The organism is Verrucomicrobiia bacterium (genome assembly GCA_036405135.1).
Taxonomy (GTDB): domain Bacteria; phylum Verrucomicrobiota; class Verrucomicrobiia; order Limisphaerales; family JAEYXS01; genus JAEYXS01.
On sequence record DASWYF010000037.1, the window covers coordinates 1 to 57,671 of the forward strand.

Here is a 57,671-nt window from a genome sequence, read left to right on the forward strand (position 1 = left end):
GTGCCGCTTCAAACGGCCCGGCCAGTTCTGGACGCCCAAAGGCATGCGCCATCTGGCCGCACTCTCCGAGGCACGCCATAATCACCACTGGGATCAACTCTGGTTCACTACCTAATCGGGGGCAGTGTCAAGATGCGCCCACCGTGACATTAACCCTTTTTAACGGTAGGGCGAGAGTCCGCCTTGCCCCGACGTTTTGGTCGGGGTCGAGCCCAAACCAATCCCTCCACCATTGAAAGTAGAGTGAAGACACGAATTCCACCCATCCCCACGAATTGAACTCTATTAGCTCCATCGGACCCATAAGTCCTATTCGTCCCATTTCCCTCTCTGAACGTTGGACGTTGAGAGTTGGAAGTTGGACGTTTCCCCAATTCCCTTTTCATACCTCATCCTTCATAATTCATACATTCCCCGAAGCGCGCCTTCCCGCCTGATCCATTCAATGTGACCCTCCGCGATAGCATCCTGTTCTTGCGGCACTTTAGCCACCAGTCCACACCTCCTGGATCAAACCCTCGCCAGCCACTTCTCGCCACCCAATCGTCCTTCGTCCTCGTCGTCGTTCTCGTCCTCGATTTTTAGATCATGGACAGACACCAAACTTGAACAAAATCAGAGTCTTTCCGCTTTCGGTGTCCCCGCCACCGGTGCAACCGGCTGAAAACTGAACACTGAAAACTTCCAACTCCGCCCCTTGGGCGGCTAAGGAACTATGTCAAAGAGCAATGAAACCATCCGACCCCTGTGAATGTATCTGGCCTATGGCTCCTCCTAAAAGGGAGGCCAGACTCTGGCGCTGTCCCTGACGCGGTTGGTTCCGCAGTGGGTACCATGGTCACACTTGTGACTTAGGGATTCCCCGGTGGGTCATAAAATCCTACGCCCACCGACGTCCTGTTCCCCCTCCAGCTTACGCGCCCTGATCCAACACCCGATACACTCACATATCTGCAATGACTCCATAAGGATTGCCAAAAAGATTCCAATGAACCATTGGCTTGAGGATGTTGAACCTTTCATGTTCCCAACTCGAAACTCAAAACTAGGAACCCGAAACAGGCGTGCAGCCTCTCCTTTACCGACAACGAGTTGTCAGCACTGAAAAGATTACCAAATTTCCCACAATCGTAAACAACTTCTCCTTAAAATGTTATTCACAATTCTAATGGTTTGAAGCTGAGCAAATTGCAGAAAACCCAACTTACGTAACTCGCATTTCTCCATTTCCCTTCAACACTAAATTGAAGCCCCCACGACGTTTTAGCGCCCCCAAAACGCCAACCCGTTGCGACAGCAACGCCCTCAATCCAAGGTGGGGCAAAGCTGCCGCTTTGCCCTTGCCCCCGAATCCAGCTTTCCCCCTTCTGGATTCGTCCCCTGATCGATAATGCACGCAATACACATTAAATATTCAAACACCCCCTTTCATTCCCCTTTCCAAAAACATGAACTTCCTCCTACCCTAAACTCATCATGAGCAAGGATGGAAACGCAGGCCGTCACTATCCCGCCAAAGGCGTCCACATTTCCCTTCAAGGACCGAACTGGGTTTTCCTAACAGTGAACGTGGAGAACCGTGAACGCTGGCTTGCCCAACACTCCGTGCAACGCGCCTTGCACCAGATCTGGGAACACAAAGCCACCGCCTGGCTCGTGAGCGATTACCTCCTCATGCCCGATCACCTCCATCTCTTCTGCGCCCCACGCGATCCCGAATTCACCATCGAACAATGGATGGGCTTCTGGAAAGACCGCTTCGCCAAGACCCATCCCGATACCGGCACCTTTCAAACCGGCGGCTTCCATCATCGCCTTCGCGATGGCGAAAGCTACACCGAGAAATGGCACTACGTTCGCTAAAATCCCATTCGTGCCGGACTGGTGAAAGAACTCGAGGAGTGCCCTACTTCGGTCGCGTCCACGAAATCCATTGGTAAGCAAAAGAAGTGAGATAAGCAGAGAAGGGGACATATGCCACGGCGGAGCGGCAGCTCCGCCCCACCTTATCCAAGGTGGGGCAAAGCTGCCGCTTTGCCCTTGCCCCGAATCCGGCTTCCCCCTGCCGGATTCGTCCCCAACCGCTCTGAAACTTTCGATTCTCAATTCGGCCAAGAAGTGCATTGTAGCCAGGCCACCCATCTATAATATTCCAGTCCATGACCCCAAAGCCCATCCACCTGGCCGTTCTGCTGTTGACGTTGGCTGCCTCGTTTGTCACCGCTGCGGATGCCCCTCTCTATGTACATTTGCTTGCCCCTGAGCATTTGCTCACCAGCCGCATTCATTTGGGCCAGCCCATCATGGTCCGGGGTAAAATTTCCTTGAGCTTGAGCGGCACTATCGAGCAGCGCGGCACCAACCTCATCGCTGACTTGCGAGGCGGCACGGGCTTATATGGGACATCTTACCAAGGGGAGATGGCTCTGGATAAACCCTATTTTTCCGGTGGGGGCGGGGGTAGTGGCGGTGCTGGCCCGCTATGGTTTGCCGTTTCCACCAACGCGGATTGCACCCACATCATTGAAGGTCTGAAAAAGAGCCAGCCAGCGGCCCGTTCTGATCGTCAGGTTTTACTGCTCAACTTTCCCAAGTCCGTGGATATCGCAGACGCACAAATCGAATACTTCCTCACCGGCCCCTTTGGCGGGGTGGGGAACCGTGTCACCTCCAAGCCTAATCTCCACCAATATGTGATTGATACCACGCATGAGAGCAAGCCGGCCCAATCGCTAAAAGCCATCATCTATTGCCCTGGCTACGGCTTCGCCTTGGTCAACGCACCGTCTTTGAAAACTCCCGCCGCTGGAAACGCGACCATTGATCTCAGTCCACAGCGAACTATTCCTCTCGCTGGTAAGATTGTCGCGCCCGCAGGCAAAAGCCTCGCTGGCTTAAAACTCGAAGTCACTTATCACGCCCTCTGGGGCATGGAATATTTCGGCTATATCGATGGGATGGCCCCTGAATTTAAGGTCGCTACGGCAGATATAGCTGCCGACGGTTCCTTCACCCTCACACTGCCGGATTTGGCGAACGATGCGACCATTAAAATGTTTCAGCTCACTGAAGAGCGCCTTAAATTGGCCTTGCGTGATCCCAAGACCGGCAATTTTCCTTATGCCTTGGCCGTGCCTGAAAGTCTTGGCTGGAAAGATGAGTTTAAGATCGCCTCGTCGTATCCCATACCGCTGCACTTGCAAGCCCGGCCCAAGTAGTATTTTACCATGCTTTCCCCGGTCATTCCCTTATTTTATCTCACAGATCACATCTTTGACCATGAGTGGAGCGGTGCCAGCGGGTTCCAAGGTCACGCTCAGATGGTACGTGCCGGGTTTGATGGCGTAGATCTGGTTCAGGTCAAACTCCCAGTTGTTGGACGCGCGTGAACCAAGGAACCGGCGGACACGCCGCCAATCATCACCACTACCGCCCAAGACCTTGTTGCCAAAGTCGGTGAAGGGACAGGCGTTACCTTGGGCATCCATCAGCTTGAGCGTGAGGTCTCGATAGCCATTGATCTCGTACCACGCAATTTCCCGTTCACTTTCATTCGTCAGCACGACCCGCATCATGGCGGGTTGGCCAGCGTTGAGCGGTTGGGTCAGATAGATGGAGAGTTTCAAACGGTCGGCAGAGGTCATCTGCCCGGCTAACACCGTTTTTTTGCCTATTGATGTCGAGTTAGTAACTGCGTTCGTTTGCCCCATGGCTGAAGTGGCGATGAACAATAGGACGCAGCAAACATAGTGTCTAAATGGCATAGTGATCTCCCGTCGGACCGTTCCTCAATCATAGTTAACGGGGCAGTCATGAATGTGCTCGTTCAAACCTGAATAAGCAACCCGGCTTCATACACACGTCACACGGCGTCCCCGTCCAAACATCTTTCCTCAACTACGCCCGCCTCACGGTTTCGGCTAACGAGATTTAATTCTCGGGGCGGGAAAAAATGGAGATTGAAACTGTGCCTCGGATTCATCAAGCAATTCCCACTGTGCCTCGGCTTCACCAGAAGACGGCTCAGTGCGTGGTTGCTGAAACCGCGTCGAAACTTTCCGTTCGCTGTGAGGCATTATCCCATTTTCACCGTAAAACTCCGCCACCGCTTCGGCCGAGTTGTCCGACACCGTCTTGACCTTGATCTTCCCATAACCAGTTTGCGGCAGGAGATAAAACCCGGTTGGAGGCAGGTAATAAAACTCCATGCCTTCCAAGACTCCAGCCTGCCTGCCCTTATCCAATATCACCTCAACCGATTTGAGCCTATCTATTGGCCGGTCCTCCGGTATTTTCCCTGCTTTGGTAATGGTCGCCACGATTGGCTCCTTCAAGAGATACGGGTGATACTTCACTGGGATTTCGGGCCAGCCTGCCAAGGCGATCTTTTCATCGCCCTCACGTAATAAAAAACTTCCGAACCTCGTTTTTCTAGGCTCACTCCCGGCATTGACCGCCACGCAGAAATCTATCATTTCATTGGGCGCCACCAGATACTTCCGTCTACCCCATGCCACCGGGATATAAGCCAGCTCCATTCCCTGGTCTTTCCTGCTCAGCCAAAGCGCTCTCAGTAATCGGGTGGTTTTGATCTCCAGTTGCTCAGGGTTCTCATATGTTGCACGGGTGCCATCTCTCCGCCACCGCATCAAATTGTCATTTGGCAGTAGCGTCACCGTGATTGGGTCATTGACCGCCGCGTCCGGTAGGGCCCCACCATGATCATTTCGGAAATAAACTCCTGACCATGGATGCACAACACGTTTGTTGGGCTGGGACCAATCCACGGGATCGGAAATTTCCATCTCTTTTCCATCCGCCACCGCCCTGATCACCTTCTTGCCTTTCACATCGAACCACACACTTGCCGGAATTTTTCTGAGCGGATTCCATAGGTCCACCCGCAAAATCCCTTTAGTCATCTCCGCGTTCTTAAGTTCAACTCCTGCTGACATCCCACCTGGAGCAGATGAATCCGAAAAATACCCAAAGGGCAGATCATCACGGAAAAAGATCACCCTTCTTTCGTATGGCCCTATCTTTTCCAAGATGGCCTTTTCCACATCAAAGACACTTTCAAAATAGGCGATGTCTGCCGCCTCACCTTTAGATTCCGCCAATTCCAAAAGGCTCATGGAACAGTATAAAGAATGGAAAATGGGCGAATACGCTGTCACCCCATCCGGGCTGGATACGTAAAATCCTTGGCTTATGAAGACGGTTTTCTTGGAGTGAGGATCGCGAAACATCACGATGTGAAGTTCGGCAGGCGCACTTGTGTAAGGGGTGCTCAACTCCAACTTGGCCGTAAATGCCTTGTTCAGCTTATAGGTCGCCCATTTTGCTTTGACCTCCTGAAATGCTTTACCATCCGTCTTCGGTGAGTCCGCCACGATCAAACGAACAGTCGTTTCCTCCCATGTCGGCCCTTTCGTACAAGTCCACATGGGCGTGTTGGTATTCGTCTGCCCCCATACCGCCGTGGTCAGCGAAACCATGAGCAAAATACCGCCCAGAAAATTTCTCAGATGAATCATGATGCACCTCGATCGGCTTATACCCATACCATACCCCATCCGCCATGACATAAAAGCTCAGAAGTGACGCTTGCGCATTGTAGCACATCCGGCGCACTTGCTCCTCTGTGCTGCCGGCAGTCGAGGGTGGTGCGTTTGGTGACGCTCAGTTCAATCAATGCCTGCGGGTTCGCTCTCCTTAAAAACACCCCTGACCCCTTCATTCTGAAGAACTTCACGCGGAACACTTGAAACTTCTTCCACATAAAAAACTCAGTTGAATCCCGGCCGCTCCTGTGGGATGGGTAACGCACGCCAAAGACCTATGAACACATTCGCACACCTCTGGTCACTGGGATGCCTCCTCTTCCTCTCAGCTTGCGCCAGCCAGCCGCAGCCGCCGACACCGAATTCCATGTTGCCACAGCAACCGCAACCACAGCAGCCGCTGCCGCAAAAGCAGCAACCGGAGCAGAAAAACACGGACATCATCGGCACTTGGCAATGGGTGTTGGACGACGGTACCCCTGTCAGTCAGTCATTTTACGTCCGCTACTATTCTAATGGAAAGGTTGCTTCATGGCCTTCGCCGAAAGATTGGTCCGATTCCAAGGGCGTGTCGTACGGACGCTATTCCGTCGTCAAAAATTTCCTGAGCCTTGAGACCAGTTCGGGCGCAAACACTCCTAAGTCGCGGCTGCAGATCGCAGATCAGGAGATGCTCATCACGACCGCCAGCGGTCGCCAACTGGGCTACCGTCGCGTCACCCCAGCTCCCGCGCCCGGCAAACTTCCCGATGGCAAACCTGCAGGTTTTGCCCACCATTGATTTCCGTTCCTTTGTAACGCCTATCGGAATAGAGCGTTTCAAGAAATACTGTGGTCGATTGGAGCGAGGATTTTTTGGTCAGGGCGAGGCTTTGGCGAATGAGCAGGTTCCAAGGACCCTGTGACTGAGCCGAAACGACGCCCTGACCCAAAAAGACCGCTTGCTCCGCCCCCCCCCAGACAATCGGCTGCAGTATTTCTTGAACCGCTCTAAGTCCTGTAGGTTTCCCTCTATCGCCAAGCCGTAGGGCTGCGGCAGCGGGATGCTCAATAAGCAGAAATGTTACAAGGGCATTATCCCGCTTGTCCTCATCCCATTCGCGATTACCTTCAGGCCCATGAACCAGACGGGCAAAACTTTTGAAGGGATACTGGACCGCTACTTCGAGACGACACTGGAGAAACATCCAGTGTATGCGAATTACGTGGGCCTCAAAGCGGGTGAGGGGAAGTTGGATCGCGCCGATCTGGCGAGTATCGAGGCGGCGGAAAAGCTGCGTCGCAAGACGTTGGAGGCCCTGGAGGGGATCAATCCGCGGGAGCTGACGAATGAGCAGCATCTGGATCGGTTGGCATTGCGCAGTCAGCTTCTCAATGAGATGGAGGATTACGCGACGGCGTCGCATGAGTTGTCGCCGGATGCGCCGGATACGTTGTTGAATCTGTTGCTGCATGAGTTGCAGCGCGGGGATGATGAACTGGCGCGGGCGGCGAAGAATATCCGCGCGATCTTGAAGGCGGCTCCGCGTTACTTGGCAGAAGACGCAGCAGTGGTGACGCGACCAGAACGGGTGTGGTTGAAGATCATGCAGGAGACTTGTGACAGTGCGGATTCGCTCTTCACGGCGGTGGCTGGATTCTTAGCGAAAGCGCAGGCGGGTGCGAAGGATACTGAGCTAATCGCGGATGTTCAGAAGGCGGTGAAGTCTTATCGCGATACGGTGAGTGCGCGGGAGTTGGCGCCGGAGGGGTCCTTCGCGGTGGGGGTCGAGTCATTGCAACGGCGGGTGCGGGATCAGGTGGGGTTGAATTATTCGCTGGGCGAGATTGAGACGCTGGCTCTCGGTGAAGTAGAACGCATCGGAGCGTTGCTGAAGCAGGCTTGCAAGAAGTTCGGCAAGGGCAGTGATGCGGATGCGATCGTGGCGAAGGCGCGGGAGGAGTGGAATCCGGGTGGCGACTTGCTCGGGGTGTATCGGAAAGAGACGGATCGCGTGGCGCAGGCGTTTCGTGAGGCGAAGGCGGTGACGTTTCCGGTGGGGGATGAATTGCAGGTACGGCCGGTGCCGGAATTCATGCGGCATCTGTTTCCCACGGCGGCTTATTCATCGCCGGGAGCATTCGAGAAACGGCAGCGCGGCATCTTCTGGGTGAATGACCTGAGTGTGACGAAGACGACGGAGGCGGAAAAGCTGAAGGAGCGTCAACAGCACTTCGGGCTGAGCCTGACGTCCGCGCATGAGGCGTATCCGGGGCATCACTTGCAATTCGTGATCGCGAACCAGCATCCACGCAAGTGGCGGCGGCTCTTCGCACACGCGGTGTTCTACGAAGGTTGGACGTTGTGGTGCGAGCAGATGATGGTGGACTTGAAGATCGACCGTTCGCCGTGGCTGGAGGTGCAACAACTGCACGATGCCTTGTGGCGTTGCCATCGCATTTTGGTGGACTTGCGCTTGCAGACAGGGCGTTACTCCTACGCGCAAGCGGTGAAGCACATGCAGAAGCATCTGGGCTTCACGAAAGCGCGCGCGGAAGCGGATGTGAACTGGTACACGAGTTCACCGGCAGTGCCGATGAGTTACTGGCTGGGGCGGTTGGAGAATGCGCGACTGCATAAACGACTCGTCGAGGGGCGTGGGTGGAAGTTGAGGCAGTTCAATGACTGGTTGATCAGTCATGGGACGCTGCCGCAGGCATGGTTGGAGCGGTATATGTTGGACTAGCCGAGCCGAAGTTCGGCTTCCCTATCGAAGGGAGAAGAAGCGCGTGTGAGTTCTTCCACCTTAGCCGTTCTTCGTGTCGCTGTTCGTGGCCAAGACCTTTTCCAGCACGAGCAGGAGTTCGCTCCCGCTGAAAGGCTTGGGCATCACGTGATTCGCACCGAATTTGGCGGCGATAGGTAGAAAATCCACGCGGCCATCGAGCATGCCGCCGGACATGGCGATGATGCGGAGTTTCGGCAGCTTCTTGCGCACGGCCTGGATGGTTTCAAGGCCGTCCTGTTCCGGCATCATGATGTCTGTCAGCATGACATCCGGCTCCGAAGTGGCAAGGACCTGCATGCCGACTTTGCCGTTGGAAGCTTCCAGAACTTCGTAGCCGTGACGCTTCAACCACATGCAGATAGTGGTTCGAAAGGTGTCGTTATCATCTATGACAAGAATCCGTGGCATGTGTCTGAATGGCTCTTGGCGGATATAATTCGTGTCACTCTTACTTTATCGCAAGTTTCTTTTTCACATATGAACGATTTTCACGTTCGGGAAATATCGTTTGCAACTTTCCGGGATGCGCTATCTTGCGCGCATGAACTTGCTGCCGTTTGGGAATTTGCCGCCGCATCGTCCGCGCCGTTTCGTGCCGGAGCAGATCGACTTGGGGAATTGGGAGCAGATAAAGCCTCTTTTCGACAAGTTGGAAGTTGAAGCTGACCAGTGTGTTAGCGTGACGGATCTGGAGAGGTGGATATTGAACTGGGATGAACTGCGCGCCGCCTTGGATGAAGAATCGGCCCGACGTTATATAGCCATGTCTTGCCATACGGAGAGCAAGGAAGCAGAAGGTGCCTATCTGCACTTCGTGGAAAAGATTGATCCGGAGTTGAAACCCCGAAATTTCACTCTCGAAAAAATCTATCTGGAGAGTCCGTTGCGGAAGCAGCTCGATCAAACGCGCTTCGCTGTCTATGACCGCAGCATCAAGAATCACGTGGAACTCTATCGCGAGGAAAACGTGGCGCTCGAAACGGAAGAGGCGAAGCTCGGCCAGCAGTATCAGAAGCTCGCGGGCAGTCTCACGGTGAATTTCCGTGGCGAGGAGAAAACGCTCATCCAGATGGGCCGATTCCTCGAAGAGCCGGATCGGGCATTGCGCCAGGAGGCTTGGGAACTGGTGGCCAAACGACGTTTGCAAGAAGCGGACAAGTTCGAAGAACTGTTCGATGGCCTTATCAAGTTGCGCGAACAGATCGCGAAGAATGCGGGGTTTGGTAATTATCGTGATTACGCGTTCAAGGCGCGCGAACGGTTTGATTACGGCCCGGAAGATTGTGCGAAGTTCCATCAAGCCATCGAGGATCACTTCATCCCCGCGATGAAGCAGCTTCAGGCGGAGCGGAAGAAACAGCTCGGCGTGGAGCAGTTACGCCCGTGGGATTTATCGGTGGACCCGTTCAATCGCGCGGCGTTGCGTCCCTTCGAGAAGGTGGACCAGATGGTGACGAACACGCAGAAGATATTTGACCAGATCGATGCCGGGCTGGCAGCGGGCTTCAAGCAGATGCGCGATCTGAAGTTGCTGGACCTCGAAAATCGCAAGGGCAAAGCGCCCGGCGGTTATCAATCCACTTTGAACGAAGCACGGTTGCCGTTCATCTTCATGAATGCTGTGGGTGTGCAACGCGATGTGGAGACGATGTTGCATGAGGCGGGTCATGCGTTTCATGCGCTGGCCACGCGTGAGCAGGACATCTACGCGTATCGCGGTGCGCCGATCGAGTTCTGCGAAGTCGCTTCCATGAGCATGGAATTGCTCGGGAACGAATTCCTCGAAGAATTCTATAACGAGACGGATGCGAACCGCGCGCGCAAGACGCATCTGGAAGGCATCATCGGCATCTTCCCGTGGATCGCCACGGTGGATGCGTTCCAGCAATGGATCTACACGCATCCGGGTCACACTCGTGCGGAGCGGAAGGCCGCATGGCTCGCGCTCATGGACCGTTTCGGCGGTTCTACGGAGTGGAGCGGTTATGAAGATGCGCGGGCCTATATGTGGCACCGGCAATTGCACATCTTCCTCTATCCCTTCTACTACGTAGAATACGGCATCGCACAGCTCGGTGCACTGCAAGTCTGGGCGAACTCGAAGAAGAACAAGGCCAAGGCGCTGAAGGATTATCAGGATGCGCTGGCATTGGGCGGCTCGAAGCCGTTGCCGGAATTGTTCAGCGCGGCGGGTTGCCGCTTCCAGTTCGATGGACCGACCGTGCAGCCTTTGGCGCAATTGGTCACCAGCGAGCTGGCCACTATGAAATAACGGGCAGAAGTTCGATCCGTTATGGATGCTTCGGCTCCAAGACACTATCCACACCGGGAGCGCTGGTATCAGACCGTTACCGGTTGGATCATCTTCGTGAACATCGTGATGTTCTTCGTCCAGATGTGGCTGGACGGTGACGATCAGGAGTTCACGTATTCATGGGCCTTGAGCCTGCCCGGATTGCAGGAAGGGCACTGGTGGCAGTTGCTCACGTTTCAGGTATTGCACGGTGGGTTTTTGCATCTGCTGATCAATTGCCTGCTCATCCATGTGATGGGGCGGGCGATGGAAAATTACATCGGCAAACGGCGGTTGCTGGAGGTCTATCTGGCGAGCGGTGTGGCAGGGGGGCTGTTGGAGATAGCGATCAAGTTTCTCTGGCCAGATGAATTTCCCAGTGCCGTATTGGGCGCATCGGCAGGAGCCTGTGGATTGATCGCAGTGTTTGCCACGCTCTTCCCATGGCAACCCTTGCGCGTGCTGATCCTCTTTGTCATACCGGTCTCGATGAAAGCGCGGACGCTGCTTTTGTTCTCCATCATCATTTCACTGGTCGGCATGACGGGTGTGATCCATGACGGCATAGCGCATGCGGGACACTTAGGCGGCATACTCTGGGGCGTCATCTATACGAAGCTGCGTCTGCCCGATTACATCCTGCCACCGCCCCCGCCGATGCCGCCACCACCACCCAATCCGCCCCCGGCCACACCGCCTCCTTTGCCTTAAGGATTGGAAAATTCCTTCCTGTCATCAGACAAATTTTCCGGGTATCTACGTCTGCCTAGGTGAGCATGACGGATTTGCAACGCATTGAGGGCCTCTACGATGAGCACGCCCGGACGTTGCATGCCTTTCTCCTGAACTTCACGCGCAGCGAGGCGGATACGAAAGACCTCCTGCAAGAACTCTTCATCAAGCTCGCGAAGCAACCGGCCTTGCTCAAAGGCCTGCACGATGAAAAAGCCTTCCTTCTGCGGCTCGCGCACAATCAAGCCATCGACCTCATCCGACGCAATGCCAGCAAGGGCCGCGTGGTCGATGAACTCACCGAAGCTTCTGCGAACCTGTTTCAAGATGCGGCTGACCCGGATACGAACTCCTTTCGCAGAGAACTTTCGCTGGCCCTCGGCGAACTGCCTACGGACCAACGCGCCGTGGTGCATCTGAAACTCTGGGAGGGTATGACGTTTGAGGAGATCGCGGGCGCGCTGGAGCTGTCGCCGAACACGGCGGCCAGCCGGTATCGCTACGGGTTAGACAAATTACGGGCGCGCTTGCGTCCACTCTATGACGAGATCAAGTGAATGAAACCGGACGATTTTGAATCGCAATTGCAACGGCAACCGTTGCGCGGACTGCCGAGCGAATGGCGGTCGGAGATCTTGTCTGCCGCACGGGAGGCGTTGGTGGCTGAACCGGTGAAGCCAGCGGTGACGACCTCATGGTGGCGGGAATTGCTCTGGCCATGCCCGCAAGCATGGGCGGGATTGGCCGCCGTGTGGGTGGTGATCTTGGGATTGAACTGGGTGAACAACCGCCCGTCGGAAGGGCAAACGATGATGGCGCGTCGCGAATTGACACCGGAAGAACGCATGGCCTTCATCGAGCAGCAGCGATTGCTGGCGAGTTTGCTGGAGGCGCAAGTGGTCGTGAATCCGCCGCCACCAGTGAAGGAAAAGGTGCATCCGCCGCGTAGTGAAGTGGATGTTGAGTGCCGTCGGGCATATCGCCGGATGCGCGAAACAATTTTAGCGTAGTGGTTATTTAATCAAACCAGCAGACGCCAAGGAGGTGAGGTGGGTATGAACGAATCGAAGCAAAGCATTTGGGAGAGGTCATGGGATTGGCAGACACCCGTGCTTCAATTCTTGAAGCGACTTTGGGTGGTTGTCTGCAAAGTGTTCGCATACTTAACGCTTAGAAGGGTGGTTTTCCTTACCGCTTGCACGGTCACACTAGTTGCGCTGGTTTATGCGGTGGAAAACTGGCGCGGGAAGACGGCGTGGGAGAAGCATAAGCGGGCGATGGCAATGAAAGGGGTGAATCTGGATTGGGATTCTTATATCGCCACCAACAGTCATTTACGGGTTAAAGCTGAATCGGAAGAAGTCCGATTGGTCAGGTCGGTGTTGCAACGTTCTGTGATGACTGTCACTACGAATTCTCCCGGATTCGCGCTGTCACCCTATCATCTGGCGTTCAGTAATCTGAGTTGGCCGCCCCCGTTTGAGGAGATGCAACGGTTGCGCAAGCATAGTGCAGATCAGATCACCCGTGAGCGTCTCATGGAGCAAGGTGGTCAGCCGGTGGAATTTGATGCGCCTGCATTCATGGGAAAGCCAGCTCACGAAATTGCGATCGCATTGGCGGCGAAATCTGGTCTCGCAATCGAAGTGAGGGTAGAGCGGCGACATTTGTCCGGCAGTTCGGTGCTCAGGGAGGAGATGTTGAAATTCCTGCAAGGGATGGATTCGCTGGATGGCATCAAAGTGTTGCTCGAATCATCCGCGCTGACGTTGGTGCCGAGTGCGACGCGCGGAACTTTTTATCTCAAGCAGGATATCTCACTGGATTCTTTTCGCGCTTGGTATGCCTTGCATGAGCCGCTGCTGGATAAACTGTTTACTGGCATCATGGCCAAAGGAATGAAGCTGGATGCTAATCTTCAAGATCCATTGCGTAGTGCCATACCCAGCTATGTGGCCGCCCGGACTTTGGTTCAATCGCTGACTGCCGGGGCTCAGTTTGCGGTGGTAGATGGGAATCCAGAACAGGCGATACTGTATGTGCAGCGAATTTTGGAGCTCACGAAGTTATTGAAAGACGGACACTGGCATCTCATGGCCGTCATGATCGAGTCTCCGAGCTTATATATGAGCGGACAACCGATATTCGGTGGTCTGCAAACGGGTGTGTTCCAAACGAAGCATCTGACGCAGTTGAAGGAAATGTACGGTGAGATAGATCTGATCCGTGATTATATGCGCTCGGTTGATGAAGGGGAGCGTTTGCATCATGCTTTCGGGATGGAACGTTTTACCCGTGGTGATCTGATCTGGATGTTTGGTGATAGCAAGCTGGTCGATGAAAAAGGGCTTAATTGGTTTCACATTGCTTTGAAATACGTGCCACGGGGATGGGTATATCAGAATCTTGTGAATTTCGACGAGGTCTCGCAAAAATTCATGGACACGATCCACTTGGAGAGAGGTGAGGTGGATACCGGTTTGATTGACCGATACGCGGTAGAGCTTGAGCAGCATGAGAAAGATAGCACTCCCTATTTCTTCCTAGCTGGCAGGTTTATCGTTAATCATCAGCGGGCCTTACAGCCCATACTCATGCACCAAGCGGCGGTGCATCAACTGCTCATCGCCTGTGCTTTGGAAGAATACCGGCTGCAGCATGGTGAATATCCGGAGAAGCTGGATGAGTTGATGCCGAAGTATCTGGCTAAGATACCTCACGATATCATCGATGGAAAACCGATGCGGTATCGCCGGGAGGCCCAAGATTCATTTATCCTCTATTCCGTTGGCTGGAACCGCAAAGATGAAGGCGGGGTGGTAAAGGAGACGACAAATATCAACACCTTTCCCCATTTCGGTTTCACCTATGCCAGCAAGGATAAGACGCAAGGAGATTGGGTTTTCCGCTCAAAGCCTTTAACGAATCAATGACTCTGGTGTGAGCTTCCTAATCCCGCATGCGGGACTGCTACATTTCTTCATTTCGATTGAACCTTTTCTCGCCGGGCCCATTCCACTGAGCAAAGATGCTGGCAGTGGGCGACTCTGAACAACTACCCGTGGCGGATGCCCGGGCGGGGGATGCCAAAGCGTGGGACATTCTGTTCCGGCGCTATCAACTGCCACTCTATGCCTACGTCATGGAACTCGTGCGCCACGAACAGACTGCCTTGGATGTCGTCCAGGAGACGTTCATCAATGCCGTGCGGCACCTGAAATCCCTGCGGGAAGATGCACGGTTCGGCTCCTGGCTCTTCAGCATCGCGCATCAGAAAGTAGTGCAACAATGGCGCAAGCAAGGTCGTGAGCGGGAATGGATCGCCGACGGCTTGATGGATGGCGAAGTGGAATTCGCGGCCGCCGAAGCAGGACCGGATGGGAGCTTGGTAGAGCAAGAGGATTCAGCCGAGTTGTTGGCGCATCTGGAGCGGTTGCCCTTGGCTCAACGATCCGTGCTGGTGTTGCATTACCTGGAGGAATTTTCCTTGGAAGAGATCGCAAGCATCACCGAAGTGCCGCTAGGCACCGTGAAGTCGCGACTGCATCACGCGCGCACGGCCCTGCGCAAGCAATTGGAGGGGACGACAAGATGAAGGCGTTGAATTGCATCAAGAATGGTAGGGCGTCGGTGTCCTCACCGCGCCGCTGTCGAAGCCAGAGTGCTATCGAGCAAGGCAAGGCGATGTTACGTCGGTTGCCAATCGAACTTCATCTTAAATTCGAGAGACACATGTCTATCGCACCACGGCCCGCTGAGGACAGACGGGCCCTACCACTTCAAACCTATGCGTAAACATCTCTTGGACAAATATCGTCCGGCGGAAGCGAAGCTCACGGGGCTTCGCCAGCAAGTCCTCGCAGAAGAGTTGAGCGCCGAGCCGCCTATGGGCTTTTGGACGACGCTGTGGCAGGAGCTGTTTTTGGGACCGAAACTGATCTGGCGCGGGATGGCCGCGGTGTGGCTGGTGGCGCTGTGCTTGAACATGGCCAGCAGCAGTTCTGAATCCACGATGCAAATGGCCCAGCAACCGATTGAAACCACGCCTGACGTGATGGAAGTGGTGCGTGAGCAACGTCGGATGCGGGATGAACTGCTCGGCATCGGCGTAGCTTCTGTAGAGCTGAGTCCGGCAGATCGCCCGCGTGATGGCCTGAAACCGCGGAGTGAACGCAAAGAAGATTACGCGGCGGTGTGAGGTCTATCGGGAGCGTGATATGAACTGTGATGATGGAAAACGATTAGAGCTAGCACCCTCACCCTTCGGAGGGGAGAGGGTTGGGGTGAGGGGTGCCGGGATTTGTCCGAAAGCATTGCCTTTAGAGAAGAGGAGCACCCCTCATCCTCATTCCTTCTCCCCTCCGAGGGGAGAAGGACGAAAGAGCAGTTGCTCAGTTCAATAATTTTTAAAGGAGAATTTATGAGTGAGGCAGAGAAAACGGTTGCCACTACGTCAAGTGAAGTGAAACCCAAGAAACGTTCCTGGCGCTGGCGCTTCTTCCGCTTCGTAGTGCTGAGCTTCGCGGCGCTAGTGACGCTGTTCATTCTGTTCCATGCCGTAGAGAACTGGCGGGGTAAACGTGCATGGGATCAATACCGCAAGGAGCAAGAGGCGAAAGGTGTGAGCTTTGATTTCAACAGCATCGTGCCGCCGCCGGTTCCCGAAGAAAAGAATTTCGCGATGACGCCGTTGTTGAAGCCGCTCTATGAATTTAATCCGCCTGATATTCAGCCTCGTCACAGAGATACAAATGCTATCGAGAGAATTCCTGATTTTTATCCTCAACCGCACGAGGCAAGTTTGGATTTACCCTCATTGAGCACGTGGCGATACGGCGTCGGTTCAACGCTTAAGCTGTGGCAAAAGGCGATTTTTGCCTCTACCAACTTGCAGCATCGAGCTGAGATGGCTGAACCGGCGGACGATGTTTTATATGCGTTGAAGCAATTCGATGCCCAGCTTGATGAATTGCATCAAGCCAGCCAGACCCGCCCTTTGACACGATACCAGATCGAATACGCACATGAGCCCAAGGTTGAGATTTTACTGCCGCATCTGACCAGGGTGAAGAACATCGAGAAAGTGCTGGCGATTCGAGCGTCGGCTTATCTGGAAAAAGGGGAGGTGGAGAAAGCTTTTGATGATGTGAACCTCATTTTGTTTGTGGCGGAACCGCTGAAAGATGAGCCGATTTTTATCAGCCACTTGGTTCGCAAAGTCTGTTTCGAGTATGGCATCAAAGTCATCTGGTTGGGCATGGTGAATCATAAATGGAAACCCGAACATTTGACCTATTGGCAAAGCCGAATGACAGAATATGACTTCGTGAAGGACATTCATCACGGCTTACAAGGCGAGCGGTTGATGGGGGATGGCACGATTGAGTTTTTGCGCAGAAATCCTCATCGGATCGACGACTTCACTGAGATGTTTTATCAATTATCCCAAGGGTCAGGCTATTGGGTGGATTTTGAGGCGCTTAGTTCAAAGGGTTGGCTTTGCAGGCTGATTCCGGATGGCTGGTTTTATATGGAGCGAGTGAATTACAATCAGGCTTTCGACCGATACTTGCTGACGCCAGCGGCGAAGGAGAAGACGACTGTGGATGTGAAAAGTGTGATGGATGCAGACGGTGAATTTTCGCGCTTCTTGGGTGGTAAAAACCCTATCAAGCATGTCACAGGCCATACTGTCATAGTGAAGAACCTTATGCCCGCACTGACTATGTTCTTCCAGAAAGCGGTTCACGCTCAATCCACCTTCGATCTGGCTCTGGTAGCCATGGCTCTGGAAAAGTATCATCTGAAACATCAGGATTATCCGGAAACTCTGTCTGTATTGGTGCCTGATTTCGCGCCTTCTCTTCCTCTGGATATCCTGTCCAAGGCACCATTCAAATATGAGCGGCAGTCTAAGGATGCATTTCGCCTCTGGTCGCTGGGATGGAACCTCAAGGATGATGGCGGCGTCATTGTGCGTAACAGCAAAGCACCTGATGCGACTATCAAATGGGAAGAAGGTGACTGGACATGGCCCCAAGTGGAAAAAGCTCTCAAGACAAAAGAAGGCGGTTTTGAATAATTGCTTCCCGGCTTGCGGGAGATGCGCGTTGGGTGTTTGTTTAAGGCATGCACGCGTATCAGTTGATGGAACATGGGAAACCTGGGCGTTTTGAATATCGTGAAGTGCCTGACCCCATCCCCGGTGCCGATGAAGTGGTGGTGCGGGTGCGGGCTTGCGGGTTGAATCATTTGGATCTCTGGACGGAGAAAGGGGAGTTGCCCACGCCGATCAAATTGCCACGCACGCAAGGCGGCGAAGTCGCTGGGGAAATCGTGGAGCTGGGCGGGGATGTGGACCAATGGCAGGTGGGGGATCGCGTGGCCATCCAATCGAATCTCTTTTGTGGGGAGTGCGAGTTCTGCCGTCGTGGAGATGAATCCATCTGTTTGAAGAGCGAATTGCTCGGTGTGCAGAAGGATGGCGGGTTTGCAGAAAAGGTTCTGGTGCCAGCGCGGGCTTTGGTGCGTTTGCCGGACGCGGTGGATTTCACAACCGGCGCAGCACTGACACTCGCTGCTAGCACGGCGATGCATATGCTGACGGATCGCACGGAAGTGAAGCCGGGCGATTGGGTGCTGGTGATGGCGGGGGCGAGTGGCGTGGGCTCAGCGGCGGTGCAGATCGCGAAGCAACTGGGCGGCAAGGTCATCGCCACGGGTTCCACGGTAGAGAAGCGCGAATTGGCGAAACAGCTCGGTGCGGATTTCGTGGTCGATACGTCCGCGACGGATTGGTCCGTGGAGGTGCGGAAGATCACGGGCAAGCGCGGTGTGGATGTGGTGGTGGAGCACATCGGCGGTCCGGTGCTCGAACAGATTTTCCACTGCCTCGCTCGCGGCGGCACGATCGTTACTTGTGGTGCCACGGCGGGACGTGAGATCACGTTGAATCTCTGGCCGCTCTTCGTGAAGCAACAACGGCTTATCGGCAGTTACGGGCGTAATCGCGCTGACCTGCAAGCGACACTTGAATGGGCGGCGGAGGGAAAGATCAAGGCGACGATTGATGCTATCTATCCGCTGGCAGAAGCGAACAAGGCGTATGAGCGGCTGCACGCGCGTCAGGTGTTGGGCAAGGTGCTCGTGGAACCGGGGATGGTGAAGGAGGATAAGTGGTCAAAGCGGGGAGCGGGGCCGTCGTTTTGAGTTTTTCCAAACGATCTGGCAATGGCACTATGCTTCCAATTAGATTTGTTCAGATTACCGCACATCAAACCAAGGTTGATCAATGAATAGCGTGATTTCCGTTTTCGAAATGAAGCATAAGTTAGGATATTTTTTGATCGAACGACTTTGCTGGTTTTGCGCGTTGGTTTGTTCATTTCATTTAGCGTATGCAGGCGAAAGCATCATTTTCAGTTCATACAAGGACGGGCTTTATCACAACTATGGGGTGAGCGATATAGATCTGGAAAAATCACCTGCCTGGTTTCCTGCAGACGGAAAATTTTCTCCCCCGATCAACTCTCTGGTTGAGAAAACATTTGAAAACCTCAAACAGAAGCATGGTGCAAATGCGGTCTGTTCTTTGGAAAATATTTCCTTCTTCAACGTGGGGAGGACAAAGAACATCGGGCCATCTTCCGGTCTCAGCAATGCTGGGCGTGATGCGCTGGTTGCAAAAGGAAAATGGGTTTGCATCGTTGATGTCAGCATTACCACCAAAAATGAAAACCGGGTTGATATTAAGCAGGACGCGTGTGTTTTGCTCTTGGATGGAACTGTAGCCCGGCTTGTCAGCCGGACAAAGGAGCTGCCGTGACGAGATCTGATAGGTTATACACGTTGTTTTGGGTGTTTTTGAGAACTGGTGGTTGTGAGTTAACTTTTTGATTTGTAGGAGGTTGCAGATTCTGCGTGCAGAATTGTGTCATTTATGTGACAACCTGTGCGCCATGTTTTCACTGCAACAGCTATTTGGTGAAGGTGACAAGTTTTTTGATCTGCTGGAAGCCAGCGCGGAAGAGGCGCGGAACAGCATGCGCTGCCTCGTCGATTTCCTGAAGCATCCGAACAAAACGGGTGCCATGGATGAATTCGTCCTGACGCGCCGGAAGGAGAAGCGCATCACTGAGCAGATCAGTGAGGAACTGGTGCGCACATTCGTCACTGGCTTGGAGCGTGAAGAGATCGAGGCGCTTTCACACGCACTCTATAAGATTCCCAAGACGGTGGAGAAGTTCGCCGAGCGTTATCATCTGGCCAGCGCTCAGATGAAGGATGTGGATTTCAGCAAGCAGGCGGAAGCCGTGGAGAAGACTGCTGAGATCCTTGTGCAGATGGTGAAGCTGCTGCGCAAGCTGCCGCCGCTCGAGAAGGTGAAAGAATTAAACGACCGCCTGCAGTACGTGGAAGGCGAAGCGGACAAGATCATGCTGGAACTGCTCAAGGAGCTTTACGCCGGCAAGTATGACCCGATCAAAACGATGATCGCCAAGGATCTCTACGAGCTGCTCGAGAAGGTCGTGGACCGCTGCCGCGATGCCGGTGGTGTGGTGACGCACATCGTGTTGAAGAATTCGTAAGCACTTGCCCGCATGACACTGATTCTTTGCGTCATATTGGTCGCGTTGATTTTCGAGTACATCAACGGCTTCCATGACACGGCCAACTCCATCGCCACGGTCGTTGCCACGAAAGTGCTGACGCCGAAGCAGGCGGTGGCCATGGCGGCGATCTGTAACTTGATCGGTGCGTTGATGGGCTCCGCAGTGGCCAGCACCATCGGCAAAGGCTTGGTGGATATCGATTACGTGACCTCTGCCACGATCTTGTGCGGATTACTCTCTGGCATCATCTGGAATTTGATCACGTGGTATTTCGGCATCCCGTCCAGTTCCAGCCATGCATTGATCGGCGGTCTGGTGGGTTCCACGCTGGCGGCGGCGCATGGGAATTGGGACGTGATCCATTTCACGGAGAAGGGCGGCATCCTGCAAAAGGTGATCATTCCGATGTTCGTATCCCCGATCTGCGGCATCGTGATGGGTTTCGTCATCATGGGTTTCTTGTATTACTTCCTGCGCAAGTGGCGGCCTAACACAGTTAAAAATGTGTTCGGCAATCTCCAAATCTTCAGTGCGGCGGGCATGGGCGTGGCGCATGGCTTGAACGATGCTCAAAAGACCATGGGTATCATCGCGCTGACATTGCTGGCGGGAACGAAAGCCGGCTCGCTCGATCAAATCCCTCACTTCATGGATTTCTTGAAGACGACAGAGCCAGTCCCGGGGCAAAAGCTGGAAGTGGCACTGTGGATCAAACTCATGTGCGCGGTCACGATGGCGGCGGGCACTTGGGCGGGTGGCTGGAAGATCATCAAGACATTGGGGCATAAGATGGTGCGTCTGCAACCCGTGCATGGCTTTGCTGCGGAAACGACAGCAGCGACGGTCATCAGTGTGGCGAGCTTCTTCGGTATCCCGCTTTCTACCACTCACGTTATCTCCTCCTCCATCATGGGCGTGGGCGCGGCGAAGCGCCTGAACGCAGTGAAGTGGACGGTGGTGGAGCGCATGGTGTGGGCGTGGGTGTTCACGCTGCCGGTGACGGGGATTTTGGGTTATCTCATGGTGCGGTTCGGGATTTTGGTGGGTTGGATGGATTGAGAGGGCAGTTGAGGGTGGATGGTTGAGAGTTGAGAGAAAGTTTGAGCCTCGTCACCTCGGCTGCTACGGTTGCAACCATGTTTGCTGAAGAAGATGCAGCGGTAAAAGTATTGGTGGTCATCGGCAGTCCGGCGCAGAAGTCGGTGACGGCCACGGTGATGATGCAGATTGCGGACCGCATTAAGAAACGCGGCGGCATTGTGGATGTGCTGGACCTGAGCCTCGAACCTCTGCCGCTCTTCAATCCCGAGACGGCTTTTAAGGCGGAGTATTATGCACCCGTTCGCGAACGTGTGTTAAAGGCGGATGTCATCGTGGTGGGCACGCCCGATTATCACGGGAGCATCAGCAGCACGCTCAAGAATTTTCTCGATCATTTCTGGAAGGAGTATGCGGGCAAGCTCATCGCGTCCGTGGTCGGCTCGTTCGAAAAAGGGCTGACGGTGACGGATCAGATCCGCACGGTGGCGCGGCAATCCTATGCGTGGTCCATGCCGTATGCCATGGCGTTTCAGGACAAGGAAGACGTCATTGACGGCAAGCTGCTCAGCGAGACGTTCACGAAGCGCGTGGATATGTTCGCACGGGATGTGGTGGTGTATGGCAAGGTGCTGGCAGAGCAACGTAAGTATGATCTGGAATCGGCAGAAGTGGGCTTCATGGTGCGGTATCGGAAATAATTCTCCCTATGCAAATGCCGGCGGATAATTCCGGGCAGCCGCCGAAATTGCCGCCGCCTTTATCCGATGCAAATGAGGCGCAGCGGCTGGGATTGACGCTGGAGGTGTATCAACGGCTCAAGCGGCAATCGAGGACGGGAGATGTGGCGGCGGACTTGCACGCGATGACGGAGGCAGCCTCTGCGCGCGGCGATGCCATGGGAGACGATATCGCACAGGATGACTCGGCATATCAGCGGATGCGCAATGAACAAGGCGTATTCAAAAAACGTGGAGAAGCACCGGGATTACTCAGGATGGCAAGTGAGGCACCCGGCGAGGTGGCGCGAACGATTCTGTTCTTTTTAGCGTTCTTGGTTCAATTGTGCCTTTTGAGCATCTGGCATCAGAATACGGGACGCAGAGAACTTGGCGCATTATGGCTGGTTATCTTTGTATTGCTTGGGATCACGTCGATGATCATCTCAGGTGTCATCTGGCGGGCTTTGGGTGAAAGGGCGAGGGATGTCATCCGGTTGCTGATACGGTTCTGGCCGATCACGCTGCCGCTGTTTATTTTCCTGCTGGGTCTGTTGAAGATGCTGTTCGGTCCACCGTGAAATTTAAAAGTTTGAGCAGTTAACCTGCTTTCAACTGATTTAACGATTTCGAAACGCGAGGACGAGGGCGACTACGACCTTTTAACCGCCCGTTGACGATGGGGCCGGTCAATCGTAGTGTCTGCCCATGATCGATTTGACGGAGATTACTCCAGCAGGGGTAGATCGTTTTGGCCTCCGGAAGCCCATGGCTCCGGCGCAGTATGATGCCCTATCGCGCAAGATCCTGGAGCTGAAGAAGAAGCTCAACGCCATCATCCTGGCGCATAACTACCAAGTGTCCGAGATTCAGGACGTGGCGGATTATGTGGGTGACTCGCTTGGCCTCGCACAACAAGCCGCCAAGACGAGTGCGGATGTGATCGTTTTCTGCGGGGTGCATTTCATGGCGGAGACGGCGAAGATTCTCAATCCGAACAAGGTCGTCATCTTGCCGGATAAGGACGCGGGTTGCTCACTGGAAGAGAGTTGCCCGGGTGAAAAACTGAAGGCGTTCCAGGCGACGAATCCGAATTTTTACACCATCGCGTATATCAATTGCAGCGCGGAGGTGAAGGCGCTGAGCGATGTGATCGTGACGAGCGGTAACGCGATGAAGATCGTGAACGCGGCACCGAAGGACAAGGACCTGCTCTTCGTGCCGGATGAGAATCTGGGCTCATGGGTGATGGAGAAGACGGGTCGCCCGATGACTTTGTGGAAGGGCAATTGCTACGTGCACGTGGAGTGGACGCACGCAGCGATTTCGAAGATCCGGCAGACGCATCCGCACGCGCCGCTGGTGGCGCATCCGGAATGCACGAAGGCCGTGCGCATGCTGGCGGATGAGGTGTGCTCCACGGAGAAGATGGTGACGTATTGCCAGAAATCTCCGGCGAAGGAGATCATCATCGCCACGGAAGCAGGCATGCTGCATCGCCTGCAGAAGGAGTGCCCGGGCAAGACATTCATCCCGGCGCCCACGGAGAATTGCCGGTGCAACGAGTGTCACTTCATGAAGATGAACACGCTCGAGAAGCTGTATGATTGCATGCTGAACCTGAATCCACAGGTGGAGTTGCCGAAGGAGATCATCGAGCGGGCGCGGTTGCCGATCGAGCGGATGTTGGAGATCTCGGCGCGGCCGGAGTGATGGCCACAAAAAGGCACAGAAGGCGCAAAAGGGGAGAACTTTGGAAGCGTTCTCTGAGGTCACGCGCTAGGCTTGCTCACTCCTCACCCCAGCCCTCTCCTCATTGAGAGGAGAGGGAGAACATCTGTCGCCGTTGAGGTTGTTTCACGACGCTGTATTTCGGCAGCGTCTTTCACTATCCACCATTGACCATCCACTACCTACTTTCCAGCTCCCCATGGGATCATCACGCCGTAGGGGGCTAGCTTATCCGTCTGCTCTTTGAAGGCGGGTGGAGGCATGCTGGCACTTTTTAGAACTTCGCCGTTCTTCAATTCCAGCACGAGGGCGTGACGGCCTTCTTTCCGTGACCAATCGACGGCACCGGTCCAGCGGTGGATCTCGGTTTCCGGGATGGCGACGGTGCGGTTCGGGTAGTGATAGGTGACTTCCCAAGTCACGTCCTTGCCTTTGGCTAAGCGACGGATCTCCACGAATTTGCTGCCGAGGGAGAAGTTATAGACCCAGGAGACGCAGATGAACCAGACGGCGAAGGTGATGATTGCGCCTTTGGATTTCTTCATCAGGGTCACGGGTTTGTTGAAGCCGGAGCGGATCTCCTTATGAAAGGCAGTTTCCACGCACATGAGGACGAACAGGCCGATGGCGAGGAGGGTGAAAAAGACGGCCATGGCGATGAAATAGGCAAACTGGGCCCGGGCATCGCCAAAGCTAAGGACAAAATCGGAAACTTCGGTCACGGGCATGAGATAGGGGTAACTCGCGGGGAGTTTCAAGTTTTCAGTGGAGGACAAAAGGTTTCTTGTTTCTGGTTTTGGGTTTCGGGTTGACGAGATTTTGGATGTTTAAGGGACGTAGAAAGCCGTGACTCGAAACTGGAAACGAGAAACACGAAACAGTTTCGAGGACGAGCACGATTGGAGCGGTGAATAGTCCGAATGGGGGATGGTGGGGGATAAGGGTTTTGAATAGAGTTTGGGTGTGGTTGGGAACTCCGTTGGGGTTCAGAATCATGGTTGCCCGGCCCTGTAGGCCGGTTTAACTGAACCGAGGTTTGTCAACGGATCGGCGGCTGGAGATTGTAGATCTCCAGCCGCCGTTTTTTAGGGGTAATAAAGGAGAAACTTTTGAGTGATTTCACCCGTCTTAGGTGATGGCTTCTATGTGCCTTGTGCTGGGGTTGCCTGGGGCGATGTGTTTTTCAGGCCAAGGAATTTGTGCTCGATCAGGCCGGCGAGAAAGTATCCTCCAAACGCAGCAAGCATAGAGATGAGGAATGGGTAAGGATATTCGTATTTTGCTGCGGCGAGGTAAACTAAAAGACCCGCTCCCAAAGACGTGAGTGCTGCGGCTGAACCGCCAAAGTTCGAAAAGAGAGCCATGACCATGATGACGAAAACACCGGTGCTGCCCATGGCGGAGGCTTCGTGGACAAGTTCGAAAACGGATTCCGCACCTAAGGCCAGCCACGCTGCGATCAGGCCGCTTACCACGACCATGATACGGGCGGAGAGAATCTTTCCGCGTTCTTCAATGCCTGGCACCAAGGGGACTATGAGATTGTGCGAGACAAGAGCAGAGGCAGAAAGCAGCGTGGAATCTACCGTGGACAGAATGGCGGAGACCAAGGCGCCGCTGAAGATGACATACATGAAAGTGTTCAGATGCTCCTTCGCCAAGGTGGGCAGGACGTGCTCCGGGTTTTCGATGCCAGGCATCATCTTGAACGCAAGCAGACCGAGGATGGCGGGGATCAATCCAACCAGGATGTAAATGCCACCGCCGATGAGAGCGGATTTGCGGGCGACTTCAGGGGAACGAGTCGCGATGACACGACCGATAAGTTCCTGGGCTACGACGGAGCCGCAGATGGGGACCATCCACTGCTCAAGCTGTTCCAAGAGACCTCCGTTACCGTGGAATGGATTAAGGCGCTCGGGTTCGATCTCGCGGATCGCGCCAGACAGGTCCGGGATCTGTGCGAGGACGATGATGAAGATGACGACAAGGCTGAAAATGATGATGATGCCCTGGACGAGATCAGTCATGACATCTGCCTTCAACCCGCCGGTGACGGTATAGACGATGGTGACACCAGTCGCGATGAGGATGGCGATATCCACACTGACGGATCCGTTGGAGATGTTGCTGATGACCTCACCGAAGGCGCGCACTTGTGCCGCGGCCCAGATGATGGAGGTGGGCGCGATGAGGAGGACGGAGGCGCGCTCCACGGTGACGGAATAGCGCTGGCGGAACAGGTCGATGAGCGTGGTAAGCTGGCGTTTCCACAGAGGGACGGCAAAAACGAATCCCAGAAAAAGAATGCAAAGGCCATAACCGAAGGGGTCTGCTGCGCCGCCTGAGAAGCCTTGTTCATAAAACATGCCGGCCGAGCTGATGCACGTTTCCGCGCCGAACCAGGTGGCAAAAATGCTGAACGTGGCGAGGCCCAAGCCAAGGCTACGACCGGCGAGGAGATAGTCTTCTTCGCTGTCGATATTGCGCGAGACCATGAGGCCGATCGCTAGTTGGATGAGGACGTAAACCAGCACCCCTGTGAGTATCCAGTTCATGGCGCGTGACATCACGGCAAGTGGCCGGAGATGTCAATGTGGAGTTTGGATACAGGGGAAAGAATTTTTGTAATCGGTGGGTTTCCCGTTCACGCTCACACGATGAAATCGCGAAACCAGTTTTCAGGTTCGGCGCGATAGATGCGTTCTTCACCCTGCCATTGGAAGCGCAATTCACCGGCATGCAAGGCCTGGCAATGGAGGATCAGCCGTTGGCGCTGTTCCTCTGTGAGGCGACTTTCTACAAGGGCTAGATAAAGCGTTTCATCACCGCCATAGATTTTATCACCCACGATCGGGTGCCCGATGTGGGAGAGGTGGATGCGGATCTGGTGCTTGCGACCGGTGAGCAGTTCCACTTCAAGCAACGAGAAATCTCCTTCTGTGCGCGTGAAACGTTTCAGCACTTTGTAAACCGTCTGGGAATTGGCACCGTCTGGTCGTACACAGTCTTTGATCGCCACGATGCTCTTCTCGTCTTTACCCAAAGGCGCATCGATCAACCCGCCATCTGTGGCCACATGTCCATGGACGATGGTCTGATAAATCTTTCGCACCTCGCGACTCTCCCATTTTTTGCGAAGTTGCTTGGCGGCTTCATCCGTCTTGGCCACGAGGACCAGGCCGCTCGTCTCACGGTCCAGCCGGTTGATGAGGTGTGGGTTGATGCTTTCGCCCAAATGGATGCGCACCCGGCTGATGAGGCTGGAGTAGATATCGCCCTTGGTCGGATGACAGACGAGGTCTGCGGGCTTGTTGATGACGAGGAATTCGTCATCCTCATGGATGACTTCAAAAAGGCGGGATGGAAGCGTGGTGTTCAATTAGCCTCCCTTCGCGCTGCAAAGGCTTGCGATTGAGCAGCATGGCGCAGGCACTCTGCTGAAAAATCATTCAGAGTTCTCAAAGGACGAAAGCTTTTGCTTCTGCGGCTTGTCACAAGGGCGGATGTGCGTATCATCCGCGCGAGTGAAAGAAAAGTGGAATGTCGTGTTGCCGGTCCTGTTGCTGATCGCGTTTGCGGTTACGCGCTGGCCCGACTTCATGCCGGCGAACTTCAGCGCGGCCTATGCGCTGGCGTTCTGTGCAGGGGCTTACTTCCCCACGCGTTATGTCTTGTGGGTGCCTTTTGCGCTGATGCTGGGCAGCGATATGATCATCAACATCTTCTACTATAAGGTCGCTCCGATCGGTGGTTACATGGCGGTGAGTTATTCGCTTTATGCGTTGCTCATCGTGTTGGGGCGTCAGTTTGGTCCGAAGGCGAGTTTCTTGAAACTCTTAAGTGGTGGTATCCTGGGTGCGTTTCTGTTTTACCTCGTCTCCAACACGTTCGCGTGGATCAGCAACCCGGCTTATCTGAAGACGTTGGATGGCTGGATCAAGGCGTTGACCGTGGGTGTGGACGGGTTTCCGCCTACCTTGATGTTCTTGAAGAATACTCTGATGAGTGGCGGACTTTTCACAGGCCTCTTCGTCGGTGCGATGAAGCTGGCGGAGAAGGAAGCCGAGGCGACAGAGCCGGAGCCGAAAGAACAGGAAGAGCCGGAAGAATCGGAAGGCGCGGAAAAGCCTGAGGGTGAAGAAGCGAAGGCGTGAGGGTAGCCGCCGAAATGATGAGGCGGAACTTGCTTGATCAAGAATAGTTAGTTCTGCCTCCTCACGTCGCCAGCTACGAATAAACTAATGAAAATCGGCCTTATCTCAGACACGCATGGGTACCTGGACCCGCGAGTGCCGGAGATTTTTGAAGGGGTTGAGCATATCTTGCACGCGGGGGATATCGGTTATGCCTCCATCATTTTAGAGCTTGAACGCATCGCTCCGGTCACGGCGGTCTTGGGGAATAATGATTTCGGGATGGAGTATCGGGAGACGGAGGTGGTCGAGCTTGGCGGGTGCAAGTTTCTGATTCACCACATCGTTGAGCCGCGCCGCCTGACAGACTCGTTGAAAAGCCGGATCAAGCATGCGGCTCCTCAAGTCGTCATGTTTGGTCACACGCATAAAATGTTTAATGATGTGATCGATGGTGTTCACTTCCTCAATCCCGGCTACTCGGGCAAGCAGCGGTTCAAGCTGGAGCGGTCGGTGGCGATTTTGCATCTGGAGGAGGGAGAGCGGCGGGTGGAGTTTGTGGTGCTTTGAGGGGTGGTATTCCAAGGCTTGGGATTTTGTGTAATTGCCGGCCAAGCTCAATGATGGAAACCTGATGGTCATCAACCATGTGGTTCATCTTGGAAATCATTTTAGCAGTTGGCTACTGGGTGTGGGAAATCGGCTTTTTCCCCCGCTTCTACGCGGTGTTGTTCACGGTTTTGTCAGCTGCGGTCACCGGAGATACGCTCTTGCGGGACGATAGCGGGTGGCGGGCGTTGGGTGCGCCCATGGTAGTCGCTGGTGTCATTGCCGGGGTGATATGGGAGTGGCGATATCGGCGGGAAAGAGATTACAACCCGCCGATAAAGACATTGAACGGAAAAGTGAACTGATCTAAGCCGCTTAGGTTCGGCGTGGAAGCCATCCTTACTTAGATTTCAGGCAAGGCGTTACGTTGGATTACATTTTTTCAGCAGCAGAAATCTCCGCCGAGGATGTAAAGTAGGAGCAGCAAACCGGGGCCTTTGAAAAGGAATACTAACAGCCCGATGGCCATGAACGGGATGGCGAGGTAGGCGGCGGTTTTGAAGATGGGAAATGACTCTTCTGCTTCGTGTTCGTTTGCTTCGTTGTGTGTTGGATTGTCCATGGCGCAACAACTTATCTGCTGTTCTCACCATGCGTTAATTGATAAAACTTCTGCAGCCATCGGTTTAATCAATCATGAACATCCATCATCTTGAGCTGTTTTATTATGTGGCGAAGCATGGCGGCATCATGAACGCGGTGCGGCACATCCCGTATGGCATCCAGCAACCGGCGGTGAGCAGCCAGATACTTCAATTGGAGGCGGATCTGGGACAGTCACTTTTTCAACGCCGACCATTCCAGCTCACTTCGGCAGGGGAGGAGCTTTACGGATTCATTAAACCTTTCTTTGAGAACATCGGGCCGGTGACGGAGAAGTTGCGGGGTGGGGCGACACAGTTGGTGCGCATCGCGGCATCATCCATGGTCTTGCGCGATCATTTGCCAGCGGTGTTGGCGCGAGTGAGGAAACAGTTCCCGCGTTTACGGTTCACGCTGGTGGAGGCGACCTTGGTGCAGGTGGAGCAGGGTTTTGCGAAACAGGACTTTGATCTGGCGGTGACGGTCACTACGGGGAAGCTGCCATCAGGTTTGCACGCGATGGAGTTGATCGAATTGCCGCTGGTGTTGCTGGTGCCGGATGATTGGAAGCTGAAGTCCGCAGAGGATTTGTGGAAGCAGGGTTACATCAGCGAGACGCTGATCTGTCCGCCAGCTTCGGAGCCGTTGACCATCGCATTGCGGCAGGGATTGGCGAAACGGAAGGTGGATTGGCCGACGGGCATCGAAGTGACCTCGCTCGAACTGCTGCATACTTACGTGGCACATGGATTTGGTCTGGGCGTGTCGTTGAGGGTGCCGAAGGGCCAGCTTCCCAAGAGTGTGCGGATGCTGCCGATGGAAGGATTTCCGGTCATCAATATCTCAACGGTTTGGCAGGGGACGGCGGGGCCAGTGACGCGGATCATGCTGGAGGAGATCAAGAAACAGGCGGCGAGTTTAGTCGGGAAGTGAAACGGCAGACGTGGTTGGAAGGTGATTACAAAATTATTCGGACAATGACTGGTTGATTTTTTGAGGGGTGTGTTAGGTTGTTTCTATAGCGAGGAGCAAATGAGCAGGGTTCGACACTTATCTGCAGTTTCCAGATCATGCTGGGTCTTCATGGCGATCCTGATTGCTACACTTCGAGCAGGTGCCTGTGTGTGGGATTCGGATTCTTTGACATGGGAGAAATGGATGAATCCAAAACTGGCCGATGTCATCCTGAACCCGCGGCAGCCAAAGATGGACAGGAAGGCGTTGGAGTCAAGGGTGGCAAAGTTGCTAGCACATCGTGAAGAATCAAAGGAGGCGTGGTGGAATGAACTGGCCGGTGCGTATATTAGGTTGGGGCAATCTGAGAAGGCTATCACGCTTCTGGAACCGGTGGTCGACCGTTTTGAGAATGACTACGCGATCCACGCCAATCTGGGTACGGCGTATCATATGGCGGGGCGATATGTTGAGGCGGAGAAACACATCGCGCGCGATCTGGAACTGAATCCTGAGGGGCATTTCGGATTGGAGAAGTATCATCTGGCGTTGTTGCAGTATCTGACGCAGTCGAAGGAATACCAGAGCCGGCATCTGTTTGTGGATGAGCTGTCTTTAAAATTTTTACGCCCTTCCATTTTATTTGGGACTGGATGGAATGAAAAAATGAGCAGGGAGGAAATAGAGAAAGAAATCGAGGCAATCTCCGCTTCCAAAGGCGATCTTAAAGGGAGATGGATATTTGACTTGGCGTCACTTAAAAACCGGCTGGATTTGCCTCCTAACTATAGAAAACAATGGAACTTGGAGATGCATGAAAAGCTGGAAGATGGGGTGATCTACATGGCCACATTGAATCCGCAAGAGCCTGCCTGCTGGACGATGCTGGGCGTGGTAGCGCTCAAGAAACGTGATCTGAATCTGTCAGCAGCAGCTTTTGAGAAAGCGGTGGCTTTGGATTCACCGATGAAAGAACTGTTACAGGTGAAGATATCTGCCATCAGAGAACACATTAAAGAGGCCAGACAGCATCAGTGGCCGTTGCAATTGATCGGGCTGTTATTGATCGGATTGCTATGTGTGCTGGTGTTCAAGGTGATACAGAATCTGCGGACATACATGGCCAGACGGAAAACAGCATCTGCATAAGGTCAATGGTTCCTGCCAAATACATGGAGTATTTATGCGATTGAAGCATTTGCCGCGAAATGTGTGGTTACCGTTTCTTCTGTTGCTTGTAGCAGTATGCTTTGTTGTCACGGCTCATGCCTGCATCTGGGATGGGGATACGCTGGCGGATGATATCAAAAAGAGTCCCAAGCTGGCCGATGCCATCTTGAATCCAAGACCACCGCAGGTGGATCGAGCGAAGCTGACGGCGCGGTTGAATGAGCTGTTGGGTGATCGGAAGGAGAATGATCCGGAGTGGTGGAATAATGTGGCGGGGACGTATCTGCGACTGGGGCAGGAGGAGGAGGCAGTTAAATTGTTGGAGCCGGTGGTGAGCCGGTTTGAGAACAATTACGGCATCCATGCAAACTTAGGCACGGCGTATCACCTTCTTGGCCGGTATGCGGAGGCGGAGAAGCATATCGCGCGTGATCTGGAGCTGAACCCTGACGCGCATTTTGGGTTGGAGAAGTATCATCTGGCGTTGTTGCAATATCTGACGAAGTCGAAGGATTATCAGGCGAGGCATGTGTATGTAGATGAATTCACTGCTCCACTTTTCGACATACCCGACATCAACCAACCACAGCCCTATGCGCTCAGCTACGTCAGGGACACCAATCAATCGCCTGTGCAATTAACGGCAGCCTTGCAGGTGATCAAAGGGAACAGCAGGGCCGATCAAGAAGCCAAGGCACGCCTGCTTTTGAAGCTGGCCGCGTGGGATGATCCACCGGCATACGCACCAGAGCCAAAACCGCGCTATGTAAGCCCGGCTCCTTACGATGTCTCTAAGCACTCTGCTGCGGAAGCGGCTCGCGGTAAATTCGAACTGGCCGAAGATGAGAAATTTCAGGAAGGAGTCATCTATATGGCGATGCTCAATCCGGATGAGCCGGCATGTATGACGATGCTGGGAATGGCGGCCTTAAAATCAGGCGATCTCAATCTTGCCCAGAAAGCTTTTGAGAAAGCGATCACCATGGGCAGCCCCATGAAGGATGTATTGGAATTGAAGATTCTCAAGATCCAAACGCACATCCAAGAATCGAAAGCAGTTTCAACCAAGATAAAATGGTTCATTCTGACGGTGATCGGTGTGCTATGTATAGGTCTTTGGATTTTGGTGGTGATAGTAAAGAAGCTGAAACGAAAGGTGAACCTAAAGCAGACTGCCAGTGCGATGATGCTGGTCCTCTTTTGGCAATGCGCATCCCCAGTTCACGCGTGCATCTGGGATGGGGATACGCTGGAGGATGATGTCAGGAAGAACCCCACATTGGCCGATGCCATCTTGAATCCAAAGCCACCACAGGTGGATCGAACTAAGCTGATGGCGCGGTTGAGTGAGCTGTCGGGTGATCGGAAAGAGAATGATCCGGAGTGGTGGAATAATGTGGCGGGAACGTATCTGCGGCTAGGACAGGCGGCGGAGGCGGTGAAGTTGTTGGAACCAGTGGTGAGTCGGTTTGAAAATAACTACGGCATCCACGCTAACTTGGGCACGGCGTATCATCTGCTGGGCCGATATGCGGAGGCGGAGAAGCACATTGCGCGTGATTTGGAGCTGAACCCGGACGCGCATTTTGGGTTGGAGAAGTTTCATCTGGCGCTCCTGCAATATCTGGCGAAACCGAAGGAGTATCAGTCGCGGCATTTATATGTGGATGAGTTTACGGAAGTAGTTTTTGACAAGTATGGGGTGGTGCGGATCAGGCCTATGCCATTGGAGCGTTCGGGTATGTCCGGTGCATCTGCTCCCATAGCCGAACTGGAAGCGGAGTTGCAGGCTATGATCAAGAAAGGGGAGTCGGGGGAGAAGCTAGTCGCATTGCTTCAACAGTTGGCAATGACCGATGAACTCCCAGCATACGCTGCCAAATATGATTTGGCAAAAGACCCGAAGTTTCAGGAAGGAGTCATTTATATGGCCACCTTAAACCCTAAGGAACCCGCCTGCATGGCTATGCTAGGAATGGCTGCTTTATACAATCAGGATTTAAATCTGGCTAAGAAGGCTTTTGAGCGTGCTATTGCCATGGGCAGCCCGATGGAGCCGGTGTTGAAATTCAAGATTGAGCAAATTGTGGAGCATCTCAAAGAAGCAGATGGTCGTTCAAGTCCGCCAGACGCGATATCCGTGCTCCTTGCAATTGGGGTCATGGGGCTCGCTGGAATTATCTTTTTGATAGCAGCGATAATGTTGGGCCGGAAACTTTGGAGGAAAGCCCAGCTGGCCGGGCAGTGAGTTTATTTTGTTGTTCCAGAGGTTGTTTTGAACAGGAAGGTAGTGAATGTAATTTGGGAGCCGGTTTTATTGTGAGTGCGGCGGTGAAGGCCGAGGTTAGGGCAAAGCGGCAGCTTTGCCTCACCCTGAGCAGGGAACTGGCGTTGACGCCAACGCTAAGGTTCAGTAGCTCATGACAGGTGCCGGAAGAGGCGGCTAGTTGAACACGCTATGGCTTATTAGCCGCCACAGGCACTGGCCACAGGTCTGAATCTGTGTGCGCTTGGGCCATCAGCTCGGAAATCTTTTTCACTTCCTCGGGATGTTGGGCGGCGATGTCCTTCTTCTCCTGAGGGTCTTGCTTGAGATTGTAGAGTTCCATGGGCTTGCCGTGCGGGCGGATGGCTTTCCAATCGCCCGTGCGCAAAGCTTGTGCGAAGCCGTTATTGTGCAGTTCCCAGTAGAGATACTCCGCAGGCTCCATGGCTTTGCCTTTCAAGGCGGGAACCAATGAACGGCCATCGACGCTTCCGCTGGTTGCGCCGGTCAGATCAGCCACGGTGGGGAGGATGTCCCACATGGCGCAGGGGGTATCTACGACATTGCTGGCGGCGATTTTGCCGGGTGCCCAGACGATGAGGGGCACGCGCAAACCGCCTTCATAGAGGTCACCTCGTTGGCCGCGCAGGCCACCGGTGGCGTTGAAGAAGGCGGGATCGGAGCCGCCTGCGCGCCACGGGCCGTTGTCACTGGTGAAGATGAGGACGGTGTTGGTATCGACTTTGGATTTGACCAATTGATCCATCAGACGGCCCACGTGGGTGTCGAGACGCGTGATCATGGCAGCGCGGTTTTTTTCTGTCTGCGGCCAGCGTTCATCGGTGTAAGGCTCGTCACTGGGGATTTCCATGCCGTTACCGGTGGCTCGACCGAGATCGGCATTTGCGCGGGGCAGTTGTGAAGCGAAGTAGAGGAAAAAACGGCGGTCCGGAAGTTGCGGCGTGCGGCTGTTCAAATGGATGAGCCGGTTGGCGTTGGTCGTCAGCATGTCGGGAGCGTAAAGGCCTTTTGCGCCGTTTTTGTTTTCATCGATCACCACAACGGAACCGTTTTTGAAAACCACGGGGGGGTAATACATTTGAGCGAGGCTGCCGGTGAGGAAGCCCACCCAGTTTTGAAATCCCTGATTGTTGGGTGTGCCGGAGGTGCCGAGATCGCCCATATCCCACTTGCCTGCTGCAGCGGTGTTATAACCGTTTTTTTGAAGCACTTCGGCGATGGTGACATCGCTGTTCAAAAGTGAGTTCGCGATGGGGGAGATGCCCCGGATGCTGGTGTGACCGGTGTGGCGACCGGTCATCAAGGCGGCGCGGGAGGAGCTGCCCAGTGGGCTGCCGGCGTAGAATTGGGTGAAGCGGGTGCCTTCTTTGGCAAGGCGGTCCAGATTCGGGGTCTTGACCTTGGTTTGTCCGTAGCAGCCCAGGTCGCCATAGCCGAGATCGTCCGCCACGATGAGGAGCACATTGGGGCGATCTGGCTGCGCAGGAGCGGGGGCCAGAGGTTGAGCAATAGAAATACCGGCACTGCCCAGCATGAGTGCGAGCAGAAGCAGGCGTACGGTCTGAGGGAACAACAGCATGGGCGTAATCTCACGCAACAGGCGTGATTCGTCCAGTCCGTCTTGCGAAGAGAACTTGCCTTGTGAACTGGTCCGAGTGATGCAAGTATTGGGCGGTTGTGAATGTGACAATATTGGCGGATTACCTGAACCGGGTGCCGAAACGGTTCCGGGTGGTCTTGCAGACATGTATTTACGGACTGGTTGCCGGATTGGCCGCGGTAGCGTTTCACCTAGGTATCCATTGGTTCTATAAACTTACTTTTGTGGAGCTGGCCCAACGTTCCAAGGGCGAGTTTCTCGTCGGCAGCCTGATAGTGATCTTATCCACCTCTTTGCTGGCGGGCTGGCTGTTGACCTACTTTTGTCGGCAAGCAGCGGGCAGCGGCATTCCCCAGGTGAAACTTTCTTTCTGGAAGGAATTTGGCCATATCCCGTGGCGGGTGGTGTGGGTGAAGTTTGTGGCTGGCATCTTGAGTATCGGTGGCGGGTCCAGCTTGGGGCGTGAAGGTCCTAGTGTGCAGATCGCGGGTGGACTGGCCTCAAACGTGGCCGGGCTGCTGGGCGAGGCCAAGCAAAAGCGGCGCCTCGCGTGTGTGGCCGGTGCCGCCGCCGGTCTGGCGGCGGCGTTCAATACGCCTTTGGCCGCGATCACCTTCGTGCTGGAAGAGATCATCGCGGACCTGAACAGCCGGTATCTTGGTTCTGTGTTGCTGGCTTCGGTGATCGGGGCCTTGGTGGCACATGGTTTGATCGGCAAACAACCGGCCTTTGAACTCGGTGATGTGGCCGCACCGAATTGGGTGGTGTATCTGATGATCCCGCTCGTATCCGCTGCGGCGGCTATCATCGGCGTCATTTTTCAACGGTCCTCGCTGGGCTTGCGCGCCCGCGCGCGGAGTTGGACGGGCATTCCCGCCTGGCTCCTGCCTGCTTTCGGAGCGGTCATCACGTGGGCGATCGGCTGTGCCATCTGGTGGCATACCGGGCGACTGGGGGTGTTCAGCGTGGGATATGACGATCTATCCGCCGCGCTCAATCATCAATTAGGCTGGAAGATCGCGGCGGTTCTGCTGGTGGGGAAATTGATCGCCACCATCTGTTGCTACGGCATGGGTGGTTGCGGTGGGATATTTTCTCCCACTTTGTTTCTGGGCGGCATGACCGGTGTGTTGCTCGCGGGACTATTCGGCATGGCCACACCTTTGGCCCCCACGGATGTTGTGGTGCTGGCGGTGGTGGGCATGAGCGCCACCTTGGGCGGAGTCGTGCGTGCGCCGGTCACGGGCATTCTCATCGCATTTGAGATGACGCATGAGTTCGCCTTGGTGCCCGCCCTGATGCTCGGCGCACTGATCAGTGGGGCGATCAGCCGCCGGATGACGCACCATAATTTCTATGATGAACTGCTCAAGCAAGACGGGCATAATATCGAGCATGTGGTGCCTCCCCGTGACTTGAACACCTGGCAGCAATTGCCCATATCCTCCATCGCAAACTTTCAACCTGTGGTGATCAAAGGTGAATCGCGCGAAGCCATCAGCGGGGCTTTGGCGAATTATCCCTACAATTATTTTCCCGTCGTCGAGGACAAAAGATTGAAAGGCATCCTGAGCCGCCAGAAAGGGGAGATGGCGCTGAAGACGGGTGAGACCCCGATCCTGCAAACCGCCGTCACGTGTTTGCCCACGCAGAGCATCCGGGAGCTGCAACATCTGCTGATCCAATCGCCCACGGGGGTGGCTGTGCTGCTGGACCGGCCGGAGGGGAAGGTCATCGGCCTTATCACGCTGCACGATCTTTTACGTGCAGAGATGGCGACGGCGGAAGCGGGCAAAGATTAAGCGAGATATGGAATGGTAAGCGGCCCTTGGGGCAAAACCGCTATCCGTGCATTTGGGCCGAGTTTGGTGAGTCTCTCACGCACTGCCGCGCCGATGTCCCGACAGGGCGTCAGATGGCATGCACGCACCGTTTTTTCCGGTAATGCACTATAAACCTGCACCTCGGCGCGGCGTTGGATGAGGGCTTGGATCTGGGCCTGCCATTGTTCGGGTCGGATGAAGCCGGGGGTGGCCAGCATGGTTAGGATTTCCTCGGGGCTTTGCGCGCTGGTGAGGAGTTGATTGAAAGGGCTGTTCGTGGGCACGCCTTCGCTGCATTCGGCGGCGAGGATGAGGAGACCACCTTCCGCGAGGATGCGGGCTCCGGCGCTCATGCCTTTCACGCCTTGATAGAGATTCATATCCAGCGGGTAACCGCTGTTCGTGGTGACGACGATCTCGAAGGGAGACTTCACCTTTTGCATGGCGGACTGGCGGACGAATTCAGTGCCGGCCTTGTGCGCTTGAATGAGGTCGCCGGCGAAGACGTTGGTGATTTGGCGTTGCTCGTTCAGGGTTACGTTCAGGAGGAAGCTCGGTCCGGCGCGCAAGGCGATGTCCCGCAGTTCTTCCCAGAGCGGGTTGCCCTCATTCACGCCGAAGGTCGCCTTGGAACTACTAATATTACGCACGCCGTGATTGCTCATTACAGTGCGTAACCCGGCGACACCAGGCATCAACCCCTTTGGTCCACCACTGAAACCGGCGAAGAAGTGTGGCTCGATGAAGCCGGTGACGATGCGCAGATCGGCCTCGATTGCATGGCGATTGAGCAGGGCGGGTGTGCCATCGCGAGTGGTGCCGACTTGCACGAGTTCCGCTTCGTTCTCGGGTTCATGATTCAGCACGTTCCAGTTTGTCACCACTTCCGGTGTGAGCATTTTTTCCAACTCAGCTTTGGTGTTAGGGCGATGGGTGCCGAGTTGGTTGAGGAGCGTGATGTTCTTACGTGGATGATCTTTTAGGAAATCAAGCAGCCACGGAATGATGCGATCATTAGGCGTGGCGCGGGTGATGTCGGTGAAGAGGATACAAATCTTGTCGCTGGGCTTGATGCGCTGGAGCAGGGGAGCTGAGGCGATTGGATTCTGCAATGCAGCCAAGATGGCGGCGCGTTCATCCGCCAAGCCGGGGATGTGAGCTGGCTCGATGATGGTGGTGCGGTCATCGGGGAGGTCGATCTCCAGATGGCTTTGGCCGTAGGCGAGCGGGATTTTCATGCTGTAGTTCCAGTGTGTCATGACTTGGGGCAAAATTCAGCAGCAAAGTAGGGAGTTGACCGGCTTGCTCTTGCGGCGGGGTTATGTTTTGATTTCCGTTATGAAACGTCGCTTGCTCCGCATCTCGCTTTCGTTCGCGCTCACCGCAGTTTTGGGTTTTGCCTTCATCGGTTGCACTACGGTGCCGGAAACTGGACGGCGCCAGTTCAACTTCATGAACTCGCAAGAGGAGATGAAGCTGGGCTTCACGGAGTTTGAGAAGATGAAGACGGAGACGCCAATCAGCAAAGATCCTAAGATCAACGAGATGGTCACGCGCGTGGGCAAACGCATCGCAGCGGTCGCGAATCTGCCAGACGCGCAATGGGAGTTCGTGGTGTTCGACAGCCCGGAGGCCAACGCCTTCTGTCTACCGGGCGGCAAGGTGGGGGTTTACACGGGCATTTTGCCGATCACGAAAGATGAGGGCGGTCTGGCCACAGTGATCGGTCATGAGGTGGCGCACGCGGTGGCGCGTCACGGTGGGGAACGCATCAGCCGGGCGATGGCCACGCAGATGGTTGGTCAGGCAGTCGGCACGGCGACAGCGGAGAGCAAGTATTCTCAGGCCATCCAGGTGGCTTATGGACTTGGTTCGCAGGTGGCGGTGGAGTTGCCGCACAGCCGTTCGCAGGAGTCGGAGGCGGATCGCATCGGGCTGATCTACATGGCGCGCGCGGGTTATGATCCGGAAGCGGCGGTGGCTTTCTGGCAGCGCTTTGGCGAATACAATGCCAAGGCAGGTTCTTCCACGCCGAAGTTCCTCCGCACTCATCCTACCGATGAGACGCGCGTGAAGCAGCTCAAGGAATGGATGCCTGAAGCGAAGGCGCAGTACAAGAAGCAGTAAGCCGATTCATCGCATGGACCGCCAAGCCGCGACTGAGCAGATCCGTTCGGTGTGCAATACGATTGCGCGCGAACTGATGAAGGTGCATCCCGCCGTGCCTGCCTTGAAGGATGAGGAGACGCAGAAGGTTCTCTACGAGACACTCTACGAACTGACGAAGAACGTGGAGACGATCAAGAAGAAGCTGAACAAGTTGCAGGCGTCAGACGATACCAAGGTTCTCTGATCGCATAGCTTCCATTCTCATTGTGTGAAAGCGGATGGAGTTCTAATCTGCCCGCATCGCATGAAAACTTCCTTCCTTCTACTCTTGCTGGCCGTGTCTCTTTGCGGTGGTTTCAATGGCAAGGCGGCAGAGGGTGATAAAGCCGTCGCCATGCTCACCGAGGCTGAGAAGAAGATCCGGGCCGGTGATGTGAAAGGCGGAATGGAACTGGCAGATCAGGCGGTAAAGCTGGATCCTAAAAATCTTGATTCGTTATATGTGCGAGGGCGTTTGGCAGAGTGGACTAAGCAGTATGATAGGGCGCTGACCGACTATTCTGAGCTTATCAAACAGGGTAAACGGACAACTGAACTTTATCAAAAACGTGGGGAGATCAATTTGCGTCTCGGCAATTTCAAGGAATCGGTGGCGGACTTTGACGAGTATCTCAAACGTGTTCCGTCGCAAGTTCCACAGCATTGGCAGCGTGGCATCTCGCATTATTACGCAGGCATGTATGCGGAGGGGGCGAAGCAGTTTGAGGATCATCGCACGGTGAATCCGAACGACGTTGAGAACTCGGTGTTCCACTACATCTGTCTGGTGAAGGCGAAAGACAAGGCGACGGCGTTGAAGGAGTTCATTCCCACAGCAGGGGATGGTCGCGTGCCCATGATGCAGATCCATGCGCTGTATTCAGGAAAGGGCACGGTGGAAGAGGTTTTGAAGTCTTGTCAGGTGGGGAATCCCGGGCCGATAGAGTTAAAAGGACGGTTTTTCTACGCTCATTTGTATATCGGTCTCTGGTATGAGTCGGAGGGCAAGGCGAAGGAAGCGCGTGAGCATATCTTCAAAGCCGCTGGCGAATATGGTGTGGAGGGTTACATGGGGGACGTGGCAAGGGCGCATGCGGCGGTGTTCAAGAAACAGGACGGCCTTAAAAAGCCGTAAGCTCCAAATCCCAAGTTTAAAGCTCAAAAGAAGCTCCAAAGCTCAAGTTTCAATGCGGTGATGAGAAGCGGCTTCTGGTTTGATTTAAGTTTCTCCGCTGTTTGCCCCTCATTTTGAGCTTTGAGCTTTGAACTTTGAGCTTCATCCCCCTAACTTCCCCTTCGTCACATGAAGACCTCAGACATCCGCTGCACCAGTGCCACGCTGTACTATCTCCCGGTTTACACCCGTGTACCTTTGAAGTTCGGCACCGAAACGGTCACATACGTTACCTGTGCCCGCGTCAAAGCGACCGTGCAAGATCGCTCAGGCAAAACAGCGGAAGGCTGGGGCGAGACGCCGTTGAGCGTGACGTGGGTGTGGCCTAGTACGCTGCCATATGAGACGCGGCATGTGGCGTTGAAGAAGTTCACGGAATTGCTTGGCAAAGAATTGGTGAAGTATGCGGAGCCGGGACATCCCATTGAACTGAGCAATGATTTTCAGGAACATGTGCTGCCGCGCTTGTTGCAGGAGTTCAATGCCACGCGGGCGAGTGAAGAACCGATGCCTTGGCTGGCGGCGCTCGTGTGCTTCTCGCTGTATGATATCGCGCTGCACGATGCTTATGGCAATCTGCTCGGCCTGCCGGTGTATGAGACGTATGGCCCCGCGCACATGAACCGCACGCTGGAGCAATTGCTCACGCCAGCGGTGGATACGAAGGTTTCATTCAAGGGATTGTATCCCCAAGATTTCTTCGCGAAGCAGCGTCCGGATAAATTGCCAGCGTGGCATCTGGTGGGTGGATTGGATCTGCTCACGGATGCGGATCGCAAAGGCACGGAGCCGAACGATGGTTATCCGGTCGTCTTGACGGAATGGATCAAGCGTGATGGCCTGAAATGCCTGAAGATCAAGCTCAAGGGCAATGATGCCGCGTGGGATTACGCGCGCACGGTGGCCATCGGCAAGATCGCGGTGGAACTGGGCGTGGACTGGCTCACGGCCGACTTCAACTGCACCGTCCTCGATCCCAAGTACGTGAACGACATCCTCGACCGTCTGCGCGATGAGCACCCGCGTTATTACGGCATGATCCTTTATGTGGAGCAGCCGTTCCCGTATGAGCTGGAGAAAGATCGTATCGACACGCACAGCCTTTCCGCCCGCAAGCCGCTCTTCCTCGATGAGAGCGCACATGACTGGAAGCATGTGAAACTCGGTCGTGAACTCGGCTGGACGGGTGTCGCGCTCAAGACGTGCAAGACGCAGAGCGGAGCCATCCTCAGTGCGTGTTGGGCCAAGGCGCATGGCATGACATTGATGGTGCAGGACTTGACGAATCCCATGCTTGCGCAAATCCCCCATGTGCAACTCGCGGCCTTCGTGGGCACCATCATGGGCGTGGAGACGAATGCGATGCAGTTTTATCCGGAGGCGTCCTCTATCGAAGCGAAGGTGCATCCGGGCATCTATCAGCGGCGCAATGGTGGAGTGGATCTGTCCACGATCAAGGGGAGTGGGTTTGGGTATCGGTTGAGTGAGATTCAGCGGGAGTTGCCTGCGCCTGCGGTGACGTTTTGATTTAGCTGCCGAGGTGAGGAGGCAGAGCTAACCAAATCAATCAGCTTTCTTGTGCGCAAACGGGGCGAGGCGTCAAGCCGCCTCGGGCGGAAAGCGGAGTCAAGCCTCCGCACTCCAAATGAGTCAGAGGCTCCTCATCCCGCGTGCGGGACTGCTACGCTTGAGGAATTTTCTTCAGCGTCCCCGCCTTCACCAGCCAGCGCTGGATATCCCGCCCCAGTTCCTGCGGCCAGTTCTCTTCGGTGCAGGTCATGAAGACCTGGCCGCGGGCGTGATTGGTGCGTTCCAGCAAGGGCAGGAACCCGCTGCGGCGGGTGATGTCGAGTTCGCCCATCACATCATCGATGAGCAGGATTGGGGGCGTGCCGTGGATGCCGGTGAGGTATTCGGCTTGCGCCATTTTCAGCGCGATGGAGAGGGAGCGCTTCTGGCCTTCACTGCCGAATTGCGCGGCGGATTTGTCGTTCAACGTGAGATTCAGTTCATCGCGGTGCGGGCCGATCATGGTGGTGCGATAAGTCTTTTCGCGGCCGCGTGATTGCGCGAGTTCGATGGCGAAATCTTTTTTCACGCTCGGTTGATATTCGAGCTTCAGATCTTCCGCATCGTTCGAGATGCGACGATAGGCCAACCGTGCGAGAGCCGAGAGACGCGGGGCCAGTTCTTTGCGCTGGGCGATGAGGCGATTGCCCAGTGCGATGAGTTCCGTGGAGAAGCTTTCCAGCGCCGCTTCGTCTTGCTTGTGCGATTTCAACAGGGCGTTACGCGAGCGCAACGCTTTCGTGTAACGCTGGAGCATGGTGAGGTAGCCGCTCTGGGTCTGCGCGAGGAGGAGATCGAGGAAGCGGCGGCGGATGCGGGCGGTGCCTTTCACGAGTTGCAGATCCTCGGTGCAGAACACCACGGTGCTCACGGTGCCGTAATAATCCGCGAGCTTCTTCACGGCCTGGCCATCGAGGCTGAGTTTCTTTTCTTTCAGCGACCAATACATCTTCAACTCATGCTCGGCTTGACTGACCACTTTCCCGCCGACGAACCAGCCGGTCTGACCGTGCCGAACCATTTGCGCACCACCGACTCCGCGAAAGGAACGTAACGTGGAGAGGAGGTAAATAGCCTCGAGAATACTGGTCTTTCCCTGCGCATTGCCGCCTAAAAGCAGATGGAAGCCCGGGCCGAAATCAACGTCCAGCCGGGCGTAGTTGCGAAAATCGCGCAATCTCAAATGAGCCAGTTGCACAGTATCCAAATAATCTAAGGCCTCCTAACGAGGAAGCGAATGGCGGGGAGTATTGCGTCGGGAGGGCCGGGCAGCAAATGGATTGTCTCAGACCGGGTGGCGACGATTTTCAAGTTGATTGCGAAGGAGTCTTTTCTAGACTGTTAGAGCAGCAGCACCCACAAACTCAGGAGCATCACTCATGCGCATCTCTCTCTATCTGGCACTTATCATGGCGGTTTGCAGCGGCCTGTTGGCGGCCCCGGTGGAGCTCACGATGGCGGATGGCACGACGATCCAGGCGGAGGCCGTGATGAACCAAGGCGGAGCGGTGACGTTCCGGACGGGGAACCGTACCTTTCGGGTGCCGGGCGGAGACAAAGGTTTCACACCGGAAAGTATTGTCTGGCTGAAAAAGCATCCGACGACGGCAAGCATTCCTTTCCTTGGGTCCACAACAGTGCAGCCGAAAGGTTATCAACCGAACACTTACATGGACCTGAAGGCGGCTCATGAGCATGGACTTATAGAGCTTGGGCTGTTGAGCAATGGGACGAATGTGAGCCTGACGGTGGCACGGACGGGATTGATGCCGGAGATGAAACTGGCTTTGAGCCTTTCGCGTGCGTGGCTGGTGCGGCCAAAGAACGGCGCGGATGCGGTGTATCTACTGCGGAGGGAGGGACAGCGGATCTCGGCGGCTGACGGACTCAAACCGGGTTCCGCGCCTGTGAACGTGGCGTATCTGGTGGCGTTGGAGCGGGACAAGCCGGTGCCGAAGACGGGCGACCCTTTTGGGCTGGAAGAGCCGGAGCCGTTGGTCAGCTACCTGACGGCGATCAGCTCTCTGACGGGGCCGGTGGGAAGTCTGGCGCTGATCATGCATTTCAATCCGGGGAAGACATGGGAAGAGTGGTCCAAGACCGGACCGGCAGGCTACAAACCGGAGAACTGGTACAGTGCGTCCAACCTGCTGCTGTATGCCCAGACGCGGGTGGCGGCGTACAAGAGCACGATCGGTGAGGGGGCGGCGGCTTTTGAAGGCAAGTGGGTGCCGGCAACGGCAGAGGAGATCGAGGCAGCGGTGGAGGATGTGATGGCGGAAAGGAGGGCGTTGCGGGCGATCGTGAACAATCAAGGAACACCGGCAGAGATCGAGGCGGCGAAGGCGGTGCAGGAATCCGACATGAAGAGGGAGTTGATGGGCAAGTTCAAACCGGCGGAGGATCCGCTCTACTTTTATCATGACCGGCACTGGTGCAATCTGGTCCCGGGATTACAGCCGCCCGTCGGTATTGAGGGCGATCCGATGGGGCTGACCCGGGTGGTGACGCAAGGCCGCTGGTCATGGGACGGCTTTCAGTTGCGACAGGAAAGAAACCAGCGGGGATCCGGCTCCTTGGGAGGGATTGATATAGGCTGCGTGGCGGCGAACGGAGTCGCCTTGCTGCAATCCGGTGACTACAGCAATTTCCGAGGAGGCTTCAAGCGCAGCGGGGCGGCAGCAACGGTCACCACCGCGATGACGAAGCTGGTGGCACCAGCAGCTCCCGTTGCAGCACCATCCGCACCGGTCAAACCCGCTGTCACTACGCCAGCGACAGCGGCTGTACCGGTGGCTCCTGCCGTGCGGCGTGAGATGTCCTTGCTGGAGGCTTTCCAGAACGGTTTGCTGACGGTGCGGGTCAACGGTTCCGAGGCGGAGTTGCAGCGGACGCCGAAGGCGGGTTTCGCGCCCTTGAATGTAGTGTGCTACCGGGCGGTGGCGGTGACGCTGGAGGGGGGCACTGGGGCCGAGGTTTTCCTGCCGCCGGGCCGGAAAGTTGCCGTGCCGCCCTCCGATCCGAGGCGTTTCTCCACCGTCATCAATCTGGGTGCCGGTGCCCAGACGGCGAAGCTGGCGAGCAAGTTGGAGGAGGCGGATGCGCTGACGCAATTCATCCTGGCCTCCGGGCATTTGCAAAGCCAGCATCGTGACCTGCTCTTGCAGGTGAAGAATAAAGAAGACTCGGCCGTGCTAAAGCGGTTGCGGGCGGCGTCGGAGAACTTGCAGCAGATCACGGGGGGAAATCCAGAAGCATGGCTGGCCGGGAACTGGGTGGCCGCTACGACGACTGAAGCGGAAAAATCCTTTTATGAGCTGAAGGATCGCGAGATCGAGGAGAAGATGCTGGCCAACGCATCTCAATTCACGCCGGAGAGATACGATCAGCAGTTGACCATGAGCAAGGAATTCGTGCGGCAACAGTGGACGCTGGGCGTGCGCGGGATACAACGGAGCACCTCCGCCGTGTTCACGCCTGAGGGCGGCTTCGCCAACCTGCCTAACATAGGGCAGGCGAAAGGAGTTTGGTGGTGGTGGGATGGCCGTTACGTCCGGTTTGACCGCAAAACGGAAAAGCAGGAGGCGGTGGAAATTTCATCTTCAGGCATACTTTGCAATGACTACCTGCGACCGGTGATTTTCCTGAAAAAGGCAGGCACTCCCTGAGCGGGGCTGTTATCTGATGGGGCTGGTATCCGGGCTTGCCGGGGGGCTTCGCGACCGGGCATCTTACGGGTGGATTTTGATGCCATGTTGATTTTAGCGATAGAGACTTCCTGTGATGAGACGAGTGCGGCGGTGGTGGGGGATGATGTCATCCTGGCCACGGTGGTGTCATCGCAGATCAAGTTGCATGAGGAGTATGGTGGGGTGGTGCCGGAACTGGCGACGCGGGAGCATCTGCGGAATCTGACGCCAGTGGTGAATGAGGCGTTGGCGAAGGCGGGGGTTAAGGCGGAAGAGTTGACGGCGATCGGGGCGACGCAGGGGCCGGGGTTGCCGAATGCGTTGATGATCGGGTTTCGGGCAGCGGAGGCGATGGCGTGGTCGTTAGGGTTGCCGTTGATCGGGGTGAATCATCATGAGGCGCATCTGTATTCGCCGTGGATTGCGGCCGAAGGTCGGCCTCCCAATGGGGGGGGAATCGAGGACGATCACGATGGGAAGGGGGGGCACCCCTCACCCCGGCCCTCTCCTCTCCGAGGGGCGAGGGAGATGGATGCTTTAGTGGATGGTGGCGCCTTAGGACTATCGAGGGCTCGTTTTGATCTGTTTCAGCCTAATGTGTCTTTGATCGTCAGTGGGGGGCATACGATGTTGGTGGATGTGCGGGGGGAGCTGGATCATCGGGTCTTGGGCGGGACGGTGGATGATGCGGCGGGGGAGTGTTTCGACAAGGTGGCGAAGTTGATCGGGTTGCCGTATCCGGGCGGGCCGCAGTTGGACCGGCTGGCGGCGAAGGGGAATCCGCTGGCATTCGTTTTTCCGCGTCCGATGATCCATGAGACGCATGATGATTTCAGTTTCAGTGGTTTGAAGACTTCGGTCCGGTATTTCTTGCGGGATAATCCGAGTGTCATCGCTTCGGAGGCTGGTATCGCGGATATTTGTGCGAGTGTGCAGGCGGCGATCGTGGAGGTGCTGGTGGCCAAGACCATCCGGGCGACGAAGCGGTTGAAATATCGTTGTGTGACGGCTTCTGGCGGGGTGACTTGCAACAGCGGATTGCGGGTGAAGCTGACGGAGGAGTGTGCGAAGCGGGGGTTCACACTCAGGCTGGCGGAAAGGCAGTTGTGCACGGATAACGCAGGGATGGTGGGTGTTTTGGCGGCGCGGAAGCTGGCTAAAGGGCAGGGATTTACGGAGTATGATGCGGATATTTTGCCGGCGGATGCGTTGGGGTGATGGCTTGATTTGGTTTCGTCAGCAAATCCTGTCACCCCTCACCCCGGCCCTCTCCCCTCCGAGGGGAGAGGGTGGAGAATGTCTTGGTCCCTTCTAGGGCTTCTGGCACGCGGTAGTTTGTCTTGAGCTGGGTAACTTTTAGGCTTCGTTTTTCGTCTGATATTACGTGGGCTTACGGAATAGTACGTATGCGTTAAATTGTCTTGGACAAGCACATGGAAAAGTTAAATATTTAGGCTTAGACAGCATGAAGTTGAGCAGAAAAATCGTGGCGTTAACGCTGGTCGGCACCTTTTCCGGGGTGGCGGCTGCGGCGGGTGTTTTGGATCTGTTGAAAAAGAAGGAGCCGGTGCAATACGCGGCTGCCACGACGACGGCCAAGGCGGCTTCAGCTCCGGGCAAAACTATTTCTTACGAGAAGGACGTCAAGCCCATCCTTGAGGAGTTTTGCTATGATTGCCATTCTGACGGGACAAAGAAGGGCGGGGTGGCACTGGATGAGCATGCGGATCTGGCCACCTTGATGAAGGACCGGAAGTTCTGGAACAGTGTGGCGGTGAACACCGAGCAGCGCCTGATGCCGCCGGAGAAGAAAGCCCAGCCGACCCAGGAGCAACGGGACATCATCTCAGCATGGGTGAAAAAAGAGGTGTTCAAAGCGGACCCGAAAAACCCTGATCCGGGCCGGGTGACGATCCGCCGTCTGAACCGCGTGGAGTATAACAACACGATCCGTGATCTGGTGGGAGTGGATTTTGATCCGGCGGATGATTTTCCGGCGGATGATACGGGCTACGGTTTCGATAATATCGGTGACGTGCTCTCGCTCTCGCCCATCATGCTGGAGAAGTACATGAAGGCGGCACAGAACATCTTGGACAAGGCCATCGTGGTGGGACTGCCGAAACCGCCGAGCACGCGCTATGGAGCGACGCGGTTGGCCGGCGGTACACCGCACGGGGAAGGGCGCATCCTGGTCTCCAACGGGGAGATGTTTTTCAATCACAAGTTTCCTGCGGATGGCGAGTATTACCTCTATGTGAAGGCTTACGGGCAGCAGGGCGGCCCGCAACCGGTGAAGATGGCGGTGCGGTACCTGGGGAAAGATTTGAAGCAGATCGATGTACGGGAAGTGGAGGACAATCCGGGCACGTTTGAAGTCAAGTTCGCCGCCAAGGCGGGTGATGGGCGCGTGGCAGTGGCGTTTCTGAATGATTACTATCTGGCCCCTCCGGCCAAGGACAAGGGTAAGAGGCGGCCGATCGATACGAATCTGATCGTCAATCATGTGGATGTGGCGGGGCCGATCAATACGACGAATCCGGTTTATCCGGACACGCACAACCAGATCTTCACGAAGAAGCCGAAGGGCACGGATGATCGTGTGGCAGTCGGTCGTGAACTGGTGGAGGCGTTTGCGACGCGGGCATTCCGTCGTCCGGTGACGGGCGGGGAGATGGACCGTTTGATGACGATCTTCAACCTGGCTGAGAAGAACAAGGAACCGTTCGAGATGTCGGTGAAATTGACGTTGCAGGCGGTGCTGGTGTCGCCGCACTTCCTGTTCCGTGGGGAGATCCAGCCGGAACCGGATAATCCGCAGAAGGCGCATCCGATCAATGAGTATGCGCTGGCTTCGCGCCTGTCGTATTTCCTGTGGAGCAGCATGCCGGACCGGGAGCTGTTCGATTATGCGCGGCGCGGGGAATTGCGGAGGAACCTGGCTTTCCAAGTGCAGCGCATGTTACGTGATAATAAGTCCAAGGCGCTGGTGGAGAACTTCGCGGGGCAATGGCTGATGTTGCGTAATCTGGACATTGTTTCGCCGGACCCGAAGACTTATCCGGACTGGGATGACAGCTTGAAGGGGTTGATGCGGAAGGAGACGGAGATGTTCTTCGAGTATATCATGCGCGAAGACCGGCCGTTGCTGGACTTCCTGACGGCGGATTACACGTTCGTGAACGAGAAGCTGGCGGACCATTACAATCTGGGCGGTGTGGTGGGTGACAAGTTCCAGAAGGTGTCGCTGGCGGGCACACAACGGTCCGGTGTGTTGACGCATGGCAGCATATTGACGATCACGTCGAATCCGACGCGCACCTCGCCGGTGAAGCGCGGTCTGTGGGTGCTGGAGAATCTATTGGCCACGCCGCCGCCGCCAGCTCCACCGGATGTGCCGGCGCTGGAGGATAACAAAGAAGCGGCCTCAGGCAGCTTGCGTGTGCGGTTGGAGAAGCATCGCGCGGATGCGGGTTGCGCTTCGTGCCATGCGCGCATGGACCCCTTGGGCTTTGGCTTGGAGAACTTTGACGGCATCGGCGGGTGGCGGGAGAAGGATGAGGGTTTCAAGATCGATCCTGCGGGCAAGCTGGTGAGCGGTGAGGCATTTGCCGGGCCGAATGAGTTGAACAAGATTTTGGCGAGCCAGAAGCGGGAGGAGTTCCTGCACTGCATGGCGGAGAAGATGTTGATCTATTCCTTGGGCCGCGGTCTGGAATGGTATGACAAGCCGACGCTCGAGCAGATCTCCACTGAAGTGAAGGTGGGGAATATGAAGTTCTCCGCGTTGATCATGGCGGTGGTGAAGAGTGTGCCGTTCCAGTTGCGCCGTGGGGATGGGGAGAGATAATTAGTTAGCTCGAGGACGACGACGAGAACGAGGACGATTAGGAGTGGGGGGGCACCCCTCATCCTCGGTCCTTCTCCCCTCCGAGGGGAGAAGGAAGATTAAGAGCGGACGTGGCAGTGAAATTTGTCCGTATATCGGCGGGTGAATATTGAATTAAGTTTTTGTTTCCATGGTCTAATGGAAGTAAAGTTGTAACAACAAAAGCACAGACGAAACATATGAACAAATCGTGGCAAATCCCGCGTCGTACCTTTCTAAAGGGTTTGGGCACCATGCTGGCGCTTCCTTCGCTCGAGGCGATGGTATCGCCAGTGGCAAACGCAGCTGAAGCCGTTGCTGGCGCAGCGGCGGGTGCGTTGCCACGACGTATGGCGTTCGTCTATATCCCGAACGGTGTGATCGGGGAGAACTGGTTCCCGCAGGGGACGGGGGCCAATTATCTGCTTTCGCCGACACTTGCACCGTTGAAGAATGTGAAGGATGACGTGCTGATCGTATCCGGTCTGAAGCATGACAAGGCCAAGGCGAATGGTGATGGCGCGGGCGATCATGCGCGGGCGAATGCGACGTTCCTCACAGGTGTGCAGGCGCGCAAGACGGCCGGTGCGGATATCCGCGTGGGTACGTCCGTGGACCAGATAGCGGCGATGAAGATCGGTCGCCAGACACGTTTCCCTTCGCTGGAGCTGAGCTGCGACAAGGCGCGTCAGGCCGGTTCGTGCGATTCCGGTTACAGTTGCGCGTATCAGTACAATCTTTCCTGGAAGACGGAGACGATGCCGATGGCACCGGAGAACGATCCGCGCCGCGTGTTCGAGCGTCTTTTCGGCGGCGGTTCGGCGAATGAGAACGCGCAGGCGCAGGCTCTCCGCAAGCAGTATGACAAGAGCATCCTGGATTTCGTGATGGAGGATGCCAAACGCCTGCAAGCGCAACTGGGCACGAACGACAAGCGCAAGGTGGACGAGTATCTGGCGGGTGTGCGCGAACTGGAATTGCAGATCGAGGCGTCTGAGAAATTCAACGCGAAGGAACTGGATTACAAGAAACCGACGGGCATCCCGAAGGAGAAGTCCAATCACTTCAAGCTGATGTATGACCTGATGACGCTGGCGTTCAAGACGGATACGACGCGCATCTCGACGTTCCTGATGGCGCATGACGGCAGCAACAGCCCGTTCCCGGAGATCGGCATCCCGGACGGTCATCACAATCTCTCCCATCATCAGAACGACAAGACGATGATCGAGAAGCTGAAACGGATCGATCATTTCCACATGCAGAATTTCGCCTACTTCATCCAGAAGCTGAAGGACACGAAGGAGGCGGACGGCACGCCGTTGCTGGACAACTGCATGGTGGTGCTGGGCAGCGGCATCGGCGATGGCAACCGCCATACACATCATGATCTGCCGGTGGTCATCGCGGGCAAGGGCGGCGGGACGATCAAGACGGGCCGCCACCTGAAACTGCCGGAGCAGGTGCCGATGACGAACCTGTATCTCTCCATGCTGGATCGCATGGGGGTGACGGGCATCCCGCGCCTGGGTGATAGCACGGGGCGGTTCCAGTATCTGGGCTAATCAAGCCGCAGTAGAATCACGAGAAAGGCCGGACGAGAAATCGTCCGGCCTTTTGCTTTTAGCCACGGATGAAACACGGAATCACACAGATGAGAGGGAGCGAGGCTTGGATGGTCTGAAATGCAAGAGCGCGCCCGAGTGGTGGTGAGGCCCGGGCGCGCTTGGTTGTCTGCGAGGACAAGCAGAAATCACTGCTTCTTTTGCTGGGAGAGGTAGCTGTAGATGAGGCAGCGGTAGCTGGGCAGGTGATTGGAGAACAGGGCACCGAGGCCTTCGATGTCGTTGCGCCAGTCGCGGTGGAGTTCGCAGGCTACGCCGAACCAAGTCATCAACTGGGCACCGGCGGCCTGCATGCGGAACCAGGCGGCATCGCGGGTGGTCTGGTTGAAGGTGCCGGAGGCGTCGGTCACGACGAAAACTTCATAGCCTTCTTCCAAGGCGGAAAGGGCGGGGAAGGCGACGCAGACCTCGGTGACGATGCCCGCGATGAGGAGTTGTTTTTTGCCGGTGGCTTTGACGGCCTTCACGAAATCGGGGTTGTCCCAGGCATTGATGTTGCCGGGGCGGGCGATGTAGGGGGCATCGGGAAAGAGTTCCTTGAGTTCAGGGACGAGGGGGCCGTTGGGGCCGTCTTCAAAGCTGGTGGTGAGGATGGTGGGGAGCTTGAAGTATTTGGCAGCATCGGCCAGCGCGAGGACGTTGTTCTTGAAATCATCCGGCGAGAAATCATGGACGAGGTTGGTGAGGCCGGTCTGATGATCCACGAGCAGGACGGCGACATTGTTTTTATCGAGGCGGTTGTATTTGAAGTTACTCATAAGGCTTTGGGTTAAGGGTTGGGCGGCGCAGTCGAATCGCCGGCTTTTTGTGCTCATAATCTAGCCTAGATGAGGGCAAGCGGTGAAATGCTTAGTTGCTTGGCTTAGCATGCGTGCAAGGTATGCTCGTGGCATGGAACTGCGGCATTTGCGTTATTTCGTGGCGGTGGCCCGGGAGGAGAACATCACACTGGCAGCGGCCCGGCTGCATGTCTCCCAACCAGCATTGAGCCGCCAGATACGCGATCTGGAGTGTGAACTGGGTGTCGAGCTGTTCGTGCATGGGGCCAAGGCGATCCGGCTCACGGAGGCGGGGCGGATCTTTCTGAATGAGGCGAATGCCGTGCTGCAAAGGGCGGAGGACGCGATCGCAGTGGCGAAGTCCGTGGCCAACGGTAGCAAGGGCGTGATCCAGGTGGGCTATGCGCCCTCGCTGATGGTCGAGATATTGCCGCTGACGTTGCGCCGGTTCCAGCAGACGAACCCCGGAGTGCGGGTGCAGTTGCACGATCTCTCCACGCAGGGGATGCTGGAGGGGCTGAAGGAGGGGCGGTTGCACGCGGCGCTAATGATCCGGACGGAAGTGAAAGCGCGGCGGGGTATCCAATTTGAAGAGCTAGGGCGACTGGCGATCTGCGTGGCGGCGCATCCCGAGCATCCATTGGCGCGGCGGCGGCGAATCGGTCCGGCACAGGTGGCGCAGGAGCGGTTGGTGGCGTACACGGCGGCAGATTATCCGGAGTATCATGCGTGGCTGGCGGACTTGTTCGCGCCTTTGAAGATGCGGCCGGTCATCAGCGAGGAGCATGACAGTTCGACGAGTTTGATCGCCTCGGTGGAGGCGGGTCATGGAGTGGCGCTGGTGCAGCAGGGGTTCGAGTGTTTGACGGGACCGCGACTCAAGGTGCGGCCGATCAGCCCGGCGCCGGCACCGTTTGTGATCGGAATCGCTTATTGCGAGGAGGTGGCGAAGGGAGCGGTGATGAAGTTTGTGGAGGTGGCGAGGGAGGTGGGTGGGAGTTTGGTCAGCGGGAAGGGGTTTTAGGAACCCACGTCAGACTGCTGCTATCGGGCGTGTAAATGGTGAGAGACCAGTGTCCAGCGACTCTGGGGTGCGAAAGGACGATGATGGTCTCTGGGGTGGGATGATGGCGGCGCTTGGAAAAGTAAAACTTAAGCGGTTTAAATTCCTCGGCTTTGAGGTCAGTAGGAGCTTTGAATTCTTTCAGTTTCCATTCCATGAAATTCAGTTCCTCGGAGATTTCCCGGTTAATGGTCGCACGGGGTAAGATTTTTCCAGAAAGGGTAGCGCGGGCGAAGGTGGCGATCTCAGCGAACATGGCCGGTTTGGCGTGGAACTCGATTTCCAAAGGATGACCGGCATACATGGCTTTGCCTTTCCAGAAATCTTCCTTTTCCTGAACGAGCTGGCCGAGGCCTTCGACAGTGCGTGGTGGAGCGAGTTGCGGGGTGTTGGGTTTAATCTCGGTTCTGGCTTTGAGGGTGATGGGGTATTTATTGGATCCCGACTTGGGGAGATGAATTACGAGGTCGTATTCGGCTTCGATGGAGTTGGTGCTGGCGTTCAGAAAGCGGATCTCTTTCAGATCCACCCAATTGTGTTCGGCGAGAAAGTAAAACGAGCCTTCGTAATCTGAGCCGGGTTTGAAACGTTTGTTGGCCAGTTTGGCGGGATCGAGTGAAGGCAGGGGAATGTGTTCGAGTTGGATTTCTGGCTCCAATTGCTTCGCGGAATCTGGGTCGAGGAAGGTGAGAGGCTCCGTCTCGATAACAATGCTGACCTGTCCTTGGTATTCCGAGCTGCGATAGGTGGAGAGAATGGCGCGTTCGGCCTTGGGCGGGGTTTGGAAAAAGCTGTTGGTTGGCACGGGTGAGGTTTCTTTGGTTTGAGCGGAGGCACTCCATAGGTCAATCACGAGAAACGTGATGAGAGTAAGGAGCCAGTGCATGGAGGCAGGATGACAGGAGAAATGTTTAACGTCCAATGTTCAGATAGGGATGAACATCAAGTGTTGGGTGAAATGCTGAGGTGTATTATTTAGAGCCTGTATCAAAATGACATTTTGCCGGTGAATCTTTTATTCAATCCCGCTGCAAACTGCGTGCAACCTGCGAGGAAACCTCATTTTGATACGCGCTCTTAGTTAATGGAGAAGTAGAAGGGGTTGGTTTTTATAGTTCCAAGTTATCGCAGTTTATTCTCGAAAGTTTCGAGAAAAAGTTAGGGACCGGGTGGAACCGGTCCTTACCGGATTGGTTAGAGCCTCGTTCCTCGGCTGAGGAAGGAGCGGCCGGGTGATCCCGCATGCGGGACTGCCCACCTCTAGTTAGTTCCGCCTCATCACTTCGGCGGCTACGATTGGAGAGGGGAAAGAACAAGGCCAGCTTGCGCTGGCCTTTTGAAAAGAGAGTTGAAGGTGACTGAACGGTTTTACTTGTTCAGGCCTTTGACGAATTTCTCCAAGCGGTCCAAGCCCTTCTCGATGTTGGCGAGGCTGGTGGCGTAGCTGATGCGGAGGTAGTCGTCGGCGCCGAAGGCGATGCCGGGGACGGCGGCGACTTTTTCCTGTTCGAGCAAACGGGCGCAGAAGTCGGCGGATTTGAGGCCGACCTTGGAGATGTTCGGGAAGAGGTAGAACGCGCCCTTGGAGTTCACGCAAGAAATTCCAGGGATGCTGTTGAGCTTCTGCCAGGCGTAGGTGCGGCGCTTCGCGTATTCGGCGAGCCACTTGGGCAAGTGATCTTGCGGTCCGGTGAGCGCGGCCACGCCGCCTTTTTGGGCGAAGGAGGTCGGGTTGCTGGTGCTGTGGCTCTGGATGGCATCGATGGCCTTGGCGATCGGTTCCGGAGCGGCGAGGAAGCCCAAGCGCCAACCGGTCATGGACCAAGCCTTAGCGAAGCCGTGGACGACAATGGTGTGGTCGTAGTGGGCCTGCGAGAAGCTGGCGACGGACTTGTGCACGGCTCCATCGTAGAGGAGATGCTCGTAGATTTCATCGCTCATGATGAGGACGCCTTTTTCCACGCAGATGTCACCGAGGGCTTTCACCTCTTCCGGCGTGTAAACGCTGCCGGTGGGGTTGCTCGGGGTGGTGAGGATGAAGAGGCGGGTGCGCGGGGTGATGGCGGCGCGGAGTTGCGCGGGCGTCACCTTGAACTCGGTCTTGTCGGACGTGCTGATGATGACGGGGGTCGCGCCGGCGAGCTTAGCCATCTCGGGATAGCTGAGCCAGTAGGGGGCGGGGATGATGACTTCATCTCCCTCTTCGCAGGTGGCCAGAATGACGTTGTAGCAGGAGTGTTTGCCGCCGCAACTCACGATGACTTGTGAGGGCTTGTAGGTGAGGCCGTTCTCGCGCTGGAACTTGTCGGCGATGGCCTGGCGGAGCTCGGGGATGCCGCTGCTGGGGGTGTACTTGGTGAAGCCATCAGCAAGGGCCTTGGAGCAGGCGTCCTTGATGTGTTGCGGGGTGTCAAAGTCGGGTTCACCGGCGCCGAAACCGACGACGTCTTCACCGGCAGCCTTCATGGCCTTGGCCTTGGAATCAATGGCCAAGGTCAAAGATGGCGACAGGGACGCGGCACGCTTCGAGATATGATAGTTCATAACAAAATCGAGTCGGGAAGGATTAGCGAGCGGGGGGCTGCGGGCAAGAACGAATTAGCCAGGGCGGGTTGCACCCGCGGGCCCATTATGGGAAACGTCGAACACCCAACTTCGAATCTCGAAAGGCGGCTGGTTATTGGGCGGCTTTCAGACGGTAGAAGGCTTTGGGTTCCTTAGGTGGTTCCAAGATGGTGATGGCGGTCCAGTTCGAAAGGTCGGTGGATTTCTCGATGGTGACGCTATTCTGGCTGGAAACTTGGAGGGCACCTTCGGGGATTTGAACGGCATCTTCGGCGAAGTAGTAGGTGATGTATTGGATGGGGGGTGTGCCTTCCACGGTATACGGTTGGATGTTCAGTGTGACGGGACCAGCGATGAAGAAGTTGAGATGAGCTTCATGGGAGGCGGTCAGATTAATCTGAGGCGAGATGATGCCTCCACTGGATGTCACGGTAGCATTGATAGATGGGCGCTGGCTTGTCCGAAAAATATCGACGATACGCAAAGTTTTTCCGGCAGGAACAGAAATACTCAAGCCTTCAGTGATGTCATACGTCTTGGTGATCAAGCCGTTGGCGGGAAATGTTTGATAGAAGACGGCACCGCTGCCTGGAGAGTTGGTGCCCTTGAATTCAAATACGGCAGGACCTTGAACGGTCACTACTTGGGTTGCGGGCTGAACATCGGTGGTCAACTGGAGCGTGACACTGTCTTTGGTCAGGTAACAGCCATACTGAGGCACGACGTAGTGCATGCGGATGGCCTGATTGGCTGGCACATTGATGACGTGATTGGTTTCGACATCCGGTGGGAATACCACGGTGACAGTCTCACCATAAGCAGGTAACTGAAGAATCAGGGTGAGCAAAATCAGCTTCCACATGAAGCCGACGAACTTGAGTGGCGAATGTGTCGTGTTTGGCATGGCGATATGGGCGTTAAATGAGTCCCTGTTCCACTCTTTTGAACAGAATGGTGAACGATTAGTCGAGCAAATCCTTGCAGTGTTTATGGGACAAAGTCTTTTAGATCACTGTGCTGCTTTCAGACGGTAAAAGGCCTTGGCATCCTTGGGGGCGGGGACAACGCCAACCGTGGACCAGTTCGAAAGATCGGTGGATTTTTCAATGGTGATATTCGATTGGCTGGAAACTTGGATGGCGCCTGCGGGGAGCTGGATAACATCTTCGGTGAAGTAATAGGTGAGGTAACGGGTGGAGTCGCCAGAGCTGGTCACGGAAAAGGTCACGGGGCCGGTGACGAAGAACGGAAGATGTGCGCCAAATTCAGTGGACAGGTTTCCTTGAGGTGAGGTGACGCCCTCTGTGTTCTTGAGCACGTAGGAGAGAATTGGGGCCGAGGAGCTGTCTATAATCCGAAGGGTCTTGCCTGCGGGGACCAAGATATCAAGGCCCGCAGAGGCCAGATAGGTTTTGGTCACCAAACCTTCGGACGGCAGAATCTGATAGGTTAGGGTGCCTGTGGAGGTTGTGTTGGTGGCTTTCCATTCAAAGGTCAGCGGACCTTGGACGGTGAGGATGTTCCGATCAGCATAGATGTAGGGGAAAAAGGAGATGGTCGTTGCGTCTTTGGTCAGGTAACCGCCCCAGTTCGGCAGGTTGCAGTACAAACGGAGCGCTTGGTTTGCCGAGATGTTCAGGACGAAGTTGGTGGTGGTTCCCGAAGGAAAAACGATAGTGGCGGACTGGCCGTGAAGAGAGTTTTGCAGAAGACTGGCCAGAAGCAGAAGCCCGATAAATACGCGAATGAAGCGACCGGAGGTTTGCATAGTGTATCTCGTTGGATGTGTTGACATTCCTGTCCTTCCTGATTCGCAAATTTCCGCAGGGAAGTCGAGCAAATCCGGGCTGGAAAGAGCAGGAAGCGAACGTGGGTCAACCCATCCGGCCGGTGAGGCGATTGAGGGCTTCTTCGAGCTGGGAAATCTTCACCGGCTTCACCAGATGTTCACTAAAACCGGCCACGAAACATTTACGGATGTCTTCATCCATGCCGTAGCCGCTCAGGGCGATGCCGCGGAGGGAGGGACAGCGAACGGCGAGTTGCGACATGAGTTCGTAGCCGGTGCCATCGGGCAGGCCGAGGTCGCTGACGAGGATATCGAACTCCTGCTTGTTGACGTGCTGGAGAGCAGTGGTGACATCCTTCGCAACTTCCACACTGTAACCACGGCGAGTGAGCAAGGTATGGAGGGAGACGGCCGTATCCGTGTGATCTTCGACGAGCAGGATGCGCCACGGCTGGCTGACAGTGGCCGAGGGCGGCGAGAGGACAGAAGGCTTCAGTGCAACGGGGTTGGTTTCGAACGCAGATTTATCGGCGTTTTGCAGTGGCAGTGACAGGGTGAAGGTGCTGCCCAAGCCCGGTCCCAGACTGTTGGCAGTGAGGGTGCCAAGATGTGATTCCGCAATGGCACGGCTGATGGCAAGACCGAGGCCAAGGCCGCCGAACTGGCGGGTAATCTGGCGATCGCCTTGTTCGAAGGCTTTGAAGAGACGTTGCAAATGGGAGGATTCGATGCCCTTGCCGGTGTCTTCCACCTCGATGGTCAGTTGCGGGAGTTCGGCAGATTC

General features: G+C 55.5%; 51 protein-coding genes (1 of these 51 running past the window's edge). 35 read left to right on the forward strand and 16 right to left on the reverse strand.

Going from position 1 to position 57,671, the window contains the following annotated elements:
• Positions 1 to 1,476 precede the first annotated feature (1,476 nt).
• Entirely contained in the window at positions 1,477 to 1,863 is a 387-nt protein-coding gene (locus VGH19_17905) for a hypothetical protein (GenBank protein ID HEY1173248.1), read from the forward strand.
• A gap of 296 nt (positions 1,864 to 2,159) precedes the next feature.
• Positions 2,160 to 3,218, forward strand: coding sequence for a hypothetical protein (locus VGH19_17910; GenBank protein HEY1173249.1), 1,059 nt, complete (start codon positions 2,160 to 2,162; stop codon positions 3,216 to 3,218).
• A 30-nt stretch (positions 3,219 to 3,248) separates the two neighbouring features.
• On the opposite strand, the gene VGH19_17915 is transcribed toward VGH19_17910, so the two are convergent.
• On the reverse strand, positions 3,249 to 3,710 hold the full coding sequence (locus VGH19_17915; GenBank protein ID HEY1173250.1) for a hypothetical protein: 462 nt from the start codon (positions 3,708 to 3,710) through the stop codon (positions 3,249 to 3,251).
• 210 nt (positions 3,711 to 3,920) lie between these two features.
• Positions 3,921 to 5,537: a hypothetical protein gene (locus VGH19_17920; GenBank protein ID HEY1173251.1), complete on the reverse strand. Its 1,617-nt coding sequence runs from the start codon at positions 5,535 to 5,537 to the stop codon at positions 3,921 to 3,923.
• Between the two features lie 304 nt (positions 5,538 to 5,841).
• On the opposite strand from VGH19_17920, the gene VGH19_17925 reads away from it, so the two are divergent.
• Positions 5,842 to 6,345: a hypothetical protein gene (locus VGH19_17925; protein HEY1173252.1), complete on the forward strand. Its 504-nt coding sequence runs from the start codon at positions 5,842 to 5,844 to the stop codon at positions 6,343 to 6,345.
• Positions 6,346 to 6,682: 337 nt separating this feature from the next.
• Positions 6,683 to 8,290 (forward strand): DUF885 domain-containing protein, encoded by a 1,608-nt coding sequence (locus VGH19_17930; GenBank protein HEY1173253.1) that lies wholly within the window; start codon positions 6,683 to 6,685, stop codon positions 8,288 to 8,290.
• Positions 8,291 to 8,350: 60 nt separating this feature from the next.
• On the opposite strand, the gene VGH19_17935 is transcribed toward VGH19_17930, so the two are convergent.
• A complete protein-coding gene (locus VGH19_17935) occupies positions 8,351 to 8,740 on the reverse strand; it encodes a response regulator (protein HEY1173254.1) in 390 nt (129 codons plus the stop codon).
• Between the two features lie 133 nt (positions 8,741 to 8,873).
• On the opposite strand from VGH19_17935, the gene VGH19_17940 reads away from it, so the two are divergent.
• From VGH19_17940 to nadA, 15 genes are all read left to right on the forward strand, one after another.
• Positions 8,874 to 10,604, forward strand: a complete 1,731-nt coding sequence (locus tag VGH19_17940) for a M3 family oligoendopeptidase (protein ID HEY1173255.1) — start codon at positions 8,874 to 8,876, stop codon at positions 10,602 to 10,604.
• A 21-nt stretch (positions 10,605 to 10,625) separates the two neighbouring features.
• Positions 10,626 to 11,336, forward strand: a complete 711-nt coding sequence (locus VGH19_17945; protein HEY1173256.1) for a rhomboid family intramembrane serine protease — start codon at positions 10,626 to 10,628, stop codon at positions 11,334 to 11,336.
• A gap of 65 nt (positions 11,337 to 11,401) precedes the next feature.
• Positions 11,402 to 11,914: a sigma-70 family RNA polymerase sigma factor gene (locus VGH19_17950; GenBank protein ID HEY1173257.1), complete on the forward strand. Its 513-nt coding sequence runs from the start codon at positions 11,402 to 11,404 to the stop codon at positions 11,912 to 11,914.
• Positions 11,915 to 12,367: a hypothetical protein gene (locus tag VGH19_17955; protein HEY1173258.1), complete on the forward strand. Its 453-nt coding sequence runs from the start codon at positions 11,915 to 11,917 to the stop codon at positions 12,365 to 12,367. It abuts the gene before it with no gap.
• Positions 12,368 to 12,535: 168 nt separating this feature from the next.
• Complete coding sequence (locus tag VGH19_17960; GenBank protein ID HEY1173259.1) at positions 12,536 to 14,290, forward strand: hypothetical protein; 1,755 nt, start codon at positions 12,536 to 12,538, stop codon at positions 14,288 to 14,290.
• A 104-nt stretch (positions 14,291 to 14,394) separates the two neighbouring features.
• Positions 14,395 to 14,952 (forward strand): sigma-70 family RNA polymerase sigma factor, encoded by a 558-nt coding sequence (locus VGH19_17965; protein ID HEY1173260.1) that lies wholly within the window; start codon positions 14,395 to 14,397, stop codon positions 14,950 to 14,952.
• Between the two features lie 192 nt (positions 14,953 to 15,144).
• The gene (locus VGH19_17970) at positions 15,145 to 15,555 is read left to right on the forward strand and encodes a hypothetical protein (GenBank protein ID HEY1173261.1); all 411 of its coding nucleotides are present in this window, start codon (positions 15,145 to 15,147) and stop codon (positions 15,553 to 15,555) included.
• A 102-nt stretch (positions 15,556 to 15,657) separates the two neighbouring features.
• Positions 15,658 to 17,439, forward strand: a complete 1,782-nt coding sequence (locus tag VGH19_17975) for a hypothetical protein (GenBank protein ID HEY1173262.1) — start codon at positions 15,658 to 15,660, stop codon at positions 17,437 to 17,439.
• A 47-nt stretch (positions 17,440 to 17,486) separates the two neighbouring features.
• Positions 17,487 to 18,566, forward strand: a complete 1,080-nt coding sequence (locus tag VGH19_17980) for a zinc-binding dehydrogenase (protein ID HEY1173263.1) — start codon at positions 17,487 to 17,489, stop codon at positions 18,564 to 18,566.
• Positions 18,567 to 18,648: 82 nt separating this feature from the next.
• Complete coding sequence (locus VGH19_17985; GenBank protein ID HEY1173264.1) at positions 18,649 to 19,182, forward strand: hypothetical protein; 534 nt, start codon at positions 18,649 to 18,651, stop codon at positions 19,180 to 19,182.
• Positions 19,183 to 19,315: 133 nt separating this feature from the next.
• Positions 19,316 to 19,945 carry a DUF47 family protein gene (locus VGH19_17990; GenBank protein HEY1173265.1) on the forward strand — a complete coding sequence of 210 codons (630 nt, stop codon included), beginning with the start codon at positions 19,316 to 19,318 and terminating at the stop codon, positions 19,943 to 19,945.
• A gap of 12 nt (positions 19,946 to 19,957) precedes the next feature.
• Positions 19,958 to 21,028: an inorganic phosphate transporter gene (locus tag VGH19_17995; protein HEY1173266.1), complete on the forward strand. Its 1,071-nt coding sequence runs from the start codon at positions 19,958 to 19,960 to the stop codon at positions 21,026 to 21,028.
• A 77-nt stretch (positions 21,029 to 21,105) separates the two neighbouring features.
• The gene (locus tag VGH19_18000) at positions 21,106 to 21,708 is read left to right on the forward strand and encodes an NAD(P)H-dependent oxidoreductase (protein HEY1173267.1); all 603 of its coding nucleotides are present in this window, start codon (positions 21,106 to 21,108) and stop codon (positions 21,706 to 21,708) included.
• 8 nt (positions 21,709 to 21,716) lie between these two features.
• On the forward strand, positions 21,717 to 22,307 hold the full coding sequence (locus VGH19_18005; GenBank protein HEY1173268.1) for a hypothetical protein: 591 nt from the start codon (positions 21,717 to 21,719) through the stop codon (positions 22,305 to 22,307).
• 187 nt (positions 22,308 to 22,494) lie between these two features.
• Positions 22,495 to 23,439, forward strand: coding sequence for a quinolinate synthase NadA (gene nadA, locus VGH19_18010; protein HEY1173269.1), 945 nt, complete (start codon positions 22,495 to 22,497; stop codon positions 23,437 to 23,439).
• Positions 23,440 to 23,639: 200 nt separating this feature from the next.
• Here the strand turns inward: nadA and VGH19_18015 are convergent, their stop codons facing one another.
• The 3 genes from VGH19_18015 to VGH19_18025 form a co-directional block, all read right to left on the reverse strand.
• On the reverse strand, positions 23,640 to 24,185 hold the full coding sequence (locus VGH19_18015) for a hypothetical protein (GenBank protein HEY1173270.1): 546 nt from the start codon (positions 24,183 to 24,185) through the stop codon (positions 23,640 to 23,642).
• A gap of 414 nt (positions 24,186 to 24,599) precedes the next feature.
• Complete coding sequence (locus tag VGH19_18020) at positions 24,600 to 26,015, reverse strand: sodium:solute symporter family protein (GenBank protein HEY1173271.1); 1,416 nt, start codon at positions 26,013 to 26,015, stop codon at positions 24,600 to 24,602.
• Positions 26,016 to 26,110: 95 nt separating this feature from the next.
• On the reverse strand, positions 26,111 to 26,839 hold the full coding sequence (locus tag VGH19_18025; protein ID HEY1173272.1) for an RluA family pseudouridine synthase: 729 nt from the start codon (positions 26,837 to 26,839) through the stop codon (positions 26,111 to 26,113).
• A 145-nt stretch (positions 26,840 to 26,984) separates the two neighbouring features.
• Here VGH19_18025 and VGH19_18030 point away from each other — a divergent pair, with 145 nt between their 5' ends.
• The 3 genes from VGH19_18030 (at position 26,985) to VGH19_18040 (ending at position 28,507) form a co-directional block, all read left to right on the forward strand.
• Positions 26,985 to 27,614, forward strand: coding sequence for a DUF6580 family putative transport protein (locus tag VGH19_18030; GenBank protein ID HEY1173273.1), 630 nt, complete (start codon positions 26,985 to 26,987; stop codon positions 27,612 to 27,614).
• Between the two features lie 87 nt (positions 27,615 to 27,701).
• The gene (locus tag VGH19_18035) at positions 27,702 to 28,163 is read left to right on the forward strand and encodes a metallophosphoesterase family protein (GenBank protein HEY1173274.1); all 462 of its coding nucleotides are present in this window, start codon (positions 27,702 to 27,704) and stop codon (positions 28,161 to 28,163) included.
• Between the two features lie 77 nt (positions 28,164 to 28,240).
• Positions 28,241 to 28,507 carry a hypothetical protein gene (locus tag VGH19_18040; GenBank protein HEY1173275.1) on the forward strand — a complete coding sequence of 89 codons (267 nt, stop codon included), beginning with the start codon at positions 28,241 to 28,243 and terminating at the stop codon, positions 28,505 to 28,507.
• Between the two features lie 77 nt (positions 28,508 to 28,584).
• On the opposite strand, the gene VGH19_18045 is transcribed toward VGH19_18040, so the two are convergent.
• The gene (locus VGH19_18045; protein ID HEY1173276.1) at positions 28,585 to 28,764 is read right to left on the reverse strand and encodes a hypothetical protein; all 180 of its coding nucleotides are present in this window, start codon (positions 28,762 to 28,764) and stop codon (positions 28,585 to 28,587) included.
• Between the two features lie 74 nt (positions 28,765 to 28,838).
• Between VGH19_18045 and VGH19_18050 the strand changes: the two genes are divergently transcribed.
• The 3 genes from VGH19_18050 (at position 28,839) to VGH19_18060 (ending at position 33,156) form a co-directional block, all read left to right on the forward strand.
• The gene (locus VGH19_18050) at positions 28,839 to 29,717 is read left to right on the forward strand and encodes a LysR family transcriptional regulator (GenBank protein HEY1173277.1); all 879 of its coding nucleotides are present in this window, start codon (positions 28,839 to 28,841) and stop codon (positions 29,715 to 29,717) included.
• Positions 29,718 to 29,942: 225 nt separating this feature from the next.
• Positions 29,943 to 30,887 carry a tetratricopeptide repeat protein gene (locus tag VGH19_18055; protein ID HEY1173278.1) on the forward strand — a complete coding sequence of 315 codons (945 nt, stop codon included), beginning with the start codon at positions 29,943 to 29,945 and terminating at the stop codon, positions 30,885 to 30,887.
• 34 nt (positions 30,888 to 30,921) lie between these two features.
• Positions 30,922 to 33,156: a tetratricopeptide repeat protein gene (locus VGH19_18060; GenBank protein ID HEY1173279.1), complete on the forward strand. Its 2,235-nt coding sequence runs from the start codon at positions 30,922 to 30,924 to the stop codon at positions 33,154 to 33,156.
• Positions 33,157 to 33,364: 208 nt separating this feature from the next.
• Here the strand turns inward: VGH19_18060 and VGH19_18065 are convergent, their stop codons facing one another.
• Positions 33,365 to 34,774, reverse strand: a complete 1,410-nt coding sequence (locus VGH19_18065; protein ID HEY1173280.1) for an arylsulfatase — start codon at positions 34,772 to 34,774, stop codon at positions 33,365 to 33,367.
• A gap of 98 nt (positions 34,775 to 34,872) precedes the next feature.
• Here VGH19_18065 and VGH19_18070 point away from each other — a divergent pair, with 98 nt between their 5' ends.
• Complete coding sequence (locus VGH19_18070; GenBank protein ID HEY1173281.1) at positions 34,873 to 36,597, forward strand: chloride channel protein; 1,725 nt, start codon at positions 34,873 to 34,875, stop codon at positions 36,595 to 36,597.
• Here VGH19_18070 and larA read toward each other — a convergent pair.
• Complete coding sequence (larA, locus tag VGH19_18075) at positions 36,594 to 37,877, reverse strand: nickel-dependent lactate racemase (GenBank protein HEY1173282.1); 1,284 nt, start codon at positions 37,875 to 37,877, stop codon at positions 36,594 to 36,596. The genes VGH19_18070 and larA overlap by 4 nt on opposite strands.
• A gap of 79 nt (positions 37,878 to 37,956) precedes the next feature.
• On the opposite strand from larA, the gene VGH19_18080 reads away from it, so the two are divergent.
• The 4 genes from VGH19_18080 to VGH19_18095 all read left to right on the forward strand — a co-directional run bounded on the left by VGH19_18080 (position 37,957) and on the right by VGH19_18095 (position 41,467).
• Positions 37,957 to 38,745, forward strand: a complete 789-nt coding sequence (locus VGH19_18080; protein HEY1173283.1) for a M48 family metallopeptidase — start codon at positions 37,957 to 37,959, stop codon at positions 38,743 to 38,745.
• 13 nt (positions 38,746 to 38,758) lie between these two features.
• Entirely contained in the window at positions 38,759 to 38,971 is a 213-nt protein-coding gene (locus VGH19_18085) for a hypothetical protein (GenBank protein ID HEY1173284.1), read from the forward strand.
• Between the two features lie 60 nt (positions 38,972 to 39,031).
• The gene (locus VGH19_18090; protein ID HEY1173285.1) at positions 39,032 to 39,901 is read left to right on the forward strand and encodes a tetratricopeptide repeat protein; all 870 of its coding nucleotides are present in this window, start codon (positions 39,032 to 39,034) and stop codon (positions 39,899 to 39,901) included.
• A 168-nt stretch (positions 39,902 to 40,069) separates the two neighbouring features.
• Positions 40,070 to 41,467: a mandelate racemase/muconate lactonizing enzyme family protein gene (locus VGH19_18095; protein HEY1173286.1), complete on the forward strand. Its 1,398-nt coding sequence runs from the start codon at positions 40,070 to 40,072 to the stop codon at positions 41,465 to 41,467.
• A 154-nt stretch (positions 41,468 to 41,621) separates the two neighbouring features.
• On the opposite strand, the gene recF is transcribed toward VGH19_18095, so the two are convergent.
• Positions 41,622 to 42,707, reverse strand: coding sequence for a DNA replication/repair protein RecF (recF, locus tag VGH19_18100; GenBank protein ID HEY1173287.1), 1,086 nt, complete (start codon positions 42,705 to 42,707; stop codon positions 41,622 to 41,624).
• 181 nt (positions 42,708 to 42,888) lie between these two features.
• Between recF and VGH19_18105 the strand changes: the two genes are divergently transcribed.
• The 4 genes from VGH19_18105 to VGH19_18120 all read left to right on the forward strand — a co-directional run bounded on the left by VGH19_18105 (position 42,889) and on the right by VGH19_18120 (position 50,631).
• The gene (locus VGH19_18105) at positions 42,889 to 45,177 is read left to right on the forward strand and encodes a hypothetical protein (GenBank protein HEY1173288.1); all 2,289 of its coding nucleotides are present in this window, start codon (positions 42,889 to 42,891) and stop codon (positions 45,175 to 45,177) included.
• Between the two features lie 84 nt (positions 45,178 to 45,261).
• A complete protein-coding gene (gene tsaD, locus VGH19_18110; GenBank protein HEY1173289.1) occupies positions 45,262 to 46,416 on the forward strand; it encodes a tRNA (adenosine(37)-N6)-threonylcarbamoyltransferase complex transferase subunit TsaD in 1,155 nt (384 codons plus the stop codon).
• A 247-nt stretch (positions 46,417 to 46,663) separates the two neighbouring features.
• Complete coding sequence (locus VGH19_18115) at positions 46,664 to 49,048, forward strand: DUF1592 domain-containing protein (protein ID HEY1173290.1); 2,385 nt, start codon at positions 46,664 to 46,666, stop codon at positions 49,046 to 49,048.
• A 218-nt stretch (positions 49,049 to 49,266) separates the two neighbouring features.
• Complete coding sequence (locus VGH19_18120) at positions 49,267 to 50,631, forward strand: DUF1552 domain-containing protein (GenBank protein HEY1173291.1); 1,365 nt, start codon at positions 49,267 to 49,269, stop codon at positions 50,629 to 50,631.
• A gap of 188 nt (positions 50,632 to 50,819) precedes the next feature.
• Here VGH19_18120 and ycaC read toward each other — a convergent pair whose 3' ends face one another.
• Positions 50,820 to 51,449 carry an isochorismate family cysteine hydrolase YcaC gene (ycaC, locus tag VGH19_18125; protein HEY1173292.1) on the reverse strand — a complete coding sequence of 210 codons (630 nt, stop codon included), beginning with the start codon at positions 51,447 to 51,449 and terminating at the stop codon, positions 50,820 to 50,822.
• A 133-nt stretch (positions 51,450 to 51,582) separates the two neighbouring features.
• On the opposite strand from ycaC, the gene VGH19_18130 reads away from it, so the two are divergent.
• A complete protein-coding gene (locus VGH19_18130; protein ID HEY1173293.1) occupies positions 51,583 to 52,494 on the forward strand; it encodes a LysR substrate-binding domain-containing protein in 912 nt (303 codons plus the stop codon).
• Here the strand turns inward: VGH19_18130 and VGH19_18135 are convergent.
• The 5 genes from VGH19_18135 to VGH19_18155 all read right to left on the reverse strand — a co-directional run.
• Positions 52,475 to 53,419, reverse strand: coding sequence for a hypothetical protein (locus VGH19_18135; GenBank protein HEY1173294.1), 945 nt, complete (start codon positions 53,417 to 53,419; stop codon positions 52,475 to 52,477). The genes VGH19_18130 and VGH19_18135 overlap by 20 nt on opposite strands.
• A 482-nt stretch (positions 53,420 to 53,901) precedes the next feature.
• The gene (locus VGH19_18140; protein HEY1173295.1) at positions 53,902 to 55,077 is read right to left on the reverse strand and encodes a pyridoxal phosphate-dependent aminotransferase; all 1,176 of its coding nucleotides are present in this window, start codon (positions 55,075 to 55,077) and stop codon (positions 53,902 to 53,904) included.
• A gap of 133 nt (positions 55,078 to 55,210) precedes the next feature.
• Entirely contained in the window at positions 55,211 to 56,002 is a 792-nt protein-coding gene (locus tag VGH19_18145) for a hypothetical protein (GenBank protein ID HEY1173296.1), read from the reverse strand.
• A gap of 105 nt (positions 56,003 to 56,107) precedes the next feature.
• Positions 56,108 to 56,866, reverse strand: a complete 759-nt coding sequence (locus VGH19_18150; GenBank protein ID HEY1173297.1) for a hypothetical protein — start codon at positions 56,864 to 56,866, stop codon at positions 56,108 to 56,110.
• 106 nt (positions 56,867 to 56,972) lie between these two features.
• Positions 56,973 to 57,671: the 3' portion of an ATP-binding protein gene (locus tag VGH19_18155; protein ID HEY1173298.1), read on the reverse strand. 1,830 nt of this gene lie beyond the right edge of the window; 699 of the gene's 2,529 nt are visible here — the last part of the coding sequence; the start codon falls outside the window, past its right edge — the gene reads right to left on this strand; its stop codon occupies positions 56,973 to 56,975.

Excerpts from the sequence above, each read along its gene's own strand:
- VGH19_18090 (HEY1173285.1), top strand. The coding sequence starts at position 39,032 with ATGAAAACTTCCTTCCTTCTACTCTTGCTGGCCGTGTCTCTTTGCGGT.
- VGH19_17920 (HEY1173251.1), bottom strand. The coding sequence starts at position 5,537 with ATGATTCATCTGAGAAATTTTCTGGGCGGTATTTTGCTCATGGTTTCG.
- VGH19_18115 (HEY1173290.1), top strand. The coding sequence starts at position 46,664 with ATGAAGTTGAGCAGAAAAATCGTGGCGTTAACGCTGGTCGGCACCTTT.
- VGH19_18045 (HEY1173276.1), bottom strand. The coding sequence starts at position 28,764 with ATGGACAATCCAACACACAACGAAGCAAACGAACACGAAGCAGAAGAG.
- tsaD (HEY1173289.1), top strand. The coding sequence starts at position 45,262 with ATGTTGATTTTAGCGATAGAGACTTCCTGTGATGAGACGAGTGCGGCG.
- VGH19_18080 (HEY1173283.1), top strand. The coding sequence starts at position 37,957 with ATGAAACGTCGCTTGCTCCGCATCTCGCTTTCGTTCGCGCTCACCGCA.
- VGH19_17970 (HEY1173261.1), top strand. The coding sequence starts at position 15,145 with ATGCGTAAACATCTCTTGGACAAATATCGTCCGGCGGAAGCGAAGCTC.
- ycaC (HEY1173292.1), bottom strand. The coding sequence starts at position 51,449 with ATGAGTAACTTCAAATACAACCGCCTCGATAAAAACAATGTCGCCGTC.
- VGH19_17935 (HEY1173254.1), bottom strand. The coding sequence starts at position 8,740 with ATGCCACGGATTCTTGTCATAGATGATAACGACACCTTTCGAACCACT.
- VGH19_18050 (HEY1173277.1), top strand. The coding sequence starts at position 28,839 with ATGAACATCCATCATCTTGAGCTGTTTTATTATGTGGCGAAGCATGGC.
- VGH19_17955 (HEY1173258.1), top strand. The coding sequence starts at position 11,915 with ATGAAACCGGACGATTTTGAATCGCAATTGCAACGGCAACCGTTGCGC.
- VGH19_17980 (HEY1173263.1), top strand. The coding sequence starts at position 17,487 with ATGCACGCGTATCAGTTGATGGAACATGGGAAACCTGGGCGTTTTGAA.
- VGH19_17990 (HEY1173265.1), top strand. The coding sequence starts at position 19,316 with ATGTTTTCACTGCAACAGCTATTTGGTGAAGGTGACAAGTTTTTTGAT.
- VGH19_18120 (HEY1173291.1), top strand. The coding sequence starts at position 49,267 with ATGAACAAATCGTGGCAAATCCCGCGTCGTACCTTTCTAAAGGGTTTG.
- VGH19_18130 (HEY1173293.1), top strand. The coding sequence starts at position 51,583 with ATGGAACTGCGGCATTTGCGTTATTTCGTGGCGGTGGCCCGGGAGGAG.
- VGH19_17940 (HEY1173255.1), top strand. The coding sequence starts at position 8,874 with ATGAACTTGCTGCCGTTTGGGAATTTGCCGCCGCATCGTCCGCGCCGT.
- VGH19_17995 (HEY1173266.1), top strand. The coding sequence starts at position 19,958 with ATGACACTGATTCTTTGCGTCATATTGGTCGCGTTGATTTTCGAGTAC.
- VGH19_18000 (HEY1173267.1), top strand. The coding sequence starts at position 21,106 with ATGTTTGCTGAAGAAGATGCAGCGGTAAAAGTATTGGTGGTCATCGGC.
- VGH19_18140 (HEY1173295.1), bottom strand. The coding sequence starts at position 55,077 with ATGAACTATCATATCTCGAAGCGTGCCGCGTCCCTGTCGCCATCTTTG.
- VGH19_18040 (HEY1173275.1), top strand. The coding sequence starts at position 28,241 with ATGTGGTTCATCTTGGAAATCATTTTAGCAGTTGGCTACTGGGTGTGG.
- VGH19_17910 (HEY1173249.1), top strand. The coding sequence starts at position 2,160 with ATGACCCCAAAGCCCATCCACCTGGCCGTTCTGCTGTTGACGTTGGCT.
- VGH19_18005 (HEY1173268.1), top strand. The coding sequence starts at position 21,717 with ATGCAAATGCCGGCGGATAATTCCGGGCAGCCGCCGAAATTGCCGCCG.
- VGH19_18055 (HEY1173278.1), top strand. The coding sequence starts at position 29,943 with ATGAATCCAAAACTGGCCGATGTCATCCTGAACCCGCGGCAGCCAAAG.
- VGH19_18135 (HEY1173294.1), bottom strand. The coding sequence starts at position 53,419 with ATGCACTGGCTCCTTACTCTCATCACGTTTCTCGTGATTGACCTATGG.
- VGH19_17925 (HEY1173252.1), top strand. The coding sequence starts at position 5,842 with ATGAACACATTCGCACACCTCTGGTCACTGGGATGCCTCCTCTTCCTC.
- VGH19_18020 (HEY1173271.1), bottom strand. The coding sequence starts at position 26,015 with ATGAACTGGATACTCACAGGGGTGCTGGTTTACGTCCTCATCCAACTA.
- VGH19_18035 (HEY1173274.1), top strand. The coding sequence starts at position 27,702 with ATGAAAATCGGCCTTATCTCAGACACGCATGGGTACCTGGACCCGCGA.
- VGH19_18150 (HEY1173297.1), bottom strand. The coding sequence starts at position 56,866 with ATGCAAACCTCCGGTCGCTTCATTCGCGTATTTATCGGGCTTCTGCTT.
- VGH19_17985 (HEY1173264.1), top strand. The coding sequence starts at position 18,649 with ATGAATAGCGTGATTTCCGTTTTCGAAATGAAGCATAAGTTAGGATAT.
- VGH19_18095 (HEY1173286.1), top strand. The coding sequence starts at position 40,070 with ATGAAGACCTCAGACATCCGCTGCACCAGTGCCACGCTGTACTATCTC.
- VGH19_18015 (HEY1173270.1), bottom strand. The coding sequence starts at position 24,185 with ATGCCCGTGACCGAAGTTTCCGATTTTGTCCTTAGCTTTGGCGATGCC.
- VGH19_17945 (HEY1173256.1), top strand. The coding sequence starts at position 10,626 with ATGGATGCTTCGGCTCCAAGACACTATCCACACCGGGAGCGCTGGTAT.
- VGH19_17915 (HEY1173250.1), bottom strand. The coding sequence starts at position 3,710 with ATGGGGCAAACGAACGCAGTTACTAACTCGACATCAATAGGCAAAAAA.
- nadA (HEY1173269.1), top strand. The coding sequence starts at position 22,495 with ATGGCTCCGGCGCAGTATGATGCCCTATCGCGCAAGATCCTGGAGCTG.
- VGH19_18065 (HEY1173280.1), bottom strand. The coding sequence starts at position 34,774 with ATGCTGTTGTTCCCTCAGACCGTACGCCTGCTTCTGCTCGCACTCATG.
- VGH19_18105 (HEY1173288.1), top strand. The coding sequence starts at position 42,889 with ATGCGCATCTCTCTCTATCTGGCACTTATCATGGCGGTTTGCAGCGGC.
- VGH19_17950 (HEY1173257.1), top strand. The coding sequence starts at position 11,402 with ATGACGGATTTGCAACGCATTGAGGGCCTCTACGATGAGCACGCCCGG.
- VGH19_17905 (HEY1173248.1), top strand. The coding sequence starts at position 1,477 with ATGAGCAAGGATGGAAACGCAGGCCGTCACTATCCCGCCAAAGGCGTC.
- VGH19_18145 (HEY1173296.1), bottom strand. The coding sequence starts at position 56,002 with ATGCCAAACACGACACATTCGCCACTCAAGTTCGTCGGCTTCATGTGG.
- VGH19_18085 (HEY1173284.1), top strand. The coding sequence starts at position 38,759 with ATGGACCGCCAAGCCGCGACTGAGCAGATCCGTTCGGTGTGCAATACG.
- VGH19_17930 (HEY1173253.1), top strand. The coding sequence starts at position 6,683 with ATGAACCAGACGGGCAAAACTTTTGAAGGGATACTGGACCGCTACTTC.
- larA (HEY1173282.1), bottom strand. The coding sequence starts at position 37,877 with ATGACACACTGGAACTACAGCATGAAAATCCCGCTCGCCTACGGCCAA.
- VGH19_18060 (HEY1173279.1), top strand. The coding sequence starts at position 30,922 with ATGCGATTGAAGCATTTGCCGCGAAATGTGTGGTTACCGTTTCTTCTG.